This window comes from Arthrobacter sp. DualSoilB13 (assembly GCF_055389195.1).
The window spans coordinates 3,029,464-3,084,438 of sequence record NZ_AP035865.1 but is presented as its reverse complement, the minus strand read 5'-3'; the positions used below and the strand labels follow the sequence as shown (position 1 = coordinate 3,084,438).

56 protein-coding genes, 1 tRNA gene and 1 pseudogene (2 of these 58 cut by a window edge) are annotated in these 54,975 nt (G+C 62.1%); 35 read left to right on the top strand and 23 right to left on the bottom strand.

What is annotated here, in order from left to right; genetic code table 11:
- Window positions 1–1,353, top strand: partial view of a Na+/H+ antiporter gene (locus ACZ5J0_RS14230; protein ID WP_166839862.1) — the 3' portion only. Its footprint begins 219 nt before the window's first position; the window shows 1,353 of its 1,572 coding nt (coding positions 220–1,572); its start codon lies off the left edge, out of view; its stop codon occupies window positions 1,351–1,353.
- 27 nt (window positions 1,354–1,380) lie between these two features.
- Here ACZ5J0_RS14230 and ACZ5J0_RS14225 read toward each other — a convergent pair whose 3' ends face one another.
- The gene (locus ACZ5J0_RS14225) at window positions 1,381–2,604 is read right to left on the bottom strand and encodes an ROK family protein (protein ID WP_464093327.1); all 1,224 of its coding nucleotides are present in this window, start codon (window positions 2,602–2,604) and stop codon (window positions 1,381–1,383) included.
- 268 nt (window positions 2,605–2,872) lie between these two features.
- Here ACZ5J0_RS14225 and ACZ5J0_RS14220 point away from each other — a divergent pair, with 268 nt between their 5' ends.
- The 5 genes from ACZ5J0_RS14220 to ACZ5J0_RS14200 all read left to right on the top strand — a co-directional run bounded on the left by ACZ5J0_RS14220 (window position 2,873) and on the right by ACZ5J0_RS14200 (window position 8,789).
- Window positions 2,873–4,105 carry an ABC transporter substrate-binding protein gene (locus ACZ5J0_RS14220; protein WP_142938353.1) on the top strand — a complete coding sequence of 411 codons (1,233 nt, stop codon included), beginning with the start codon at window positions 2,873–2,875 and terminating at the stop codon, window positions 4,103–4,105.
- A gap of 23 nt (window positions 4,106–4,128) precedes the next feature.
- Complete coding sequence (locus ACZ5J0_RS14215) at window positions 4,129–5,073, top strand: carbohydrate ABC transporter permease (protein WP_142938315.1); 945 nt, start codon at window positions 4,129–4,131, stop codon at window positions 5,071–5,073.
- The gene (locus ACZ5J0_RS14210) at window positions 5,073–5,975 is read left to right on the top strand and encodes a carbohydrate ABC transporter permease (protein ID WP_160147637.1); all 903 of its coding nucleotides are present in this window, start codon (window positions 5,073–5,075) and stop codon (window positions 5,973–5,975) included. Before ACZ5J0_RS14215 ends, ACZ5J0_RS14210 begins: the two co-directional genes overlap by 1 nt.
- 77 nt (window positions 5,976–6,052) lie before the next feature.
- Window positions 6,053–7,807, top strand: a complete 1,755-nt coding sequence (locus tag ACZ5J0_RS14205; RefSeq protein WP_142938316.1) for a glycoside hydrolase family 13 protein — start codon at window positions 6,053–6,055, stop codon at window positions 7,805–7,807.
- Between the two features lie 22 nt (window positions 7,808–7,829).
- Window positions 7,830–8,789, top strand: coding sequence for an aldo/keto reductase (locus tag ACZ5J0_RS14200; RefSeq protein WP_464093326.1), 960 nt, complete (start codon window positions 7,830–7,832; stop codon window positions 8,787–8,789).
- Between the two features lie 97 nt (window positions 8,790–8,886).
- On the opposite strand, the gene ACZ5J0_RS14195 is transcribed toward ACZ5J0_RS14200, so the two are convergent.
- From ACZ5J0_RS14195 to ACZ5J0_RS14180, 4 genes are read right to left on the bottom strand one after another with little or no spacing between them, the layout of a single operon-like run.
- A complete protein-coding gene (locus tag ACZ5J0_RS14195) occupies window positions 8,887–9,819 on the bottom strand; it encodes a TauD/TfdA dioxygenase family protein (RefSeq protein WP_142938318.1) in 933 nt (310 codons plus the stop codon).
- 51 nt (window positions 9,820–9,870) lie between these two features.
- Entirely contained in the window at window positions 9,871–10,791 is a 921-nt protein-coding gene (locus ACZ5J0_RS14190; protein ID WP_464093325.1) for an ABC transporter permease, read from the bottom strand.
- Window positions 10,791–11,678, bottom strand: a complete 888-nt coding sequence (locus ACZ5J0_RS14185; RefSeq protein WP_166839872.1) for an ABC transporter ATP-binding protein — start codon at window positions 11,676–11,678, stop codon at window positions 10,791–10,793. Before ACZ5J0_RS14185 ends, ACZ5J0_RS14190 begins: the two co-directional genes overlap by 1 nt.
- Before the next feature lie 2 nt (window positions 11,679–11,680).
- Window positions 11,681–12,709: an ABC transporter substrate-binding protein gene (locus ACZ5J0_RS14180; RefSeq protein WP_166839874.1), complete on the bottom strand. Its 1,029-nt coding sequence runs from the start codon at window positions 12,707–12,709 to the stop codon at window positions 11,681–11,683.
- 378 nt (window positions 12,710–13,087) lie between these two features.
- On the opposite strand from ACZ5J0_RS14180, the gene ACZ5J0_RS14175 reads away from it, so the two are divergent.
- The 7 genes from ACZ5J0_RS14175 to ACZ5J0_RS14145 all read left to right on the top strand — a co-directional run bounded on the left by ACZ5J0_RS14175 (window position 13,088) and on the right by ACZ5J0_RS14145 (window position 18,608).
- Window positions 13,088–13,951: an HpcH/HpaI aldolase/citrate lyase family protein gene (locus ACZ5J0_RS14175; RefSeq protein ID WP_142938322.1), complete on the top strand. Its 864-nt coding sequence runs from the start codon at window positions 13,088–13,090 to the stop codon at window positions 13,949–13,951.
- 19 nt (window positions 13,952–13,970) lie between these two features.
- Window positions 13,971–14,891: a DUF2797 domain-containing protein gene (locus ACZ5J0_RS14170; protein WP_464093324.1), complete on the top strand. Its 921-nt coding sequence runs from the start codon at window positions 13,971–13,973 to the stop codon at window positions 14,889–14,891.
- A gap of 120 nt (window positions 14,892–15,011) precedes the next feature.
- A complete protein-coding gene (locus ACZ5J0_RS14165; protein ID WP_166839878.1) occupies window positions 15,012–15,236 on the top strand; it encodes a DUF3188 domain-containing protein in 225 nt (74 codons plus the stop codon).
- Window positions 15,237–15,292: 56 nt separating this feature from the next.
- On the top strand, window positions 15,293–15,742 hold the full coding sequence (locus ACZ5J0_RS14160) for an FAS1-like dehydratase domain-containing protein (protein ID WP_024817634.1): 450 nt from the start codon (window positions 15,293–15,295) through the stop codon (window positions 15,740–15,742).
- A gap of 2 nt (window positions 15,743–15,744) precedes the next feature.
- Window positions 15,745–16,182 (top strand): MaoC family dehydratase, encoded by a 438-nt coding sequence (locus ACZ5J0_RS14155; RefSeq protein WP_142938325.1) that lies wholly within the window; start codon window positions 15,745–15,747, stop codon window positions 16,180–16,182.
- Between the two features lie 53 nt (window positions 16,183–16,235).
- Window positions 16,236–17,531: an MFS transporter gene (locus ACZ5J0_RS14150; RefSeq protein WP_250820116.1), complete on the top strand. Its 1,296-nt coding sequence runs from the start codon at window positions 16,236–16,238 to the stop codon at window positions 17,529–17,531.
- A 9-nt stretch (window positions 17,532–17,540) separates the two neighbouring features.
- Window positions 17,541–18,608 carry a UDP-N-acetylmuramate dehydrogenase gene (locus tag ACZ5J0_RS14145; RefSeq protein WP_142938327.1) on the top strand — a complete coding sequence of 356 codons (1,068 nt, stop codon included), beginning with the start codon at window positions 17,541–17,543 and terminating at the stop codon, window positions 18,606–18,608.
- 7 nt (window positions 18,609–18,615) lie between these two features.
- Here the strand turns inward: ACZ5J0_RS14145 and ACZ5J0_RS14140 are convergent, their stop codons facing one another.
- Entirely contained in the window at window positions 18,616–19,095 is a 480-nt protein-coding gene (locus ACZ5J0_RS14140; RefSeq protein WP_062073243.1) for a hypothetical protein, read from the bottom strand.
- An 85-nt stretch (window positions 19,096–19,180) separates the two neighbouring features.
- Between ACZ5J0_RS14140 and ACZ5J0_RS14135 the strand changes: the two are divergent.
- A pseudogene (locus ACZ5J0_RS14135) lies at window positions 19,181–20,310 on the top strand (winged helix DNA-binding domain-containing protein).
- A gap of 98 nt (window positions 20,311–20,408) precedes the next feature.
- Here the strand turns inward: ACZ5J0_RS14135 and asd are convergent.
- From asd to ACZ5J0_RS14110, 5 genes are all read right to left on the bottom strand, one after another.
- Complete coding sequence (gene asd, locus ACZ5J0_RS14130; protein WP_142938329.1) at window positions 20,409–21,551, bottom strand: aspartate-semialdehyde dehydrogenase; 1,143 nt, start codon at window positions 21,549–21,551, stop codon at window positions 20,409–20,411.
- 106 nt (window positions 21,552–21,657) lie between these two features.
- The gene (locus ACZ5J0_RS14125) at window positions 21,658–21,879 is read right to left on the bottom strand and encodes an NF038396 family protein (RefSeq protein ID WP_142938330.1); all 222 of its coding nucleotides are present in this window, start codon (window positions 21,877–21,879) and stop codon (window positions 21,658–21,660) included.
- 2 nt (window positions 21,880–21,881) lie between these two features.
- Window positions 21,882–22,499 carry a dihydrofolate reductase gene (locus ACZ5J0_RS14120; RefSeq protein WP_464093323.1) on the bottom strand — a complete coding sequence of 206 codons (618 nt, stop codon included), beginning with the start codon at window positions 22,497–22,499 and terminating at the stop codon, window positions 21,882–21,884.
- Window positions 22,496–23,299 carry a thymidylate synthase gene (locus ACZ5J0_RS14115; protein ID WP_142938332.1) on the bottom strand — a complete coding sequence of 268 codons (804 nt, stop codon included), beginning with the start codon at window positions 23,297–23,299 and terminating at the stop codon, window positions 22,496–22,498. Before ACZ5J0_RS14115 ends, ACZ5J0_RS14120 begins: the two co-directional genes overlap by 4 nt.
- A 325-nt stretch (window positions 23,300–23,624) precedes the next feature.
- Entirely contained in the window at window positions 23,625–23,942 is a 318-nt protein-coding gene (locus ACZ5J0_RS14110; RefSeq protein ID WP_464093322.1) for a hypothetical protein, read from the bottom strand.
- A gap of 38 nt (window positions 23,943–23,980) precedes the next feature.
- Here ACZ5J0_RS14110 and ACZ5J0_RS14105 point away from each other — a divergent pair, with 38 nt between their 5' ends.
- The 3 genes from ACZ5J0_RS14105 to ACZ5J0_RS14095 are packed head-to-tail and all read left to right on the top strand — an operon-like array spanning window position 23,981 to window position 26,732.
- On the top strand, window positions 23,981–24,139 hold the full coding sequence (locus tag ACZ5J0_RS14105) for a hypothetical protein (protein WP_464093321.1): 159 nt from the start codon (window positions 23,981–23,983) through the stop codon (window positions 24,137–24,139).
- A gap of 2 nt (window positions 24,140–24,141) precedes the next feature.
- Window positions 24,142–26,007: a hypothetical protein gene (locus ACZ5J0_RS14100; protein ID WP_464093320.1), complete on the top strand. Its 1,866-nt coding sequence runs from the start codon at window positions 24,142–24,144 to the stop codon at window positions 26,005–26,007.
- Window positions 26,008–26,027: 20 nt separating this feature from the next.
- Window positions 26,028–26,732: a hypothetical protein gene (locus ACZ5J0_RS14095; protein ID WP_464093319.1), complete on the top strand. Its 705-nt coding sequence runs from the start codon at window positions 26,028–26,030 to the stop codon at window positions 26,730–26,732.
- Window positions 26,733–26,948: 216 nt separating this feature from the next.
- Here the strand turns inward: ACZ5J0_RS14095 and ACZ5J0_RS14090 are convergent, their stop codons facing one another.
- From ACZ5J0_RS14090 to ACZ5J0_RS14075, 4 genes are all read right to left on the bottom strand, one after another.
- Window positions 26,949–27,917 carry an NUDIX hydrolase gene (locus ACZ5J0_RS14090; protein ID WP_223940654.1) on the bottom strand — a complete coding sequence of 323 codons (969 nt, stop codon included), beginning with the start codon at window positions 27,915–27,917 and terminating at the stop codon, window positions 26,949–26,951.
- An 8-nt stretch (window positions 27,918–27,925) separates the two neighbouring features.
- The gene (locus ACZ5J0_RS14085) at window positions 27,926–30,175 is read right to left on the bottom strand and encodes an RNA degradosome polyphosphate kinase (protein ID WP_223940653.1); all 2,250 of its coding nucleotides are present in this window, start codon (window positions 30,173–30,175) and stop codon (window positions 27,926–27,928) included.
- Window positions 30,176–30,278: 103 nt separating this feature from the next.
- Window positions 30,279–31,250, bottom strand: coding sequence for a mycothiol synthase (mshD, locus tag ACZ5J0_RS14080; RefSeq protein ID WP_464093318.1), 972 nt, complete (start codon window positions 31,248–31,250; stop codon window positions 30,279–30,281).
- A 243-nt stretch (window positions 31,251–31,493) separates the two neighbouring features.
- A complete protein-coding gene (locus ACZ5J0_RS14075; RefSeq protein ID WP_142938338.1) occupies window positions 31,494–32,192 on the bottom strand; it encodes a winged helix-turn-helix transcriptional regulator in 699 nt (232 codons plus the stop codon).
- A 260-nt stretch (window positions 32,193–32,452) separates the two neighbouring features.
- On the opposite strand from ACZ5J0_RS14075, the gene ACZ5J0_RS14070 reads away from it, so the two are divergent.
- From ACZ5J0_RS14070 to ACZ5J0_RS14040, 7 genes are all read left to right on the top strand, one after another.
- Window positions 32,453–33,187: a permease gene (locus tag ACZ5J0_RS14070; protein WP_142938339.1), complete on the top strand. Its 735-nt coding sequence runs from the start codon at window positions 32,453–32,455 to the stop codon at window positions 33,185–33,187.
- Window positions 33,188–33,353: 166 nt separating this feature from the next.
- The gene (locus ACZ5J0_RS14065) at window positions 33,354–33,953 is read left to right on the top strand and encodes a nitrobindin family protein (protein ID WP_142938340.1); all 600 of its coding nucleotides are present in this window, start codon (window positions 33,354–33,356) and stop codon (window positions 33,951–33,953) included.
- Between the two features lie 62 nt (window positions 33,954–34,015).
- Window positions 34,016–34,738 carry a flavodoxin family protein gene (locus ACZ5J0_RS14060; RefSeq protein ID WP_464093317.1) on the top strand — a complete coding sequence of 241 codons (723 nt, stop codon included), beginning with the start codon at window positions 34,016–34,018 and terminating at the stop codon, window positions 34,736–34,738.
- A 39-nt stretch (window positions 34,739–34,777) separates the two neighbouring features.
- Window positions 34,778–35,863: a CAF17-like 4Fe-4S cluster assembly/insertion protein YgfZ gene (ygfZ, locus tag ACZ5J0_RS14055; RefSeq protein ID WP_142938342.1), complete on the top strand. Its 1,086-nt coding sequence runs from the start codon at window positions 34,778–34,780 to the stop codon at window positions 35,861–35,863.
- Window positions 35,860–36,252 carry an ankyrin repeat domain-containing protein gene (locus tag ACZ5J0_RS14050; RefSeq protein ID WP_166839897.1) on the top strand — a complete coding sequence of 131 codons (393 nt, stop codon included), beginning with the start codon at window positions 35,860–35,862 and terminating at the stop codon, window positions 36,250–36,252. The genes ygfZ and ACZ5J0_RS14050 overlap by 4 nt, the downstream gene beginning before the upstream one ends.
- Window positions 36,253–36,379: 127 nt before the next feature.
- Window positions 36,380–37,009 (top strand): PadR family transcriptional regulator, encoded by a 630-nt coding sequence (locus ACZ5J0_RS14045; protein ID WP_142938344.1) that lies wholly within the window; start codon window positions 36,380–36,382, stop codon window positions 37,007–37,009.
- On the top strand, window positions 36,993–38,510 hold the full coding sequence (locus ACZ5J0_RS14040) for a DHA2 family efflux MFS transporter permease subunit (RefSeq protein WP_142938345.1): 1,518 nt from the start codon (window positions 36,993–36,995) through the stop codon (window positions 38,508–38,510). The genes ACZ5J0_RS14045 and ACZ5J0_RS14040 overlap by 17 nt, the downstream gene beginning before the upstream one ends.
- Before the next feature lie 116 nt (window positions 38,511–38,626).
- Here the strand turns inward: ACZ5J0_RS14040 and ACZ5J0_RS14035 are convergent, their stop codons facing one another.
- The 5 genes from ACZ5J0_RS14035 to ACZ5J0_RS14015 all read right to left on the bottom strand — a co-directional run bounded on the left by ACZ5J0_RS14035 (window position 38,627) and on the right by ACZ5J0_RS14015 (window position 42,903).
- The gene (locus ACZ5J0_RS14035) at window positions 38,627–39,376 is read right to left on the bottom strand and encodes a GNAT family N-acetyltransferase (protein ID WP_142938346.1); all 750 of its coding nucleotides are present in this window, start codon (window positions 39,374–39,376) and stop codon (window positions 38,627–38,629) included.
- Between the two features lie 17 nt (window positions 39,377–39,393).
- Entirely contained in the window at window positions 39,394–40,419 is a 1,026-nt protein-coding gene (locus tag ACZ5J0_RS14030) for a 6-phosphofructokinase (protein WP_018776708.1), read from the bottom strand.
- 199 nt (window positions 40,420–40,618) lie between these two features.
- Window positions 40,619–40,867 (bottom strand): PspC domain-containing protein, encoded by a 249-nt coding sequence (locus ACZ5J0_RS14025; protein WP_142938347.1) that lies wholly within the window; start codon window positions 40,865–40,867, stop codon window positions 40,619–40,621.
- Between the two features lie 49 nt (window positions 40,868–40,916).
- Entirely contained in the window at window positions 40,917–41,354 is a 438-nt protein-coding gene (locus ACZ5J0_RS14020; RefSeq protein ID WP_464093316.1) for a hypothetical protein, read from the bottom strand.
- 1 nt (window position 41,355) lies between these two features.
- Window positions 41,356–42,903, bottom strand: coding sequence for a PspC domain-containing protein (locus ACZ5J0_RS14015; protein WP_464093315.1), 1,548 nt, complete (start codon window positions 42,901–42,903; stop codon window positions 41,356–41,358).
- Window positions 42,904–43,028: 125 nt separating this feature from the next.
- On the opposite strand from ACZ5J0_RS14015, the gene ACZ5J0_RS14010 reads away from it, so the two are divergent.
- Together ACZ5J0_RS14010 and ACZ5J0_RS14005 are read left to right on the top strand one after the other, a co-directional pair.
- Window positions 43,029–44,636, top strand: coding sequence for an ATP-binding protein (locus tag ACZ5J0_RS14010; protein ID WP_464093314.1), 1,608 nt, complete (start codon window positions 43,029–43,031; stop codon window positions 44,634–44,636).
- Entirely contained in the window at window positions 44,633–45,307 is a 675-nt protein-coding gene (locus ACZ5J0_RS14005; RefSeq protein ID WP_142938357.1) for a LuxR C-terminal-related transcriptional regulator, read from the top strand. Before ACZ5J0_RS14010 ends, ACZ5J0_RS14005 begins: the two co-directional genes overlap by 4 nt.
- A gap of 111 nt (window positions 45,308–45,418) precedes the next feature.
- Here ACZ5J0_RS14005 and ACZ5J0_RS14000 read toward each other — a convergent pair whose 3' ends face one another.
- Window positions 45,419–46,648, bottom strand: coding sequence for a pyridoxal phosphate-dependent aminotransferase (locus tag ACZ5J0_RS14000; RefSeq protein WP_142938358.1), 1,230 nt, complete (start codon window positions 46,646–46,648; stop codon window positions 45,419–45,421).
- 252 nt (window positions 46,649–46,900) lie between these two features.
- Between ACZ5J0_RS14000 and ACZ5J0_RS13995 the strand changes: the two genes are divergently transcribed.
- The 9 genes from ACZ5J0_RS13995 (at window position 46,901) to rplL (ending at window position 53,454) form a co-directional block, all read left to right on the top strand.
- Window positions 46,901–46,973: transfer RNA gene (locus ACZ5J0_RS13995), tRNA-Trp, on the top strand.
- Between the two features lie 80 nt (window positions 46,974–47,053).
- The gene (gene secE / locus ACZ5J0_RS13990) at window positions 47,054–47,335 is read left to right on the top strand and encodes a preprotein translocase subunit SecE (protein WP_024817604.1); all 282 of its coding nucleotides are present in this window, start codon (window positions 47,054–47,056) and stop codon (window positions 47,333–47,335) included.
- A 114-nt stretch (window positions 47,336–47,449) separates the two neighbouring features.
- A complete protein-coding gene (gene nusG, locus ACZ5J0_RS13985; protein WP_464093313.1) occupies window positions 47,450–48,316 on the top strand; it encodes a transcription termination/antitermination protein NusG in 867 nt (288 codons plus the stop codon).
- Window positions 48,317–48,446: 130 nt separating this feature from the next.
- Window positions 48,447–48,878, top strand: coding sequence for a 50S ribosomal protein L11 (rplK, locus tag ACZ5J0_RS13980; protein WP_011775609.1), 432 nt, complete (start codon window positions 48,447–48,449; stop codon window positions 48,876–48,878).
- Window positions 48,879–49,025: 147 nt separating this feature from the next.
- Window positions 49,026–49,733 carry a 50S ribosomal protein L1 gene (gene rplA, locus ACZ5J0_RS13975; protein ID WP_142938360.1) on the top strand — a complete coding sequence of 236 codons (708 nt, stop codon included), beginning with the start codon at window positions 49,026–49,028 and terminating at the stop codon, window positions 49,731–49,733.
- A 109-nt stretch (window positions 49,734–49,842) separates the two neighbouring features.
- Window positions 49,843–50,952: a GNAT family N-acetyltransferase gene (locus ACZ5J0_RS13970; RefSeq protein WP_166839907.1), complete on the top strand. Its 1,110-nt coding sequence runs from the start codon at window positions 49,843–49,845 to the stop codon at window positions 50,950–50,952.
- Entirely contained in the window at window positions 50,931–52,100 is a 1,170-nt protein-coding gene (locus ACZ5J0_RS13965; protein ID WP_142938362.1) for a GNAT family N-acetyltransferase, read from the top strand. Before ACZ5J0_RS13970 ends, ACZ5J0_RS13965 begins: the two co-directional genes overlap by 22 nt.
- Window positions 52,101–52,400: 300 nt before the next feature.
- Window positions 52,401–53,000 carry a 50S ribosomal protein L10 gene (gene rplJ, locus ACZ5J0_RS13960; RefSeq protein ID WP_142938363.1) on the top strand — a complete coding sequence of 200 codons (600 nt, stop codon included), beginning with the start codon at window positions 52,401–52,403 and terminating at the stop codon, window positions 52,998–53,000.
- A gap of 76 nt (window positions 53,001–53,076) precedes the next feature.
- Entirely contained in the window at window positions 53,077–53,454 is a 378-nt protein-coding gene (gene rplL / locus ACZ5J0_RS13955) for a 50S ribosomal protein L7/L12 (protein WP_011775604.1), read from the top strand.
- A 120-nt stretch (window positions 53,455–53,574) separates the two neighbouring features.
- On the opposite strand, the gene ACZ5J0_RS13950 is transcribed toward rplL, so the two are convergent.
- The gene (locus ACZ5J0_RS13950) at window positions 53,575–54,069 is read right to left on the bottom strand and encodes an aminoacyl-tRNA deacylase (RefSeq protein ID WP_142938364.1); all 495 of its coding nucleotides are present in this window, start codon (window positions 54,067–54,069) and stop codon (window positions 53,575–53,577) included.
- Window positions 54,069–54,975, bottom strand: partial view of an acetyl-CoA C-acetyltransferase gene (locus ACZ5J0_RS13945; protein ID WP_142938365.1) — the 3' portion only. The gene runs 293 nt beyond the window's last position; the window shows 907 of its 1,200 coding nt (coding positions 294–1,200); its start codon lies off the right edge, out of view; its stop codon occupies window positions 54,069–54,071. Before ACZ5J0_RS13945 ends, ACZ5J0_RS13950 begins: the two co-directional genes overlap by 1 nt.

The following is a 54,975-nucleotide window of genomic DNA, read 5'->3' as shown; positions in this document are numbered from 1 at the left end:
GCGGTTTTTCGCGTACGCTGGCGGACACTGCTGCTGTTGGCCGTGGCCCTGGTGGTGGTCTCCACTGCAGTAGTGGCTGGTGCTGCCTGGCTGATGATCCCGGGTATCGGCATTCCGGCGGCAATTGCGCTGGGTGCCATGGTGGCCCCTCCGGACCCCGTTGCGGTGGAATCCGTGGCGGGTCGTGTGCACATGCCGCGACGGCTCATCACTGTCCTCCAGAGCGAAGGACTCTTCAACGACGCCGCGGCAATCGTGATCTTCCAGGCAGCGGTTGCGGCAACCATGTCCGGCAAGGAAGTTGGCCCCGAGGTCATTCCCCAGTTTGTCATTGGCGCCGCACTGGCCGTGGTGATTGGCGTCGCGATGGGTTGGCTGACCAAGTTCATCACTACGTTGGTGACGTCCATGGTTGCCCGCAGTGCCGTGACCCTGGTTGTTCCCTTCGCCGCCTACATCCTCGCGGAGGAGCTGCACGCCTCAGGTGTGGTGGCCGTCGTCGTCACCGCCTTGGAACTGCAGCGCCATACGCGGCCTCAGGATGCCGCCGAACGCATCACGCGGACCGCCTTCTGGGACGTGGTGGAGCTGCTGGCAACCGGGCTGGCTTTTGGGCTGGTGGGGCTGGAAATCCGTCACGTCATCCGCGATGAAGGCACGGCTATCTTTGGCATGATCGGCATGGCGGTGGTGATCTGCGTCCTGGTGTTTGTGGTGCGCTTCCTGTGGTTGGGTCTACTCGCCCTCACCGCTCGAAAGCGCCGAAACCTGTTGCAGCCAACCTCGCCCAAGGAAGTGTTGATCCTGACATGGTGCGGCATGCGCGGCCTCGCCACCCTGGCGCTGGCCCTGGCACTCCCCATGACGTTGCCGGACGGCAGCGACTTCCCGGCCCGCCACGAGATCCTGGTGATCGCCTGCGCGGTGCTCCTAGCCACCCTGGTCCTGCCCGGGCTCACGCTGCCGTGGCTCATGCGGGTCCTGGATGCGACCGAGGACGGATCACACGAACAGGACGCCGCGAAGGTCCTGGCTAAGCGTGCACAGTCTGCCGCCGTGGCCGCTCTGAAGGACCACGACCTCATGAAGGAACTCCCGGCCGAGAAGGTGACCTTGGTGAAGGAGAAGATGCGCCGCCTTCACGCTGAGCTGTTGGACGGCACATTGCAGAACGAGTCCGTCGCCGAGAAGCGTAAGCGTGGACGGGAACTCTCCATTGCCGTGCAAACCATCGCCCTGGACGCAGCCCGCCAGGAAGTGGTGGCGGCCCGCAATGAGCCAGGCACCGATCCGGAAGTCGCTGACAGGGTCCTCCGGCAGCTGGACCTGCGGACCATGTCCATGCCGGATTAGGATCGACACCGGACGGGGCTCAGCGAATCAACTGGCCGTCACTTGCTGTGACAGTGAGGCCGGGTAGAGATCCAGTGCGTGTTCCTCGACGTAGTCCAGTGCGTGCCGGATTGCGCCGAGGGAGACAATGCCGTCCCCGAGGGGCGAGGTTGCCAGGCGCGGGGGAGTGAAGGTGAACTCTGTCATCTTTTCCTCTATGCCCGGAATCAGTGTGTGGGCCGAGGCCGCCACGGCCCCGGCTATGACCACCAGGTCCGGGTTCACCAACGTACTGACTGAACCGATGACCCGGGCCATGCGTTCGGACAGGCGGTCCAGCACGGTTCGCGCGGCGTTATCGCCCTCTGCTGCGGCTTCGAAGACCATCTCGGCGCTTAGGGATTCGGGATGGCCGCCACAGAGAGTGTGCAGCGAGGTCGTGGCGCTGGCTTCCATGGCTTCGCGGCCCCACCGTGCAGCGTAGTGGGCAATTCCGTAGGTGTCTCCCACGCCTTCCACGGTGTCCAGGTAGCCCAGTTCACCGAAGCCTCCGAGCTGGCCGCGGAGCAGGCGTCCGGATTCAAGGATGCCCGAGCCCAGGCGGTCACCGGCCAACATGACCACGAGGTTGTCCACTCCTTGCGCGGTGCCCTGCCACCGTTCGGCCAAGGCGGCCAGGTTGGCGTCATTTTCCAGGAGGACATGCCAGCCGTGCCGCTCAGCGACGATCCTGCGGACGTCGAAGGACCTCCAGAATTCCTGGACGGTGAGGACTTCGCCGTCGCGGCTGACCGGTGCAGCAACCCCCACGGCGACCGCCAGCACGGAATCCGCAGTGACTCCTGCCTGCTTCAGGGCGTCTGCGGCAATGCGGTCCAGCACGTCGGCGCGTTCATCGGCAGAGAGGTTGAAGGCACGGAAGGGCATGGTGACCCTGGACAGGGATGCCCCTGCCATGTTGGCCACGATTGCCGTGATCTTGGTGGCGCCGATGTCGATGCCGATGACGCTGGCCGCGTCGTCGTCGAATACGAAGCGGCGGGCCGGGCGTCCCTTGACGTAGTCCCCGGTGCCCCGTTGGTTCTCCAACTCCTGGAGCCAACCGAGCCGGACCAGTTCATCGCAGATCGATATGACAGTGGCGCGCGAGAGTCCGGTGGAGTCCATCAACTCGGTTCCGGTGAGGACACCGGCTCCGCGCATGGCCTTGAGCATTGCGCTGGCGTTGACCCGGCGTACCAGTTGGGTTGACGGTGCAGTCCCGCTCAGCATGGGGTACTCCAAACTCTTGGGCGTCCATCGGGAGCGATGGAACGATCTCTCTAAATTTAGTACATAAATTTAGATTGTGACGCAATTCCGTTAAAAGCTTGACCCTGTGGCGCACGTCACTCAGACTAGCGATAGGTCATAAATTTATCTCCTATCTAAACTCGGGCTGGTCAGCAGCGACCTCCCCGGGCACGGCGGCCACAGCGGTCCGCACGACGAAAGGACCACGGAGTCTGTGAAACCTACGCGTAAGAAGCGCCTTGCGGCGATGACCCTCGGACTGGCCCTGTTGGCCGGTCTCCTCTCCGGTTGCACGGGGGAATCGGGCAAGGAAACCATCCGCTTCACGTTCAGCAAGCGCGAAGCCATTGGCTTCATGACCAAGCTCGTTGCCGACTACAACGCCTCCCAGAACGACACCGAGGTTGTCCTGGACACCTCGGGGGTGGATGTGGTGTCCGCGAGCTTCGTTCGGGGAAATCCGCCGGACATCGCCTTGGCGAACTACAACATGGAAACCTCACGCTTTGTCCAGCGGGGCGCCTTGAGCGATCTCTCCGGTACGGCAGCGGCGTCAAAGATCCGGGAAGATCTCCAGCCGTTGATGGACCAATACGGGACCTATCCGGACCGCACCAGCGCGCTGCCGTACTCGATCATGGCCTCCTCGGTCATCTACAACAAGGAAATCTTCGCGGCCAACAACATCAAGGTGCCCACCACCTGGAGTGAGTTGACCGCAGCATGCGAGCAACTCAAAGCCGCTGGAGTGACGCCGTTCTACGCCACGTGGAAGGACGACTGGACCATCGCCCAGGGCTGGTTCGACTACTCGGTGGGTGGCCAGGTGGACACGCTGGACTTCTTTGACAAGCTTTCCGCCGAAGGCGCCAACGTGGGGCCAAAATCTGCAGTGTCCTTCCAGAAAGACTTTGAAAAGCCTGTTGGCAAGATGCTGGAACTGGCCTCGAAGTACGTCAACAAGGATGCTGCAAGCCGGGCCTACGGCGACGGCAACCTGGCCTTCTCCCAGGGCAAGGCTGCCATGTACCTGCAGGGTCCGTGGGCCTTCAGCGAGATCGCCAAGACGGCCCCTGACCTGAAGCTTGGAACCTTCCCGCTGCCCATGACCGAGAACCCCGAGGACCTGCGCGTGCGCGTCAACGTGGATCTCGCGGCATGGATCCCGGAGGCCTCCAAGCACAAGGAGGCCGCGCAGGACTTTCTCGAGTACCTTTACCGGCCCGAAGTAATCGATGCCTACAACAAATCTCAGCTGGGCTTCACGCCCACCAAGGACTCTGCGAACGTCCCCGACCCCCGGATTGAAGGAATGGTGCGGTACTACGAGCAAGCCCAGGTCTACCAGGGTCCTTCAGTGCTGGTACCAAAAACCATCCCGATCATGAACTACACGCAGGCGCTCGTTTTCGGCGCCAGCCCCACCTCCACCCTTAGCACCCTCGACGCAGATTGGGCGCGGCTGGCTTTCCGCCAGTAGCGCTGAAGCAGGGAGTCAACATCATGTCCATCATCACCACCCCCACCACGTCCGGGCAGGACGGCCGGAAGCAGGATTCGGCCAAGCAGGGCCGTCAGCAGCAGGGCAGCAAGCGCCGGGTCGAGCCGATCTTCTACTTTTTCCTCGTCCCCAGCCTCATCCTCTTCACGTTGGCCATCACCGTTCCGGGAATCATCGGCATCTTCTTCAGTTTCACCAACTCGATCGGAATCGGTGACTGGGAATTTGTCGGCCTGACCAACTACATTGCGATTTTCAGCGATCCCGCCATCCTGCAGAGCTACCTGTTCACGTTCGGGTTCTCCATCGTCACCGTGATCGCCGTGAACGTGGTGGCGTTCCTCCTGGCCGTCGGGCTGACCTCACGCATCAGGATGAAATCGGCGCTGCGGACCATTTTCGTCATCCCCATGGTGGTCTCGGGCATCATCATCGCCTATGTCTTCAACTTCCTGTTCTCCAACTCGCTGCCGTCCCTGGGTGCCGCTGCCGGGATTCCCTGGTTGGAGAACAGCTTGCTGGCAAACCCGGACCTCGCCTGGGTAGCCATTGTGTTGGTCACTGCCTGGCAGGCTGTGCCGGGTGCACTGCTGATTTATATCGCAGGACTGGTGGCCGTGCCGGGCGACGTCTATGAAGCTGCGGAGATCGATGGAGCCAGCAAGTTCCAGCAGTTGGTCAAGATCACGCTTCCGTTGGTGTCGGGCTACGTGGTCATCAACATCATCCTGGGATTCAAGGGCTTCCTGAACGCCTACGACATCATTGTTGGCCTGACCAACGGTGGCCCGGGCACGTCCACCCGAAGCATCGCGATGACCGTCATCTCGGGCTTCAACGGCGGCGACTACGCCTACCAGATGGCCAACGCCACGATCTTCTTCGTAGTAGCCATTGTTATCTCTCTCGTACAGCTTTCGCTGACTCGCGGACGGAATGCACTCTGATGACCAATCAAGCCACCCTCGCCATCACCGAGCCCACCACCCAGCCCACCGGAAAGAGCCGGCGCCGGTCCGAGTCCGCCGTCGAACGCGTGAACTGGCCGGCAACCACCATCCTCATCCTGTGCGCGGTCACCGTGCTGCTTCCCCTGTATGTCACGGTCTCCATGGCGTTCAAGACCCAAGGGCAAGCCGTGGACGGCAACGCCTTCTCCTTTCCCGCCCCGTTCAGCATTGAGGGCTTTGTCCAAGCCTGGACCCTGACCAACTTCCCGGTGGGGGCTGCTATGTCTTTGCTGGTGACAGCGGGGACCGTGGTGGCCACCATTGTCCTGGCTGCCTTCGCCTCGTACGCGATCGTGCGCAACTGGGAGCGTCGGCTGTTCAGGTACTCGTTCTTCTACCTTCTGGGAGCAATGTTCATTCCGTTCCCCGTAGTTGCGCTGCCGCAGATTCAGCTCACGGGCCGCCTTGGCTTGGATAATCCGTTTGGCGTCATCCTGCTTGCCACCATGTTCCAGCTGAGCTTCAGCGTCCTGCTCTTCACTGCCTTCCTGCGCTCCATCCCGATGGAACTCGAAGAGAGCGCCAGGATTGACGGCGCAACTACGTGGCAGACTTTCTGGAAGCTGATTTTTCCGTTGCTGGCGCCGATGAGCGCCACCGTGGGCATCTTCGCCTTCCTCTACGCGTGGAATGACTTCATGATGCCCTCGCTCATCATCTCGGACCCGTCCCTCCAGACGCTACCGGTGCGGCAGAACCTGTTCCAGACCCAATTCAGCAACAACTACCACGTGTCATTCGCGTCGTACCTGATGGCGATGGCTCCGGCGATCATTGCGTACTTGTTCACCCAGCGCTGGGTCATGGCAGGGGTGACCCAGGGTGCGGTCAAGGGCTAAGCACTGTTGACCTTCAACCTCCGGGCGTTTCATACTGGTCCGGGACATAAATTTAGATTCTAAATCAAAGGAGTTTCGTGAGTACTTCCGCCACGCAGGCACACCGTACCGATTCAGACCGCATGGCCGATCCGAACTGGTGGCGTCAGGCAGCCGTTTACCAGATCTACCCGCGCAGCTTCTACGACGCGAACGGTGATGGACTCGGGGACATCAAGGGCATCACGGCCAAGGTCCCGTACTTGAAGGAGTTGGGGATCGACGCCGTCTGGCTGAGCCCGTTCTACCCGTCGGCGCTCGCGGACGGCGGCTACGACGTTGACGACTACCGCAATGTGGACCCCAAGCTGGGCACCCTTGAGGACTTCGACGAGATGGCCGCTGCCCTCCACGCCGCAGGAATCAAGATCGTGGTGGACATCGTTCCCAACCACTCCTCGGACCGGCACGAATGGTTCAAGGAAGCGCTGGCCTCGCCCAAGGGCTCCGCGGCACGCGACCGCTACATCTTCCGCGACGGCCGGGGCGAGAACGGTGAGTTGCCGCCGTCGGACTGGGACTCTGTCTTCGGCGGACCCATCTGGGACCGCATCACTGAACCAGACGGCACTCCCGGCCAGTGGTACCTGCACATCTTCGCCAAGGAGCAGCCGGACTTCAACTGGGAGAACCCGGAGATCCGCGAGGACTTCCTCAAGACGCTGCGCTTCTGGTCGGATCGCGGCGTGGACGGGTTCCGCATCGATGTTGCCCACGGCATGGCCAAGGACCTGTCCGAGCCGCTGCCCATGAAGGCTGACTTGGAAGCCAAGGCACACGGTACGGATGGCTTCACCGATGGCTCCCACCCATTCTGGGACCGTGATGAAGTGCACGAGGTCTACGCCGAGTGGCGCAAGCTCTTCAACGAGTACAACCCGCCGCGCACTGCCGTTGCCGAGGCCTGGGTTCACGAGTCCCGCCGTGCCCGCTACGCCAGCCCTGAGGGACTGGGCCAGGCGTTCAACTTCGACCTGCTTCAGTCCGATTTCGATGCCGCGTCCTTCAAGAAAATCATCACGGACAACCTGGTAGCCGCCAAGGAGTCCGGGGCCTCATCCACGTGGGTTTTCTCCAACCACGACGTCGTCCGCCACGCCACCCGCTACGGTCTGCCCAAGGGGGGTTCCGTGGCGCAAGGAACCAACGCGGCCCAGGACATCACCGGCGGAGAGCCCAAGGGTCAGGACGGCAAGGGCTGGCTGCTGGCCGGCGCGCCGGCAGAAGAGCTCGACGTCGAACTCGGCTTGCGTCGTGCCCGCGCCGCAACGCTCCTGCTGCTCGCCCTTCCCGGTTCTGCCTACCTCTACCAGGGCGAAGAGCTTGGCTTGCGCGAAGTCTCGGAAATTCCCGATTCCGAACGCCAGGACCCGTCCTTCTTCCGTAACCCGGGCGTTGAGATTGGCAGGGATGGTTGCCGCGTGCCATTGCCGTGGACCGAGGAAGGTTCTTCCTTCGGTTTCGGTGCTGGCAAGGCACACCTCCCGCAGCCGGAGTGGTTCAAGGATTATGCAGTTGCCACCCAAGAGGGAGTGGAAGGCTCCACACTGGAGCTTTACCGGAAGGCACTGAGCCTGCGCAGTGAACTCCAGACTGACGAGGAACTTCAGTGGGTGGAGACCGGCAACCAGGACGTACTGCACTTCAGCCGCCCCGGTGGCTGGCACACGGTCACCAACTTCGGCAGCAAGCCCGTTGAGCTTCCGGAGGGAAGCATCGTGGTAACCAGCGGCCCGCTGGAGGATGGCAAGCTGCCGTCAGACACCACGGCGTGGATTGTCAGCAACGCCTAGGGCCTGCGGACAATACTGAAGTATGACTACTGCGAACGGGCGGGGACGCCTGATCTATGGCTGTATGGGACTCGGTGGTCCGTGGGACGGCACGTCCTACGGGGCGTCGGAGATTGATCAGGCCGCGGCGGTGATCGAAGCCGCGCAGGGAATTGGCATTGGGCTTTTCGACCACGCGGATATCTATCGCAGCGGAAAGTCCGAGGCTGTCTTTGGCGAAGTCCTCGCCCGTTCGCAGGGTCTGCGCGAAAAGATCCAGCTCCAGACTAAGTGCGGGATCCGGCTGGGGGAGCGCGGGTTGGAGACGCATTATGATCTCTCCCGCGAGGCCATCCTTGAACGGGTCAACCAGAGCTTGAAGCGGCTCCAAACGGACTACGTGGACGTGTTGCTCCTGCACCGTCCAGATCCGTTGATGGACCCGCGCGAGGTGGCGGACGCCGTCGGGCAGTTGATGGCCGAAGGCAAGGTGCGGCAGTTAGGCGCGTCAAACATGTCCGGCGCTCAGATCGCCTACCTCCAGGATGAGTTGGAGACGCCCATTGTGGCGAACCAATTGGAAATGAGCCTGCTGCACCGGGACTGGCTGGAGAGCACTGTGCTGGTCAACCATGCAGAGGGGCTTGAGTACAGCTTCCCGCACGGGACTCTTGAACACTGCATGGCCAAGGGTATTGAACTGCAGGCGTACGGTTCACTGGCCCAGGGGCGCTATACGGGTGCGCAGCCTGAGGAGTTGTCACCGGCCGAGTCGGCAACGGCGGGCATGCTGGAACGGTTGGCGGGGGAGAAGGGCACCACGCCGGAATCGGTGCTGCTGGGTTGGCTGATGAAGCACCCCGCCAGGATCTCGCCAGTTGTGGGCACCACCAACCCTGCGCGCATCAAGGCCTGCGCTGATGCCGCCTCCGTTGCTGCCACCATGACCCGCGCCCAGTGGTACGGCCTGTGGGTGGCAGCGCGTGGGATCAACATCCCCTAACCCCGGTTTTAACCCAACTGAGTCGCAGTTGTGCGCGTTATGACCTCTCTAAACGCGCTTAACTGCGACTCAGCTGGGTGCGGACAGCAACACACAGCTACGAGGCGGGGCTGGCCGGAGCCACCACGGAGTAGGTGCTCGAGTCACCCTGCAAGGCTTGGCTGGGCTTGCCGTCGATGCTCACCGGGATGTCCCCGGCAATGGTCACACGGTTGAGTTTGCGCGGCTGGCCATCGTAGTTGTCTGGGGCATAGTGCTGGGTGATGCGGTTGTCGAACAGGACCACTTGGTTGGGCTCCCAATTCACCCGGACCACATTCTCCGGGCGCGTCACGTAAGCCTGCAACAGACGGATGATGTCCTTTGACTCAGTGTTGGACAAGCCCACAATCCGAAGCCGCTGCGCGAAGCCCCCAATGAACAATCCGCGCTCGCCGGTCAACGGGTGGACCCGCACCACAGGGTGGGCGGTTTCGAACTTCAGCCGGGTGAACTCCTTGCGTCGCTCCTCCGCGTTGGAGTGCTCAAGGTTCTTGGGCACCGAGTAGTCGTAGTCGTTGGTGTGAATGGCCCACAGGTTGTCTGCGAAGCTGCGCAACTCCTCGGGCAGGTCCTGATATGCGCCGGCCGAGGACGCGATCAGGGTCTCGCCGCCGTATGCCGGAAGGTCGATGCTGCGCAGCGTGGAGGCCTGCGGCGGGTTGACCACGAAAGTGACGTCCGTGTGCCAGTTGTTGGCCGAGCCGTTCTCGCTGTCCACAGGCAGGACATTCTCTTCGCCGTCCACGGAGGCCACAGTGGGGTGTGCCTTGGTCAGCGGACCGAAATGCGAAGCGAACTTCACCTGGGCTTCGTCTGTGAGGATGTTGGCCTCGCGGAACACCAGTGCCTTGTGCTCGTTCAGTGCTGCCCGGATCTGCGCCACCGTTTCGTGGCTAAGGTCACCGCTGATGTCCAAGCCACGGATTTCGGCGCCGATGCGGGAGCCGAGCTTTGCGAACTCGAGTTTGGTTTCGGTAATGACGGTCATGGTTCTTTCCTTACTTGTTGTGATGGTTGCGGCAAGAGCCGCGGGGTGGGTCTAGGAAGCGGCGGCGCCAACAGCGGTCCGCCAGCGGGAGAAGTGCCGTTCAAGGGCTACCAACAGGAAGTTCACGCCGAGCCCCAGCAAGGAAACCGTGAGGATGCCGGCGTACATGTCCGGGATGAGGAAGCTGCTCTGTGCATTCACGATCAGATAACCCAGGCCGGCCTTGGCTCCCACCATTTCGGCGGCGATCAACACCAGGATGGATGCGGTGCCGGCCATGCGGATGCCCGTGAAAATGGTGGGAACCGCCGAGGGCAGGATGACTTTCTGGAACAGCCGGAAACTGTTGAGCCCCAAAGAACGCGCGGCCCTGATCAACAACGGGTCCACGGTCCTGACGCCGGCAATGGTGTTCAGGAGCACCGGGAAGAACGCAGCGTAGGCCACGATGCTGATCTTGGATTCCTCACCGATACCCAGCAGCAGCGTGAACACCGGAAGCAGAGCCAACGCGGCGGTGTTGCGGAAAAGCTCCAGCAAGGGATTTAGGACCGAGTTCAGCCGCCCGTACCAGGCAATAAGCAGGCCCAGCGAGACACCCGCCACCAGGGCAGCACCGAAACCGGCAACTGAGCGTGTGAGGCTGGCTGCGATGTGGCCCTGGATGGTCCCGGCTTCGAAAAGCTTGCCCCAGGCCACCAGCACTTCGTGCAGCGGCGGGAGGAACACCCTGGTGGACGGGCTGGCCAGGTACGTCGGCCCAAGCTCCCAAAGCGCCAGGAATGCCAGGATCGCGGCGGACTTCCACAGACCCGCCCCCACCGCCCCGGTGACTCGTCGCATCAGGCCAGGTGCCGGCGTCGTACCATCTGCCGCTGCCGTCGAAGTAGTGGAATGTTCGACGGCGGCACTGGGGTCGGGCGCGAAGCCCGTCTTGGGCGCGGCTTCTGTTTGCGTGAGCGTGGTGGTCATCAGGCGGCACTCCTTTCGGTGATGGTTGCCGGTTCGTCCGGTGCGCTGCCATCAGGCAGGATTTTGCGGTGGCCGGCGTCCTGGGCTCGGCGGACTTCGTCGTGCAGGAGCGTCCACACCTGGTGGCGGTGCTCAACGAAGGCTGGGTGAGAGCGGATGTCCTCATCGCCGTCGCGGTCCGGAATGTTGATGTCCACGATTTCCTTGAGCCGGCCGGGCCTCGCGCTGAGAACAGCCACGCGCTCGCCGAGGTACACGGCTTCATCGATGCCGTGGGTGATGAAGACGATGGTCTTGCCCGTGGCTTTCCAGATCCGGAGGAGTTCGTCCTGCAACTGCTCGCGGGTCTGGGCGTCCAACGCAGCAAACGGTTCATCCATCAGCAGCACATCGGGCTCGTACGCCAGGCTCCGGGCGATGGCCACGCGCTGCTTCATTCCGCCGGAGAGCTCATGCGGGTAGCGGTCCTCAAAACCGGCAAGCCCCACCAAAGCCAGGTATTCCTTTGCTTTGGCAGCCCGTTCACGGCGGTTCAGTTTCCTGCCGTCAGGGCCCGCTCCCTCAAGCCCGATGGACACGTTGGCAGAGGCCGTCCGCCACGGGAACAACGCGTACTGCTGGAACACCACAGCGCGGTCCTTGCCCGGACCGGTGACAGCTTTGCCGTCCACCAATACCTCGCCGGAGGTGGGCGTGGAGAGCCCGGCCAGCAGGTCCAGGAGCGTGGTCTTGCCCGAACCGCTGGGACCCACCAAAGTGAGGAACTCGCCGTCACGGACATCCAGGCTCAGCGAATCGATGGCGGTCAGCCGGGTAGCTGCCGTGTCCTTCGTTGCCCGGACCGTGAATTCCTTGGTGACGTTCCGGAGACTGATTTTGGCTGTCATAACTATCCCTTCTTCGCTGCAGCGAGCTCGTTGAACTCGTTCGTGTAGTACTTGGAGGGTGAGAGCTTGTCCTTGACGATCCCGGCTGAGCTGAGCCAAGCCTCCCAACGGGTGAAGTCTTCGTCCGTGATGACCCCGGCGTCCGGAACTCCGGGGCTCTTCCAGAACTTCAGGTTTGCGGTGCTCTCATTGCGTCCACGGCTATCGATGATCTTGGTGAAGCGGGCAATGACTTCGTCACGGGGTGTTTCAGCTGCCCACTTGATGGCTTTGGCAACGCCGGTGGTAAACGTGCGGGTGGTGGTGGGGTTCTTTGCGATGAAGTCGTTGCGGAGCACGATCTGTCCGCCGGCGAAAGTTCCGAACAGCTCCACGTCGCTGAACAGTGACCTCAGTCCGCCGGCCTCAATGGCCCGGTCCTGCAGCACACCGCCCAGCGTTCCGGCGTCCACTTGTCCCCGGCGAATGGCTTCCTCAGTATCGTTCGGCGCCAACGGGACCAACTGAACCTGCTTGATGTCGTCCTGACTGAGTCCGTTCTTGGTCAGCCAGGTGTTGATGACGGCTTCGTGGTGTGCGCCCAGAGTATTGACAGCGATCTTCTTGCCGATCAGGTCACGGGGTTCCTTGATGGTGCTATCGGCCTTGACGTAGTAACCGCTGAAGGTCTTCTCGTCGGAGCCGTAGTAGTTGGTCACTGCCTTGACGGGAGCGCCGGCTTCGATCAGCTTGACCACCGCTCCGGAGAACGCGCCGCCAAAATCGGTCTGATTGGTCGCAGCGGACTGGATGTCCTGCGGGCCGCTGGTGGTGTTTCCCACCCAGTTCAATTTCAGGTCCCCGAGGTAGCCCAGATCGGCAGCGAGTTCAGGAAAGGTGACGTTGTTAGCGGAGCCTTGATACCGAAGTTCCTTGACTTCGTTACCGGCTGGCGCGCCGGGTCCGGCTTCGGCTGCACCGCCGCAGCCGGACACCGTCAGCGCAAGTACGACGGCGGCCGCGACGCTCAGCAGGGGCAGGTGCAGTTTCATGGGAGCTACTTTCGATGGATTGGGATGTGTTGGGTGGCCGGCTGATGCATGAGTTTGCAAACCCGTGCAACGGCTTGGGAACGATGTAAACCCATCCCAACGCCGGCTGGGAAGTGCCGCGGTAACGCCCGGAAACGCTGCGAAACAGCCCGAAACGGAAGGAAATCCGGGGCCATTCCCGGCAACTCTGGGACACAAAGACGCCGTGTTGAGCCCTATGAACAACAGCGACAGGCGGGCCGGATATGACTGGCGGGTACCGGCGTCGGGCGTTCATACTGCCGGACCCCACAGTCATATGGGGTTTAGTTCGTATTGATCCTCACAAGCGGGCGGAATTCTTCGCTGTGCAGGGCGCTGGCCGGATACGGTAGATACATGACGTCTAGCATCGCCGCCGAATCAGTTCGGCCTACCCGCAATATTCCCGCCGACATCGCCCGTTCATGGCTCCTTGTGAATGCCATGAAAACGGAGCTTTTTGACGAATCTGCGGGTTCACGGGCAGACGCGATCATCCTTGACATCGAAGACGCAGTTGACCCTTCGCAGAAGGACATGGCCCGAGAGAACGTAGTCAACTGGCTGACCGCCGGTGGCAAGGCCTGGGTCCGCATCAATGACGCAACCAGCAAGTTCTGGGCCGATGACCTCGCCGGCCTGCGCGGCACCCCCGGCCTGCTCGGCGTGATGCTGGCAAAGACCGAGTCCTCAGACCAGGTCACCGAGAGCTTCCACCGCATGGATGGCAAGACCCCCGTCATCGCGCTGGTTGAGTCAGCCCTTGGCATCGAGGAAGCCAACCACATTGCCCGCGCGCAGGGTGCTTTCCGCCTGGCGTTCGGCTCCGGCGACTTCCGCCGCGACACCGGCATGGCAGCCACCCCGGAGGCCATGGCGTACCCGCGTGCAAAGCTCGTTGTCGCCAGCCGCGTAGGTAACCTGCCGGGCCCCATCGACGGTCCCACCGTCGGCACCAACCACCCCATCTTGCGTGAGCAGACCGGCATCACAGTGACCATGGGCATGACCGGCAAGCTTTGCCTGGCCATCGACCAGACCACTGTGATCAACGAGGTCATCAGCCCCACGCCGTCGGACGTCGCCTGGGCCACGGACTTCATGAACGACTTTGAGGCCAACGGCCGTGTCATCCGCGATGGTTCCGACCTCCCGCGTCTGGGCCGCGCCGAAAAGATCATGAAGCTCGCAGTGGCCTTCGGAGTCCAGCCTTCCCTGTAAGCGTGCTGGTCAGGTAAAGATGCTGGTCCACGGAGTCGCGTGGGATTCGTCGTCCCCTTCGCTGCGTATCTTCACGCTGGACGAGGAGTTCGTTGATATGGCGTTGGCCCGGGGTTCAGCCCTGGGCCTGCGCGTTCTCCCGGGTTTGTGGTGCCTTGGGCACACGAAGGTCCACGGCCCGGGGGACCGCACCCATGTTCCGTGCCGCAGCGGTTCCCCAGCCGAGCGTGCAAAGCAATGCGGGGCCTGCTTTGCGCGGGACGACTCCCGCCTGATGCACGACTTCCACCGCGGAACATCCGTTCCCACCGGCCTCCGTGCTTACCTGATGCAGCCTCATTGGCTCTATGTGGCCACGTTCGCGAACGGTGCCACCAAAGTGGGGACTGCCTCTGCGCCCCGAAAATGGAACCGGCTTGCTGAGCAGGGAGCTGTGCACGCTTCCTATGTGGCACACGCTGAAGACGGACGCGTTGTTCGCGTTCTCGAGGACCTCGTGACCCGCGAACTCGGCCTCGTCCAGCAAGTCCGCTCCGCGGCCAAGGTGGCGGGCCTCGTGGAGCCGCGTGCCGCCGTCGAGCTTTCAACCGTGAACCGTCAGCACGCGGGCAGGGTGCGTGAGTTGCTGGGCGGGCTGGCCATGACAGGCTACGCCGTTGTGGAGGAAGAGTGGGGGCGGCCGGCATTGGCCGACGCGCTGTGCACCGCCCGCGCCCAGGGCGGCTTGCGGCACCCCTACCCGGCAACGTTCGACGGCGGCGGGCACGGTTTGCGGATTCATTCAGTGTCCGGGGCGATCGCCTTGGCGGCCCTGCCCGACGCAGCGGGGACCGAGGTGGAGGGCAGTTTTGTGGCGGACCTGGGTGCGTTGAAAGGCCGCAAGATCGAGTTCGGCCCCCACACCACGGAAATCCCGGCCCTACAGGACTCCCTCTTCTAGCGTTCCCTCCCGGCCAGGGCCCTCGCGTTGTGGGGCCCGCTTCGCAGGGTATTCCGGGTTCCAAGGGTGCAGAGTAGGCCTCGCAACACCCGGCCGCAACGCACCACGTAGACTTGGACGGTGCTGGAACAATTTTGGGCCACGGCCTCCACATCGTACAAAGTGCTGGTTTTCGGTGCCATGGGACTGATTGCCGTCGGGCTCGTCCTGTCCATTGTGGGGAACACGTCAGGGAACCAAGGCCTGGCCATCGCTTCGTTGCCCATCATTGGTGTCGGGCTGTTGCTCCACGTTGCCGGGCTTGTGGTGCGCGGCCAGAAGATCCGCAAGAGCTACAAGAAGTAACGCCTTCACCTCTTAAGGCGCTGCCTGCGGGCCTTAAGGCCCGATAGGGTTGGATCATGAGTATCAATCCGGACTTGCAGGGCCGTAGCTACCCTGCCGCAGAGGTATACGACGTCGGCCGTGAAAAGATCCGCGAGTTCGCCAAGGCTGTGAAAGCCAGCAACCCCGCGCATTTTGATGTTGAGGCAGCCAAAGCCTTGGGCCACAGCGACCTCGTTGCCCCGCCAACGTTTGCCATCATCGTCGCCCAGCGTGCCGACGCCCAGCTCGTCCAGGATCCGGAGTCGGGCATCGACTTTTCCCGGGTGGTCCACGCCGATCAGCGTTTCACGCACCACCGCGCCATTGTTGCCGGTGACCGCCTCGTGGCCGAACTGCACGTTGACGGTGTCCGGGCCATGGGCGGGGGAGCCATGATCACCACACGCTCCGAGATTTCCACCGAAGCCGGCGAGAAGGTCGCCACCACAACCTCGTCCATCCTGGTCCGCGGAGAGGGACAGTAACCATGAGCCCTACATTCGAAGAACTGACGGTCGGCCAGGAAATCGGTACCCGCAGCATTGACGTCACCCGTCAGGACCTGGTGAAGTACGCCGGAGCATCGGGCGACTTCAACCCGATCCACTGGAACGAATCTTTCGCCACCTCCGTGGAACTGCCGGGCGTCATCGCCCACGGCATGTTCACCATGGGCGCCGCAGTGCAGCTGGTGAGCGACTGGGCCGGGGACCCTGCCGCCGTCGTCGATTACCAGACCCGCTTCACCAAGCCCGTCCTTGTTACCGATACCACTGGCACCGATGAGGCCGGCGCTGTCATTGACGTGACCGGTGTTGTGGGAGCGCTCGACGCCGATGCCCGCACCGTGCGCGTCGACCTCACCGTCGTTGCGGGTGGACAGAAGGTCCTCATGAAATCGCAGGCGGTTGTGAAGGTCTCTTGAACCTAACGAACACCTGGCAACATCGCAGCAAACCGAGCGCCACTCCGACCGAAATGTCGCGGTGGCGCGCCGCTGTTCTTGCTTCCTACGCGGCCAGCGGCATCGCCTTCGCCACGTGGGTTTCACGGCTTCCCGCCATTCGCGACGGACTGAATCTCACGCCGGGTGGCATCGGCCTTTTGCTGATGTGCATGACGGTGGCGTCCTTCATTTCGATCTCGGCTTCGGGCCTGATTGTGCTGCGGCTCGGTCCTCAGCTGACCACGAGGATCGGCAGCAGCATGGTGGGGGCGGGCCTTGTCACTGTGGGTGTTGGAACCTCCTTGGCGGCCAACCCCTTGGTGGTGGCGGCAGGCTTGATCATCCTGGGCCTGGGTACGGCCAGTTGGAATACCGCATCCAACGTGGAAGGGGCCTCGCTCGAACGCGAATTGGAGCGGCACATCATGCCGCATTTGCACGGTTCCTTCAGCCTCGGAACGGTAGCCGCTGCGGGCTTCGGCGCCTGGGCGGCCGCCATCCACATGCCGGTGTTCTGGCATTTTTTGATCTCCGGCGTAGTAGTGACGGCGTCTGTGGTCACCGCTACCTTTTGGTTCCGCGCCGAAAAGACCGCTGCAGTGACAAAGACCTACCACCCTGAAGAGACCGATACTTTCCAGGACCCCTCCACCGGCCCGCTGCCCATCATCTCCGGCGAGCCGGACGGCGCTCAGCCGGTTGCCCGTAAGACTGCCGTCCCGCTGGACAACAAGCGACTCGTGGCTTTGGCATGGCGTGATCGTCGGACTCTACTGATCGGTGTCCTGGTCCTTGGCCTGGCATTGGCCGAAGGAGCCGCGGGGGACTGGGTGGCCCTGGCACTTGCCGACGGTTATGGGCAGTCCGATGCCGCTGGCGCTGTGGGTTATGGGCTCTTTGTGACGTTCATGACCATTGGCCGTTTCGCGGGAACGGTCATCCTGGACCGTTTCGGGCGGGTGGTGGTGATGCGCTGGTGCTCGGCAACCGCCGTCGTGGGTCTTTCACTCTTTGTGTTTTCTCCGGTTCCGTGGCTCGCGTTCGTGGCGTTGGCGGTGTGGGGTCTGGGCGCTTCGCTCGGGTTCCCGGTGGGTATGTCCGCCGCCGCCGATGATCCAGTGCACGCGGCGGCCCGTGTATCGGTAGTTTCCACCATTGGTTACGGTGCCTTCCTGTGTGGCCCTCCGCTCCTGGGGTTGCTGGCTGAACATTTCGGCATCCTGCATTCGCTGCTGGCACCCCTGGTTCTGCTGGTGGTCAGTTTCTTCCTGGCACCCCTGGCTGGCCGCAAGGCGGCGGAGTCGGCGCAGCCCAACGAAGCCCGTTAGGCTTGATTGGTGACCCAAACGCTGCTTTCTGAACTGACCACTGCTGCCGTTGGCGGCCCCGCGGGCAACTACGTTGAGGCCCGCACCGAGGCGGAGATCATCGACGCCGTCCGGTCGGCCGACGCTGCAGGTGACAAAATCCTGATCATTGGCGGTGGCTCCAATCTGCTGGTCTCCGACGACGGCTACCCCGGAACTGTCCTGAAGATCGCCTCCGAGGGCTTCACCGTGAACTCCGAGGACAGCTGTGGCGGAGTGTCTGTGGTGGTTCAGGCGGGCCATAACTGGGACGCGCTGGTGGAATACTCCGTCCTGCACGCATGGTCCGGCTTGGAGGCGTTGTCCGGGATTCCAGGTGCCACTGGTGCCACTCCTGTGCAGAACGTTGGAGCCTATGGAGCGGACGTTTCACAAACCATTGCGGCCGTTCGGACGTGGGACCGTGAGCGCAACGCAGTGCAGACGTTCACCAACTCGGAGCTCAAGTTCGGGTACCGCGACTCCATCTTGAAACAGACCACCGTTGAGGGCTCGCCCCGCTACGTTGTGCTGACCGTGGAGTTCCAATTGCCGTTGGGGCGGATGAGTGCGCCAATCCGTTACGCCGAGCTGGCCCGCGTGCTGGGTGTGGAGGCAGGGAAACGCGCCTACTCAAACGATGTCCGCCGGGAAGTCCTCCGGCTCCGCGCGTCCAAGGGAATGGTCTTGGACGCAGCAGACCGCGACACCTATTCCACGGGCTCATTTTTCACCAACCCGATTGTGCCTGCGGATCTTGCCTCGACTTTGCCGGACAACGCGCCCAAATATCCGGCAGGGGATGACGGACTGGTGAAGCTTTCCGCTGCCTGGTTGATTGATCAGGCAGGATTCGGCAAGGGCTTCGGACTGGAGGATTCCAGTGTCTCCGGCGGACGGGCCTCCCTTTCCACCAAACACACTCTTGCCATCACCAACAGGGGCTCAGCCACGGCCGCGGACATGGTGGCCATCGCGCGTGAGGTGCGTTCCGGCGTCGTCGAGCGTTTTGGTATTGAACTGCACCCGGAGCCCTTGCTGATCGGCGTTAGCCTCTAGCTAAAACTCAGCGCGTGCGCCGTTCCGCGATCGGAAGCACCTTGTTGAGCAGCAGGAACGTCAGTCCGCAGCTGACCGCTCCCAGCAGGAAGATCTGGCTGAACGCGATACTTTGCGGTGAGGGTCCGCTGGGCATGAACAGCCCGGCCGTGGCGAAGCCGACCAAGCCCAGGAGAAGGACGATCGCTCCGAGAAGGAAACTGCGGACCTGCGCCGCGGCGGCCGGGTAGAACCAGGGCTCGGGGGCGTCGTCGTCCCGGTCGGCAACTGGCTGGGTGGCGGCAGCGGTCCCAATGAGAACCGCAGCAGCTGCAGTTGCTACCAAACTCACTGTCTGGATTGCCTGCATCGCGGGGGAGAGACTCACACCGGTCCCTACCGCCACTATCAGTCCGGCGGCGAGCCCGGCGAGCGTGCAGAACCAGCCGGCGGTAGCCAACCACCGGCTCATCGGCCGCACGAACGGAGCAAGATCACCAAAAAGCATGAATCCATCCTAGGATCCGCTGCTGGGTGACGGCTGGGAGGCACAACAAGGTTCCCTGTGCTGGATGGTCCTCTTAGGATGAAGCATGCCTGCCGAGAGAACCAACCCCACTCCGCGCGTCATGGGCCGTTTGCGGCTCGTCAGTCAAGGCCTGTTGGGCGGTGGCTTTCCAACGGTCCCGGAGGCGGTCCGGTGGATGACGTGCATGCAGGCGCAGGACTTGGGTTCAGCACTGTGGGCGGTGGGGCAGCGGGTACCTGGAACGACGGCGTCAGACGTTCGGGCTGCCCTCGACGCCGGGACGGTGGTCCGTTCATGGCCTATGCGCGGCACGCTGCATTTACGGCACCGGAAGATCTCCGCTGGATTCTGAAAATCACGAGTGACCGGCTGATGAACTCGTTGGCGGGCCGACACCGTGAACTCAACATCACGTCCCATGACATCAGCCACTGCAGGGACATCGCTTTCAAAACCGCGGAGGTTCTCAAGGCCGGTGGTGCCCAGGGAGCAAGCCGCGAGCAGCTGTTCCAGGCTTTCGAGGATGCCGGTCAGATCACCAAGGCCCAGCGAGGCATTCATCTGTTGGGCAGTCTCTGCCAGCTCGCGTGGCTGGTGCAAGGACCCATGGCCGGAACCAACGGCAAAGTGGGCGTGCAGCAGCTGTTTGTGCCCTTCGAGGAGTGGATTCCGGACTCGCGGGAGCTGGGACGTGCAGAGGGGATTGCTGAGCTCCTGCTCCGCTATGTAAGGAGCCACGGCCCTGCCAGCATCAAGGATTTTGCGTGGTGGAGCCAAATTCCGCTCACCGAGGCCCGGGCCGCCCTCTACGAGGTGCAGGACCGCCTGGTTGAACTTGAGTTTGGGGGCAGTAGCTATTGGCTCTCACCGGAGACTGCGGCAATGCTCGACGACGGCGTCCCCGGCTCGCGCTCGTTGCTGGCGCTCCCGGCGTTCGACGAGTTCCTGCTCGGCTACCAGGACCGGAGCCTGGTGCTGGCTCCTGAACACGCGGAGTTGGTGGTGCCGGGAAAGAACGGAGTTTTCAAACGGATTATGGTGTCCGGCGGAGAAGTGGTGGGTACGTGGGCCAGGACCGTGAATGGCAAGACCATAGGTGTCACGCCGGAACCGTTTGCGGGGGTACTGGGTACAGCCGCTGAGCGTTCCTTCCACGCCCAGGGCCGTGCGTACCTGAAGTTCATGGCAGGGTGAGCCCTCTGGCCTGCTGAGCCCTAATACGTCGAAAACCCGCTGTTCCGTTGCCGGGCAGCAACGGAACAGCGGGTTAGGGACGTGCTAAGCCGGGCAGGCTAGAGCTTGCCCGTCACAATGTTGAGCATGCGGCGGAGCGGCTCGGCTGCACCCCAGAGGAGCTGGTCTCCCACGGTGAAGGCGCTGATGTACTCCGGGCCCATTTCGAGCTTGCGGATACGGCCCACCGGGATGTCCAGGGTGCCGGACGCTGCCACAGGGGTCAGGTCAGCCATGGAGGCTTCCTTGGTGTTGGGAACAACCTTGGCCCACTCGTTGTCCTTGGCCAGGAGATTCTCGATTTCCGTCACGGACAGGTCTTCGCGCAGCTTGAGCGTGAGGGCCTGGGAGTGTGAACGCATGGCGCCGATGCGGATGCACAAGCCGTCCATGGCGATGTGGTCCTTGCCGGCGGTGCCGTTGCCGGTGCCGAGAATTTTGTTGGTCTCTACTCCGGCTTTCCATTCTTCCTTGGACTGGCCGTTGCCGAGGTCGGCATCGATCCACGGAATGAGGGATCCGGCCAGGGGCACGCCAAACTGGGTGGCGTCAACGCCGGTGCGCTGGGCGGCGAGGACCTTGTGATCGATTTCGAGAATGGCAGACGCGGGATCGTCCAGCTCGCTGCTGACCTCGTTGTTGAGGGTGCCGAACTGGTTGAGGAGTTCACGCATGTGCCGGGCACCGCCGCCTGAAGCCGCCTGGTACGTCATGGAGGTGCCCCACTCCACCAGATTGTTCTTGAACAGGCCGCCGAGGCCCATCAGCATGCAGGAAACCGTACAGTTGCCGCCGATGAAGTCCTTCACGCCACCGGACAGGCCGGCGTCGATGACGTCGCGGTTGATGGGGTCCAGCACGATGATCGAGTCATCGTTCATGCGCAGGGTGGACGCAGCGTCGATCCACAGGCCATCCCAGCCGCGGTTGCGGAGCTCGCCGTGGACCTGCTTGGTGTAGTCGCCACCCTGAGCGGTGACAATAATCGGCAGCTTGGCCAGGGTCTCAATATCGAACGCATCCTCGAGCTTGCCAGCCCCCTGCGCGAACGTCGGGGCGGCACCTCCTGCGTTCGAGGTGGAGAAAAATACCGGGTTGATGTTGGCGAAGTCGTTCTCGTCCTGCATGCGCTGCATCAGGACGGAGCCGACCATGCCACGCCAACCGACCAGTCCAACGGACGGATTAGCTGCTGTAGTCATTTCCCAAGTCTAAACTTTCGGGGCTCAGTGCCGCTGTTGGTTACGTCACGCACGCACTGCACGACGACGGCACCCGCCACAGCGGCCCGCAAGCTGACCGCCCGGGCTAGTGGCCGGCGTCGTGTTCCTGCAACAGGACTGCCTTACGCTTGCGCAGGGCAAAGAACGCACCAAACGTAAACACCTGCGTGACAACGATCAGCACAATGATCCCGGCAATTTTGTTCCCGCCCAGGATCATGGTGAGTCCCACAATGGCGGAGATCAGGGCAAAAAGCGGCAGGAGCATGTAGCCCAGCACGAACAAGGTTTCAGGTTTTTTCAGCATGCTTAGCTCTCTTGGCTTTCCTGGCTTGCGTTCCGGCGCCACGTGGTGAACCGGTAGTTGGTGCCGTTCTTGGAGGTGAGCCACCCGTCGGAGGGGGCTACGGCGTCGAAGGCCCAATCATCACCGAGTTCGGGGGCGAAAGTGTCGCCTTCCAAGTCGGCGTCGATGATGGTGATGACGGCCAGGTTGGCGATGCCCATGGATTGTTCAAAGATTTCGCCGCCGCCAATGATCCACACTTTCTGGCCACCCGGTGCGAATTGAGATTCCAGCAGCGCGGCGTCAAGAGAGGAAACCACGACGGCGCCCTCCGCCTCGGGCGTGGACGCCCACTTTTCGTTACGGGTCACCACAATGTTGGTGCGGCCCGGAAGGGGACGGTACTTTTCGGGGAATGACAACCACGTCTTGCGGCCCATGATGACGGGGTGACCGGTGGTGAGCTGGCTGAAGTGTTTCAGGTCCTCGGGGAGGTGCCACGGCATGGATCCGTCTTTGCCGATCACGCCGGCCTTGGTCTGGGCCCACACCAGTCCGATGCCGGACATGCGGGCCGCGGTCTCTTGGGTGAAGATGACACCGGGGAGTTGGTCCGGAACCTCTGAAGATGATGTGCTCATACCGCGATCGGCGCCTTGATAGTGGGGTGGTGGCGGTAATCCACAACCTCAAAGTCATCCAGCGTGTAGTCAAAGATGGAGTCCGGCTTGCGGAGGATCTTCAGCTGCGGGTACTCGTACGGCTCACGGCTGAGCTGCTCGGAAACCTGGTCCACGTGGTTGTCGTAGACATGGACGTCGCCGCCGGTCCAGACGAATTCGCCCGGCTCAAGCCCAAGCTGCTGGGCCACCATGCGGGTCAGCAGGGCGTACGAGGCAATGTTGAAGGGGACGCCCAGGAACGTGTCCGCCGAACGCTGGTACAGCTGGCAGGACAACTTGCCGTCAGCCACATAGAACTGGAAGAACGCGTGGCATGGGGGCAGCGCCATGTCTTTGAGTTCGGAGACGTTCCACGCGGACACGATGTGCCGCCGGGAATCCGGGTTGGAGGCCAGGTTGGTCATGAGCTCGGAGATCTGGTCGATGTGCCCGCCGTCGGGAGTGGGCCAGCTCCGCCACTGCACCCCATAAACGGGGCCCAGCTCGCCGTCGGCATCCGCCCATTCGTCCCAGATGGAGACGCCTTGGTCCTGCATCCACTTCACGTTCGAATCGCCGCGCAGGAACCACAGGAGCTCCACCGCCACGGATTTGAAGTGAACCCGCTTGGTGGTGATCAGCGGGAAGCTCTCGGCAAGATCGAACCTCAGCTGACGGCCAAAAACGCTGCGCGTTCCGGTTCCGGTGCGGTCCGACTTGTGCGTGCCGTTAGCCATGACATCGCGCAGAAGGTCTTCATAAGGGGTGGGGATGCTCACGAGTCAAGCTTACTGGCCAGCCGCCCGCGGAGAAGATCAATGAGCGTTTCATCACTCACGCCCGCGTCGCGCGCCGTCTGAATCAAGCCGTCGACGGCGGCAATCACCGCGGCGTTTTCACTTTTGCTTGCCTGCCGACGAAACACCTAGACGCGCTTCATCACCACTCATTTTTGGTGTTTTGGCTACCTATTTATTGCCAAAAGAGCACCTAGTTTGCTCGTTTTGACACCTAGACGGCTCCAGGTGGGGGAATCTGGGCTGGCTTGTCCAACATACTGCGGGGCTTCGGCCCGCTACCCGAATTGCCTATCTCTTGGGGGAATCATTGGCCATCTTTGACGTGGGAGCCGAAACACTCGGGAGCCTGAGCAAACGAACGGTCGCGTCCCACCAGCGCCTCGGCGACGCGACCGGGATCGTGACCGTCCAGTCCGGGATGAACACCGCCTTCACCCAAGGGGACCTGACCGCTTTGGACAACGCAAGCCGCTCTGAAGGAGTCGCGAACTTCGACGCCGCACGATTCCAAGGACAGGCCCACCTGCAAAGCCATCATCGCCTTGGTCCGGGCCACCCTGGGCAGCAACGACGAGACTGCCACCACCGCCGCGACCTCTGCCCGCAACGCCGTGCAGAGCATCGGCTAACCCGCCGGCTTCCAGAGACAAGGTGACTGGTATGGCTGTGTGGAGTGTTGATGTTGGCACCGCGCGGGCGGTGATCTCCTCGACCGCGGGCTCGGTGTCGGCGTTGGAGGAACCGTTGACACGGTTGCGGGGCGCGGTGGACGGGATCGCCGCAACCGTGCACCTGCCCGTTTCGGCGTTAGGGCGGTAAGCATGGACTTCAGTCAGGTGTGTGCCGCAGGTCCGGGCGCGTCCGGGATCAGTGTTGACGGGCTCCCGCCGCTGCCGGACCCCGACGCCCTGGACAGTCACGGCCAGGCCCTCGCAGTCTCCGGGAACGCCGTTCATTCCGGGGTCAACGACGCGGCAAAAACCTGGGCCGGACTCGCGGGGGCGTATGAGGCCCCCGAAGCCGGGCAGGTCCTGACCGCTTTCAACCCCGTGTTCTCCCGCTCCCAAGACCTCGCCAACCTGACAGGCAAGACCGCGACCGTGCTGGCCGCGTACGCGGACCGGGCCAGGGAACTGAAACAACGCATCAACACCCTCCGTACAGAAGTCCACGCCCTGGACGAGCTCATCGGCGGCAACGACGACTGGCGCTCCAACCTCAAAATCGTGGACCAGCACCGTAACACCATGGACAAAGCCAGCGCCCTGGCCCAAGCCATTCTCGACTCCGACGCCACCTGCGCCACCGCACTGGCCGCCCTGACCGGCGGGCAAAGCTACGCTCCCCCAACCATCCCCAGGGCAAACCTGAACAGCTCCACCGACTTCATCTCCAACGCCTTCACCCACACCCAGCACTACCTGGGCAACGACGAGAAACTCCCCGACCTTCCCTGGGGACCACCGAACATCTCCGTCCGGCTGGCCGGGCCCGCCTCGGCCGCCCAAGGATTCACCAGCGCCCTGATCGGCGCCGGGCAAGGCCTGCACACCCTGCTATTGACCACCGACAAAGTCAAACAAGCCCTGGCCTGGCAAGGGATGTTCGCCCTCGGCGCCGCAGCGCTCACCACCAAGAACGTCATCGACCGCGGCTTCAAAGACGCCTCACCCGAGGACATCAACGCCGTCCTGACCACCGTCAACGTAGCCAAGGAAACCATCCACTACGACGAATGGGGCACCAACCCCGGCTACGCCATCGGCGCCACCACCTTCGACGTCGGCTCGATGTTCGTCGGCGGCACCGGACTGGGGATCAAGGGAGCATCCCTCGGCGGCAAACTAGGTGCCGAAACCGCGGCCCTTTCCAAAGCTGCCACCAGTATCACCGGCGCAACCCGCTCTGTGCTCGGCGAAGCCACAGCAGCTGTCACCGCCAAACTCACCCAAGCACGCACCGCCATCTGGGACCACGGCATCGGCACAGCCCTGAACAAACTCGACACCGGGCTGGCCAAACTCAACCAAACCCTCAACGGACCACAACCCGCCTACGCCGGCGCACCGCACCAACTCCCCACCCCAGTCCCAGAAACCGCATGGCTGGCCAAGGTCGACGAGACTAGCGCAGCAGGCGCTAAGGCCCAGCCAGCCCCGGACCCCGTCCCCAGCATCTCCGACCAAACCCTCGGAGACCCTTCCCTCCCAGGACGCCACCCAGACCTGCAACCCACCATCGGCGACACCGATGGTGGACCTGGGAGCTGGCAAGAACCCACCGGCGGTCGAAGCAAGAATGGCGTCGCTGACCAGATCTTCGGGACCGGGGTTGATAGCGTTGGCCCCAAAGGCAAGTTGGTTGAGTATGTCGTAATCCAAGACAACATCACAGTTGAATTCGACGGGCATCTGTGGCGAGGACATCCACCAGTTGAGGTTTTTCAGGAGGTCAAGGGAAACTACAGCTACCTTGAGAAGCCCTTCTTTCGAGGTATTGGTGCCACCGATGCTGCGATTGCTAAGTGGGTCCGTGGTCAAATGAAGAGCCAACTTGAAGCGTTACCCGTAGGTGCACGATTGGAGTGGATTTTCACAACTAATGAAGAACTCGCTCAGCTTGTGCGCACCGCTGTGCGTCGCGCCAGGTTTCCAATCGATGTGAAATTCAATCCTCTGGAAAAATAGAACAATTGGATGAAATATAGATGACTACAGTTGATGCGATGCAAAAGCCTTTTATCCTTGGCCACTGGCAAGCGAGACCCGAAAATTTGTCCGAGATTGCTGTCAAGCTGCTAAAGACGCTCACGTTGGTCGAGAGTTCAGTTAACTCTGATCGGATGGAATGGGCCTTCGATGCAGGTGGCGAAGCCGAGTTCAGGCTTCGGCCCTTTCCCACGGACGCTGATCCCTCCGACATAGACCTGAAGTCGTTTTTTCAGAAGGATGATGCCAAACAGGTTTGGACGAAGGGCGGCCTTACTTTGCTGCTCTACGGGAGAGCCAGCGACTGGCCTACCGGAAAGATGGTATCCGTGACTGGGACAGTTGGTGCCGATACTCGTCTAGGAAACTCGCTGGAAATTGCTTTTCTTCCTCGAGATGGCGATTTAATGCCTTCGAGTTCTGGCTTGTCGTACCTCGTCGAAGAAATCGGAGAACTCTGGAATGCTACATGGTTTGCCGTACTAACAGATGAGATTATTGATGCTATTGAACAACCATTCGGCGAACCGGAAGTTGGAATTATTTCGTACTGGGCAGACTCTATCAATCGCCCGCTCCCGGCGTCCAGCGATGTAACCATCCGAAAGACCGTCAAGGGCATGCTCGCACAAGTACACGATATGAGCAGCAAAGGGGCAATCACCTACGCACTGAAAGTGAAACAGATGTACAGCAACGGATAACGTCCCCGTCGGCACCTTCAAGCAGGCAACGATTGCGAGCAGGGAAACTCTAGCTGGCAGCTCAATAAGGGCATCCCGAACGGCCGTTCTGCGAGGTCCCTCACAGGTCCCCGTAAATAAGGTAGCCCGATCAGAAGACTGTGCCAGCACGAGGCGTGGGGATCTGGAAGTGATCGACCGGCAGGGACGTGTGAGGACGAACTCACCGCCGCCGGGTCAGTCGTCGAACGGTTTGACCTGCTCCACAGACACAATTTTCCGCTCGGATCCCCGCGCTACCTGGCAAACAATGACTTCGCCGGGAGAAAGGTAAGGATCCGTTGTGGGAAGAAGTGCACGTAGGGCCTGCGACATGTGCTGGCCCAGCTGCTTCAGCGCCGTCGGCAGAGCCGGGCGATGCGTGCACACAGCGATCGGCAGCTGCTTGTCGAACAAAGCCTCAACAGCGGCAGCCGTCTTCTTAGGGGAGCGCTGATGGGTGTGCTCGGTGAGTGCTTCCACCAGTTTCACCTTGACGCCGCTGGCCTTGGCATAGGGGGCGATAGTGGCAACGCAACGCGCCCAGGGGCTGGTGACCACACGTTGTGGTTTCCACACCTCCAACAGGCGCTGGACGGCAACTGCTTGCCGCTGGCCCGTGGCAGCCAAGGGACGGTCGCCCTCGGCTTTGGTCCATGAGGACCGCGGCTTCGCTTTGGCATGGCGGATCAGCACCAGCGGCCATGTGTCCAGTTCACCGCGGACGTGGGCCTTCTGAAGGTATTCCAGCGGCTCCACATCTGATGGGTTACTCAGGAAGCTTGCAGCCCGGTCCGGGCTGCACCACATGACACTGTCCACTTCTTTGCCATCGGGCCGAAGCTGGGCGCCGTTGACCTTCACTGCCCAGTACCTGACCACCTTCAAGCCGGCACTGACGCGGTAGTGAATTGCCGGAAGAGGTATGCCCAGCGGGGCCTGGAGTCCTATCTCTTCCCACACCTCACGGGCAGCACACTCGGGAACTGTTTCCCCGGCGTCGAGTTTTCCTTTGGGCCATGACCAGTCGTCATACCGGGGACGATGGATCAGGAGGACCTCGAGGGCACCTTTGGTGATGCGCCAAGGAATGGCGCCGGCGGCGACAACGGCCACCGCCTCGCCGGGGTGGTCTGTTTGATCCGCCACGGGGGTATCGCTGTTCAACTGGGTCCTTACCGCCGGGCCGCAGCACGTTGGCGCGAGCGGGAAGCCAGGAGCCAGGACTGCATGTCCAGCAACGGCTTGCCCTCGTCATCCAAGTGATGCCTTGTCCAGTGTCCGCTGCTGTCCAAGTGCCAACTGGCTGTCCCGTCGTCGACGTAGCGACGCATCAAGTCCATGACCGTTGCCGTGTCCTCCTTGCTGGCCAGCTGAACCAGCGCCTCAACGCGGCGATCCAGGTTGCGGTGCATCATGTCAGCGGAACCGATGTACACCACTGGCTCGCCACCGTTGCCAAAGGCAAAGACGCGTGAGTGTTCAAGGAAGCGACCCAGGACGGAACGGACCCTGATGTTCTCGCTGAGTCCCGGGACGCCGGGCCGCAGGGAGCAAATACCGCGCACCACGACGTCAACCCTCACACCCGCCTGGGAGGCTCGGTAAAGGGCATCAATGATGGCTTCATCCACCATGGAGTTGACCTTGATCTGCACCAGTCCGGGAGTGCCGGCCTGGGCCCTGCGGATTTCGCCTTCAATCCTGTCCATCAAGCCCGCACGCACCGATCGCGGCGCTACAAGCAACCGCTTGAACGTGGACTTCGGGGCGTAGCCGGAGAGCTGGTTGAACAGTTTGGACAGATCCTCGCCCACTTGCTCATTGGCTGTCAGGAGGCCAAGGTCTTCGTAATAGCGGGCGGTGCGCGGGTGGTAGTTGCCGGTGCCGATGTGGCAGTAGCGGCGCAACCCGTCCACCTCCTGGCGCACCACCAAGGACAACTTGCAGTGAGTTTTCAGGCCCACGATGCCATACACCACGTGAACGCCCGCTTGCTCGAGCTTTCGCGCCCAGGAGATGTTGGCCTGCTCATCAAAGCGGGCTTTGATTTCAACGAGGGCCAGGACCTGCTTGCCTGCCTCAGCAGCATCGATGAGGGCGTCAACGATGGGGGAGTCACCGGAGGTCCGGTACAGGGTTTGCTTAATGGCCTGCACCTTGGGGTCCGCGGCCGCCTGCTCCAGGAAAGCCTGGACGGAGGTGGAAAACGAGTCATACGGGTGGTGGAGCAGAATATCCCTTCGGCGCATCGCGGCGAACACGTTGGCGGCCTTCGAGGTCTCGGACTCGTTGAGGTACCGGGACGTATGCGGGACATGCTTGGGGTAATGCAGATCCGCGCGATCAATGGCACTGATGGCTGACAGTCCACGGAGATCCAACGGCGCGGGAACGGAGTAGACCTCGGACTCTTCAACACCAAGCTCCCGGATCAGCAGAGCTTTGATGTTCGGGTTGATGTCCGTGGTTACTTCCAGACGTACCGGAGGGCCGAAGCGGCGGCGCAGCAGTTCCTTCTCCAAGGCCTGCAGGAGGTTCTCGGCGTCGTCCTCTTCTACTTCCAGGTCCTCGTTGCGGGTGACGCGGAAGGTGTGGTGCTCCAGGACTTCCATGCCCGGGAACAGCTTGTCCAGGTGGACAGCGATGACTTCTTCCAGGGCGATGAATCGGGCCACGCGGCCCGGGATGGCACCGGCACGGGGGCCGTCCACTGAGATGAGTCGGGGGAGTTGGTCCGGGACCTTCACACGGGCGAAGAGCTCCTTGTCGCTGATCGGATTGCTGACGATCACGGCAAGGTTCAGGGAGAGGCCCGAGATGTACGGGAATGGGTGCGCCGGGTCCACCGCCAGCGGAGTCAGGATGGGGAAGACCTTCTCCTGGAACATAACGCTGATCCGGTGGCGTGCATCTTCGTCCAGCTCATGCCAGTGCATGATGTGGATGTGCTCATAGGCCAGTGCCGGGCGAATTTGCTCGGCGAAAACCCTGGCGTGGCGTTCCTGCAGCCTATGGGCCTCTTCGCTGATTTGCTCCAGCACTTCAATGGGGCTCAGCCCTGCAGGGGAGGGCACGGCCAAACCTGTGGCGATGCGCCGCTTGAGGCCGGCCACCCGAACCATGAAGAACTCGTCCAGGTTGGACGCGAAAATGGACAGGAAGCTGACGCGTTCCAGCAGGAAGAGGTCAGGATCTTCAGCGAGCTCCAGCACGCGGGAGTTGAAGGCCAGCCAGCTGAGTTCGCGGTCCAGGAAGCGGTCCGGGGAGATGTCGCCTTCGGGCTCCAGGCTCGGTGCGAATTCCGGAATATCGATGCGGTCCTGAGTGGCTCGCGAAGCCGGCACTTCCGATGATCCGAAGCGCGGGGGCAGTGTTGCTCCCTTCGAAGTGGATCCGGCGGTGCCGACGGGGTCCGGCTGCATGGGGTTCTCCTAAGCTCAGGACGGGGTTTCCTCCCACATTACAAGCAATTCCGGCGCTCGAATCCAAGATGTCACCTGCTTTCAGGCAAGTGATCCCGTCAGGTTAATTTTTGGTTAAAGGCCCATACATCACATCGGTGTCCCAACGAACAAAGCCGAGTTTCTGATATAGAGCTACTGCTGCCTCGTTGTCTGCGTCCACGTACAGCATCACGGCATGCAGGCCTAGGTCCTGGAGGTGCTTGATGCCCGCAACGGTAAGGGCCTTGCCCAGACCCAAACCCTGCGCCGCAGGAGTCACCCCCACCACGTAGACCTCGCCGATGGCCGGGTGCGGACCCTGCCGGGGGTGGACCTTGGTCCAGTGGAATCCCAACAGCTCGCCTTCACCATTGACGGCCAACAGGAAACCTTCGGGATCGAACCAATCTTCAGCCTTGCGAGCCTCAAGGTCCGCCAGTGTCATGGAACCTTGCTCTGGGTGGTGGGAGAAAGCGGCCCTGTTGGCTTCCAGCCAAGGCTGCTCATCCTGGCCCGGCACGAAGGTGCGGATCGAAATCCCGTCCGGAAGTCCGGCGTCGGGCAGTGCGGAGGTTGAGGACATCAGCCGCATCTTCCACAATTCGCGCACCGGACCGTAGCCAAAGCTCGTGGCGAGCTCGGCGGCCGCTTCGTGGTTGCCGTGCGACCACGCACTTAAACCCTTGAGGCCCCGCTTGCCCTGCAGGGCACCCAGCAGCTTTCCTGCCACGCCCTGATTGCGGTAGCTGGGGTGGACGGCCAACTCCAGCACGCCGCTCCCGTCATCACTTTCGACGACCACCGCGACCCCCGCCAGGTCATCAGCGGTGGCAGGATCTGAGTCTTCGTCAGGGGCATATAGGACCAAAGACAGGACAGAGTGGTCCCCGGCGTCTGCGCCGCGCAGCATGACCAACGTCTGCTCGGAGAAGGGGGGATTCCCGTCCGATTCCCCGGCAGCGGCGGCCAGGGCCGTGACGTCCTTGAGGAGCTCACTGTCCAAGGCGCCGGCAATAATCAGTACGGGCCAGTTTTCCGGGTGCGCGTGACTCATGATGCAAGGCTATACGTCCAGTGCAAGCTGCGTGATTTGATGTCCTCGGAAATGGGAGGTAGTCTCGTTATCTCGTTCGCCTCGCGGTTTATCCGTGAGTCAGCGCAGGGGGGATCCACCAGTGGGGTGGCCTCGATACGTTCGACCCGTATGTCCTCCACCAAGTAGCAAAGAAAAAGGCCAGGATCCTTGTGGATCCTGGCCTTTTTCTTGTCTAATCCAGTGGTCGCTCGAAAACAGCCTTCAGGCTTCGGACAACTCTTCGTCCGTGAGACGGACAAGGGTCAGCCGGTAGCCAACGTTGCGGACAGTGCTGATCAGGTTCTCGTGATCCACGCCCAGCTTGGCGCGTAGCCGCCGGATGTGGACGTCCACGGTCCGGGTGCCGCCGTAATAGTCGTAGCCCCAGACTTCCGTCAGCAACTGCTGACGGGTGAACACCCTGCCCGGGTGCTGGGCGAGGTACTTCAGGAGTTCGAACTCCTTGAACGTCAGGTTGAGGGGCTGGCCGCTGACACGGGCGGTGTAGCTCGCCTCGTCAATCACGACGCCGGCTGCCCGGATTTCGGTCTGGGCTTCCTCTTCGCCGGGCACGGCACGCGCCATGGCGAGCCGAATACGCGCCTCGACTTCTGCGGGTCCGGCCGAGTCCAGCACGATGTCATCTACTGCCCACGCGGACGAGACAGCAGCCATGCCACCTTCCGTGAGGATCAGCATGAGCGGTGCGCTGAGGCCGGTCGCCTTCAACAACTGGGTGAGCGAGCGGGCGCCCACTAGATCTTTGCGGGCATCAAGGAAGACGATGTCCGTGGGGTCGGTCTCCAGGAGGGCCGTGGGTTCTGCCGGGAGGATGTGCACACGGTGGTTCAGCAACTCCAAAGCAGGCAAAATGTCCACCGATGAGCCGGTGCTGTTCGTTAGGAGCAGGATGTGCGACATAGTTCCTCCAATGGGCTGTACGCGCATCATCGGGCGTCGAAACCGGCTTCTCACCGGTCGGTCACAACACATGCGCAGCCTCTACCGTTGTAACGGGATTGCGGCAAACACAGTGCGCTGTTGAAGTCCGAGTATACCCATCAGTGCCTTGCGACACATGGATTCGTGACGGGCAAGCACTGGAATTACGACATATTGGGCCGGCTTAAGGCAGGATTGTCGGGAGGTCGTAAGGCACATCGGATTGAGGTCGGCACACAGTGAAGTCTTGGAGCATCGGGGTATTCGGACTCGTGGCGCTCGTAGCCATCGTGGCCAGCACCTTCGTTTCCCGGGAAGCCATGGTGGGTGCTGGCATCGCGGCGTCCGCGGCGGTGGGGATAGGCTGGCCGCATTTCCTCGCTGTTCCCGCCAAGAAGACGTTGGCCGCCGTTATTGGACTTGCCGGTGCAGGATCGGCCGTCGCCGCTGCCTACATGCCGGCGCCGGGATTCCTGGACGGTACCCCGGCGTTCGTAGCGCTGGGTGTGATGGCGGTGTTCGTGGTCCAGCTCATCAGGGGGACAGGGCAGGCCCAACGCCTGGAGTCCACTCTTGGCTGCTCCGCCGGTGTGTTGCTGAACTGCCTGGGCGCGGGGTGGATCGCCAGCGCGCGATTCAACGGCGTCAAGGAGATGGTCCTGGTGGCGGGCCTCAGCGCGGCAGTTGCCCTCATTGTGGGAATCATTCGCTGGCCGGATCGCATTGTGGCTCCGCTCGGTGTGGTGATGGCCGGACTCATGGGACCGTTGGCAGGTCTGGTCTTCTCGGATATCGCCGTACTTCCCGCAGCCCTGGTGGGCGTGGTGGTGGGATCCGTTCTGGTGTGTTTCCGCCGAATGACCACCCTTCGGCGGGGGCGACTCAATATCCCGGCGGCGATCGGAATGGGCGTGGCGCCCGTTTGGGCTGTGGGGGCCTTGGCTTACTTCATAGACAAACTACTCATCTACTAACGGTTAGGATTGCATCATGTCTGTACTCGCATTTGAAATCTTCTTCCTCGTTCTCCTTGGCCTGGCCAGCGTCGCCATGGCATGGTTTGCGGGTTTTGTCGTCTACCGCCTTTTCAAGGGCCAGAAGTAACCCTTCTGATCCTGCAGCCCAACAGAGGTAATCGTTGTGCCTATTGAGATCCCCACAGATCTGACGCCTGAACTCGTCCCCCTTTCCTGGCTCATTGGTGAGTGGGAAGGCCGCGGCCGGCTCGGCAGCGGAGACGAGGATTCCGAGCATTTTGTCCAGCATGTGTCATTCACGCACAACGGGCTCCCGTACCTGCAGTACAGGGCCGAGACCTGGCTCAGTGATGACGCCGGCGAAAAGTTGCGCCCGTTGACTGTTGAGACGGGGTTCTGGGCTTTGGAGCGGAAGCTTGAAGAAGGCGACGGAGGCCCGGGTCTGATCCCGGCCGACATCGTCCCCGTTCTCAAGACTGCCGACGAAGTCGAGGAGCGGCGCAACAAGGAGGGCGGTTTCGACATCTCCGTATCGATCTCCCACCCTGGCGGAATCACTGAGCTCTACTACGGCCAAATCAAGGGACCCCAGATCCAGCTGAGCACCGACATGGTGATGCGCGGAAGCCACTCCAAGGAGTACACAGCGGCAACACGGATCTTTGGCTTGGTTGATGGCAACCTCCTGTGGCGCTGGGACGTCGCTGCCAGCGGCAAGGCCCTTGAAGCGCACGCCTCGGCATTCCTCAACAAGGTTTCCTGACCCGAGGCCTCACCGTACGTTCCAGCACGCAGCAAGCAAGCAGCCAGCAGAAGGAGCAGAAAGTGAACACCCACCTCAAGCCGGAAGGTTATGAGGGCCTTAAGGCCGTCTTCTTCAATGGCACCCTGAAACCTTCGCCGCAGCTCAGCAACACTGATGGCCTGATCAAAATCAGCCGGGACATCATGGAGAAGCAGGGCGTCACAACCCGGCTCTTCCGGACAGTGGACCACGACATCGCCAGCGGTGTGTATCCGGATATGCGCGAGCACGGATGGAAGACCGATGAGTGGCCGGAGATCTACGGCGACGTCCGCGACGCCGATATTGTCGTGGTCGCCGGGCCTATCTGGCTGGGCGACAACTCGTCCCAAACCAAGAAGCTGATCGAGCGGCTGTACGCCCATTCGGGCGAGTTGACCAGCAAGGGCCAATGGGCGTTTTACCCCAAGGTGGGCGGTTGCCTGATCACTGGCAACGAGGACGGCATCAAGCACTGTTCCATGAATGTGCTGTACAGCCTGCAGCACGTGGGCTTCACCATTCCTCCCCAGGCCGACGCCGGGTGGATCGGTCCTGTTGGTCCGGGTCCCAGCTATCTGGACGAAGGATCGGGTGGGCCGGAGAGTGATTTTACTAACAGGAACACCACCTTCATGACGTGGAACCTCCTCCACATGGCCAAGCTCCTGCGCGATGCCGGGGGCATTCCGGCCTACGGCAACTTGCCGGAGGAATGGAAAGCGGGCACCCGATTTGATTTCGAAAACCCGGAATACCGCTGATACCGGAATACCGCTGAGTCGCAAGGACTTCTACTACATATGACTTACAAGAGCCCTCTGTTGTCGCGCCCCGGCGCCGTCGAGGACACCGGCCTGGACGCCGGCGTCGCCGCTCACTATGGCGAACCGCTGCGTGAGCAGCGCGCCCTGGCAACCGGTACCGCCGTCGTAGATCTTTCGCACCGTGGCGTGGTGACCGTGACTGGCCCGGACCGGCTCAGCTGGCTCAACACGCTCTCGTCCCAACAGGTCACCAACCTTCAGCCCGGTGTTGCCAGCGAACTGTTGCTGCTCAGCGTTCAGGGCCGCATCGAGTTCGATGCCCGCGTCATTGACGATGGCACCACCACATGGCTGATCGTGGAGACTGCAGAGGCAGGGCCATTGGCTGAATGGCTGAACAGGATGAAGTTCATGCTCCGCGTCGACATTGAGGACGTCTCTGAGCAGTGGGCCGTGGTGGGTGCCACCAAACCGCAGGAGCAACTGACCGGGCGCTTGGTGTGGGAGGATCCCTGGCCGCACGTAAGCCCCGGCGGCTACGCCTACAGCATCGTTCCCGAGGAATCGCATCCCGGGCTCGAGCGCCCTTGGTTCGAGTACCTTGTCCCGGCGGCCCAACTGGAGCAATCCGTGGAGGGCCTTCCGTTGGCAGGCGCCATGGCAGCGGATGCCCTGCGGATTGCTGCTTGGCGGCCCCGCCTCGGTGCCGAGACAGACGAGAAGACGATTCCCCACGAACTGGACCTTTTGAGGACCTCAGTACACCTGAACAAGGGCTGCTACAAGGGCCAGGAAACCATTGCTCGTGTCCACAACCTGGGCCACCCGCCGCGGCGCCTCGTGTTCCTGCAGCTTGATGGCTCACAGCACACACTGCCAGCCGTTGGCAGTGTTGTATTTGTCGGGGAGCGCAAGGTGGGTACTCTGACATCGGTGGCGCAGCACTTTGAAATGGGACCCGTTGCTTTGGCCGTGATCAAGCGGTCCGTATCGGCGGAGGAAACCCTGACGGTGATGGACGGTGAAGAACCTTACATCGCAGCCCAGGAAGTGATCGTCGCCCCCGACGCCGGCCAGGTTGTCGGGCGCCAGACCGGATTCCTGAAGGGACCCCACAGATGAGCCAAGCTACAGGCCCCGACGACGAAACGTTGGCCCTGGCCCACGCCCTGTTCGATGCTGCCCGCGAAGGGGACACCGAACTGCTACGAGGCTACTTGAGCGCCGGCGCTCCTGCCACGCTGACCAACGCCGCCGGCGACTCCCTCCTGATGCTGGCCGCGTATCACGGGCACGAGGAAGCCGTACAACTCATCCTCCATCACGGTGCCGACGTCAATGCCGCCAACGATCGCGGACAGACTCCGCTGGCCGGGGCGGTCTTCAAGGGATACACCGGCGTCGCCCGGGTGCTGCTGGATGCTGGAGCAGATCCCGACGCCGGAACTCCCTCCGCGCGCGATGCCGCCACAATGTTCGCCAGGTCAGAGATTCAGGCCCTGCTGGACTAACGCAACTAGTGCTTGGAAAGCCCAGCCGCCTGGCGGCTGGGCTTTCTGTGTCTCCGGGTTCCTTTGCATCCTTATACTCCACGTGGAATAGTTGTTGTGGAGTATTTGATTCGGAAGGGGGTTTGTTATGCCCAAGGCCGCTGCCTTGACCCCACTGGGGGTAGCCGCGCTGGCCCTTTTGGCGGAGGGGCCCATGCATCCTTACGAGATGTACCAGTTGCTGATGGCCCGTCATGAGGACCGCCTCGTGAAAGTGCGCCCCGGGACCCTGTATCACGCCATGGGCCGGCTCGAGGAAAGCCGGCTCATCGAGGCTACGGGAACCGAACGCGAAGGAAACCGCCCGGAACGGACCACCTACCGGATCACTTCAGCCGGACATGTTGCCCTCGATGCCCGTCTGCAGGCCATGCTCTCCACCCCTGTGAATGAATACCCCGTCTTCCCTCACGCAATCGCCGAGGCCCATCACCTTCCCGCGGAGGTGGTGATGGGGCTGTTGGAGGAGCGGGTTGTTGCACTGAATGCCGATCTTGACTTCCTCGTCCACGCCGAAGCCACCGTGACGGGCAAGGGACTGGCCCGTAAGTACTGGATCGACATCACGTACCAACAGGCAATGCGCCGAACGGAGATCGCGTGGATCCGCGGCCTCCTTGAGGAGTTGGGCAACGGGCGCCTGCCCTGGGATGAACCCCAACCGGCTCCAACCGAACTTATAAGCAAACCAAAGGAATCCCTTGGAAAACGTAGCTAAGCCGTGGCCCGCGCTGTGGTCACTCGTGGTGGGTTTCTTCATGATCCTCATCGACACCACCATTGTGTCGGTCGCGAACCCGCGGATCATGGAGGGCCTCAACACGGATATCAACGCCGTCATTTGGGTCACCAGCGCCTACTTGCTGGCCTATGCCGTGCCCCTGTTGATCACGGGCAGGCTGGGTGATCGGTTCGGCCCCAAGAACCTTTACCTGATCGGCCTGGTGGTCTTTACCCTCGCTTCCCTCTGGTGCGGGCTCTCCGGCGACATCACCATGTTGATCGCTGCGCGCGCCGTCCAAGGCTTCGGTGCCGCCATGATGACGCCTCAGACCATGGCCGTGATTACGCGAATCTTCCCGCCCGACCGCCGCGGCGCAGCCATGGGGCTGTGGGGAGCTACGGCAGGAATGGCAGTACTGATCGGCCCGATCCTTGGTGGTCTGCTGGTGGACAGCCTTGGCTGGGAGTGGATCTTCTTCGTCAACGTCCCCATCGGCATCGTGGCCTTTATCCTTGTCACGCGTTTCGTGCCGAAACTGAGCACTCACACCCACACGTTCGACGTCGTGGGCGTGGTGCTGTCCGCCGTCGGTATGTTCTTGCTGGTGTTTGGCATCCAAGAGGGCCAAACCTACAAGTGGGGAACGGTTACCGGGTTCGTTTCGGTGTGGGGTTTGATCATTACCGGACTTGTAGTCCTGGTTCTGTTTGTCGCCTGGCAGTGGCTTCTTGAACGCCGTGGAGGGGAACCACTGCTGCCGCTTGGCCTGTTCAAAGACCGCAATTTCTCCCTGGGAAACAGCACCATCATGGCCGTGGGCTTCACGGTGACAGCCTTCCCGCTGCCCACCATTTTCTACTACCAAACGGTGCGGGGCCTGACGCCAACGCAGTCTGCCTTGCTGATGATTCCCATGGCTGTTATTTCGGGTGCGCTCGCTCCGTTCGTCGGCAAGCTCATAGACCGCGCAAACCCGCGCTGGTTCGCATCCTTCGGCCTCGTCTGCCTTTCCGGAGCATTGTTCTGGACCGCGTCCCTGCTGGGCCCGGACACTCCTATCTGGATGTTCCTGCTGCCCAGCGCATTGCAGGGCGTTGCCAACGCCTTCATCTGGGGTCCGGTGTCCAACGCGACCACCCGCAACCTGGAACCACGCCAGGCAGGGGCCGGTTCCGGCGTTTTCAACACCACACGCCAGATCGGTGCTGTGTTGGGTTCGGCTGCCATTGCTGCCCTCATTCAGTCTCGGCTCGCGGCAGAACTGCCTGCGGCTCCAGCCGGAGCTCCTGCGGGTGAAGCCTCCATGACCGGAGTGTTGCCGGAGGCGCTGCACGCGGGATTCTCGACGGCGATGAGCCAGTCCATCCTGTTGCCCGCCTGTGCGATTCTTCTGGGAGCGGTGATGGCACTGTTCTTTGGCAAGCCCAAGTCGGTGCAAGGCTGGGGCGGAAAGGCCCCCGAGGTACCGGCCGTTCAGGAAACAGTGGGCAAGTAGCGCTGACATTTTCCGGACAACAGCGCAGGACCAGCCCACTTTTGGGGTGGTCCTGAGCTGTTGTAGGGCAGGATCAATCCCTTCCGGGTTCAAAGCCGGGCCAGTTCAGTTCTGTGTCAGCCGAGGATGACGCTGGCGTGGAGCCCGCCCGTGGCAAATCCCAGGCTGCGGGCCATCGCCAGCGCACCGGTGTTACTGACATCGGCCTTCCACTGGAGGGTCAGGCCGGAGGCAAGTGCTTCATGTGCAGCGATGGAAGCGGCCAGGGTGCCCAAGCCTCGCCGCCGCCAGGGAGGTGCAACCAGCACGCCCATATTGGCCAGAATGCCCTCCCACTCGGAATAGGCACCGCAGGCCACCGGCGTGGGCTGATCTTCCTCGGGATGCATGATGGTGAAGCGATGTTCGAGCCCTTGAAGGCCGACCTCGTTGACGTCATCCGGGGGACACAAGCCCTCAAGGCTGATGGCCTCGGGGTTGCCTTGCGAAACCGTCAGTTCTTCGGATGGTTGCTGAAGCGGGAGATCGTCTGCAAAGAACAATGCGGAGGATCCAAGCCCGTGTCCGCCGTGCGAGCGAGTGATGGTCAACAGCGTTACGTGCTGGGCCAGTTCGGTATCGGGGATGGCTGCCGCTGCATCAAGGGCCCACTGCGGTCCCACTAGCGCCGAGACGCCAAACAGGCGAAGGAAAACCAGCGACCGCGCTGCGTCATCCACACGGGTAATGCGGTTGCCAAGGTCGCCTGGGTCCGCCGCGGAAGTGGTGAGCCGGGCAGCTGCGGTGGCGAAAGCGTCGTCGTCGAGCCCCAAACGACGAGCCCACGCCAGCTGGATGATGGCAGCGGACGTGGGCTCTAAGGTCATGGATTCAGCCTAGCCGACTAGCCGAACAGCACAGACGCTTCGTCGTAGCGGTGTTGTGGCACGGTCTTGAGCTTGCCCAAGGCTTCCTCGAAGCCCACATGGGAAATGTCTGTGCCCTTCAGAGCCACCATGGTGCCCCAGCGGCCTTCCACCACGGAGTCGATGGCGGCCATGCCCAGGCGCGTCGCCAGAACGCGGTCGTAGGCGGTAGGAACGCCACCACGCTGGATGTGGCCGAGGATCGTGGCCCGGGTTTCGATGCCGGTGCGGGCCTCGATCTCCGGTGCCAACTGGTCAGCGATGCCGCCCAGGCGGGGACGGCCGAACGTGTCCAGGCCGCGCTCGGAGTGCGGGGACTCCATGTGATCAGGGACGAAGCCCTCAGCAACCACCACCAGCGGCGCACGGCCACGGTCGTGGGCTTCCTGGACCCATTCGGTGATCTGCTCGATGCTGGCCTTCTGCTCGGGGATCAGGATGGCGTGTGCGCCGGCAGCCATACCGGCGTGCAGTGCGATCCAGCCGACGTGGCGTCCCATCACTTCGGCAATCATGCAACGGTGGTGGGATTCGCCGGTGGTGCGGAGCCGGTCGATGGCCTCAGTGGCAATCTGGACGGCGGTATCGAATCCGAACGTGTAGTCGGTGGCATCGAGGTCGTTGTCCACGGTCTTGGGGACTCCGACGATCTTCAGGCCGGCGTCGGTAAGCCGCTTGGCAGCTGCCAGGGTGCCCTCGCCGCCGATGGCGATGATCGCGTCAATGCCCAGGCGTTCCATGTGGGCTTTGATGACGTCGGGGCCTCCACCGTTTTCGAACGGGTTGGTGCGGGAGGTGCCCAGAATGGTGCCGCCCTGCTTGGCAATACCGCGGACCATGGTGCGGGGGATGTCGATGACATCACCTTCAACCACACCACGCCAGCCGTCGCGGAAGCCAACAAACTCCTGGCCGTGGATTGCGATGCCCTTGAGGACTGCTCCGCGGATCACTGCGTTGAGGCCGGGGCAATCGCCACCGCTGGTAAGAATGCCAATTTTCATGTTTGCTCACTCATGGCTTGGAGGAATACGTGCAGAGCGCCACGCTGAGCTCCCCATGATTGTAGACGCGCATGTGGGGTGGGACACAAACGGTTACTTTTGACCCTGGCCGTGCGGTATTGGAAACCTGGCCGAAAACAGCGAAACGCCCCGCCGGCCGGCAGGGCGTTTCGTGTTCTTCGGCCGCTGTAAACGAAAACTACCGGGAACGTTGGCTGATGAAGGATTCGAGCGCGATCTTGTTGTTCTGGTCCGGCAGGAGGAGCCAGCCCAGGATGTAGACCACGAATGCCGGCCCGGGCAGCAGGCAGAAAAGCAGGAAAGCCACCCGAACGTACGCGACGTCTACCCGGAGCTTTGCTGCGATTCCTCCGCAGACGCCACCCAGCCATCGTTGCGGTCCACGCTTCAGGCCGAAGCCCCTGACGATGCTGAAGAACTTGTCCATGGCTACAGCCTTCCCTGTTGTGGTTGCTTTGTCACGTTGCTGCGTGCGGTCACTTGGCCGGACTCTTCGGTGTGCCGGAACCCCTGCGGGCTGCCAGGAGCCCACCGACCACCAGTGCCGCACCGGCACCGATCATCAAACCGATCAGCACGTACGTGCCGTTCAGAGTGACCCATCCGAGCGTAGAGATGACGATCAAGGCCGCGAGGGCGATCACAATCAACCCCCACACCACAGTTCCTATCCGCGCCTGGCGGGGTTCGTCGTCGTCAGTGTGCTGTACTGCGAAGCTGGGCTCCAACGGCGGGGTGAGCGGGATTGGCTTGAGGCTCGGCTTGGTGAGGGCTTCCGTGGGGCGGGTTTCGCGGGGGAGGGCTTCCGTGGGGCGGGTTTCCGCCGAACGTTGCTCCCTGGGCAGCGGTTCTGTTGGCTGCGCAGGCTCAGTCGGCTGCGCGTCGCGTGCTTTGCCTGGCTCGTTGGTGTTCATGTCAGTTTCCTTCCTGGATGGTCACGTTGCTGAACGTGCCGTCAATTTCCACCACGAGGTTGGCTCCCGGCTTTTCAGTGTTGTAAAGCGTCCTCTCGTCCTGGAGGCGCCCACCGCGGTCTGTGCCACGTTCGTTGAGGTTGCCGAACGTCATATCGGCCCTGACCTCAACAGGAACATCGTCGGGGATGATGACCGTGACATTGCTGGCGGTGGCGTCAACCGGAATGAGTACCTCGGAGATCAGCGGAGGCGTTAGGGCGATCTCGCTCAAGTCCACCCGCCCCTGCGCCCCCGTGACGTCAATGCCGAGCCGTGCTTGTTCAATGCTGGTGGGTGCCCAGTTCACGTCGTGGAAGGTGAAGCGGTCGCCGTCTCTGGGGACCACGTTGAAGATTCCGCCAGTGATCAGGGCCGCCACGGCGAGGAAGCCAAGGAAGCCCGAGGTCCGTCCGCGAAGTCCTGCAATGAGGATGCCCAAGCCAAGTACGGCTGCGCCGGTAGCCCACACCACGGCGTTACCCGAGTTACCCAGTTCAATGACATTTCCGGCGTCGAGCGCTTTCAGCGTGCCGCCGGCAAGGAGGGCTGCACCGGCTGAGACTGAGACGATTGCAGCTCCTGGACCCTTGTGCTTAGGAGCGGCGGGTTTAGGCTGCCATTGTTGCGGGGGAGTTGGTCCGTAAGGAGGGCGAGGGCCGGAAGGCCCGGACGGCGAGGGCACGGACCCGGAGGGCCCGGACGGTGTGGCACCTGACCTGCCGGGCGCGCCGTATACGGGTACGCCGGTATTGGTTCCGGTGGTTGTGGAGCCGGTGGTTGTGCTGGACGCGAACTGCGTGGGCGTACCGTAACCCGTGCCGCCGGGAGCCGCGGCATAGGGCGTTGAGGAGTAATTTTGTTGACCCACGGTCGGTGCTCCTTTTGAGGTTTTGTTGCGTTGGACCAGGAAGTAGATGAGGTAGAAGACTCCGCCCATCCAGAAGAGGGTCCAGAACAGGCCGGGCATACCATCCCAGCCCCAGCCCCAGAATCCGCGGCCAAGGCTCGGCAGGCCGATGATGGTGGTGATCAATGCGCCGGTCATACCCCCTGACCAACGGCCCGCGGCGGCTTCCTGTACGTGGATCCGGCCGTCAGGCTCGGGCAGGAGCGCCCAGGCAATGCCGTAAAGCAGCACGCCGACGCCTGCAAAGAGTGCCAGGACAATGAAGATGCCCCGCACGATCAGGGGGTCGATGCCGAATCGGTGGGCCACACCGCTTGCGACGCCGCCAATCCAACGGTCCGGTCCCCGGCGGATGCCTTGATTGCGGATCCAGTCGAAGAAGTTCTGCTGGGAGGTTGCCGGAGCGGTGCCGGTGGGCGGGTAGTTGCCACCGGTGGGACCGGTTCCCGCGGAAGTCCCGGCCTCTCCAGGTGTTCCCGAAGGCGTCCCGGACGTGGCACCGGTGGCACCGGTGGAAGCGCCGGTGTTGGCGCTGGAGCCGGATCCGCTGGCCGTGCTTGGCGTTCCGGGTTCCTCTGGGTTCATGCTGTTCGCGTTCATACTTCGATCCTGCCGCCCAGACCACCCCGCCCTCTACTGGGGGATACCCTGAATGATCCCTGAGGGACCCCCGAACAACACCGGTTTCCCGTCCGGGGCACTCTGATCCGTGTTTGGATTGGTATATGACAACCGCTGTACAACGCCCCACGCTGGTCCGCAGCAGCGACCGCATGATCGCGGGCGTCTGCAGCGGACTCGCCGACCATTTGGGCTGGCCCGTCAACTTGGTCCGGCTTGGCATGATCCTTGCCTGTTTCGCCGGTGGAGCAGGCGTGGCCTTCTACGCATGGTTGTGGACCATGGTTCCCACCGCGGATGAAAACGCCAAGCGCAACGCCCGCCGTCCGGCGTCGCCCATTGCTCCTGCGGTGAGCCTGGCGCCTCCGTCCGTCTCCGCCCCCGCCCCTTCCGTGGCACCAAAAACGTACGACGCCGGCGCGTCGCCGGCGGGGGTCGCCGCACCACCGGTATCCGGTTCCGTCCAGGCCGGCCCTCCTGTTCCTGGTACGGCTTATAGCCCTACTGCCGGGACCATGCCCGGCACCCCTTTGCCCGGTGTGTCTTTGCCCGGCAGCGGTCCTTTGCCGGCTACTGATTCATTGATCGGCGCGGACGCTCCATCCGGTCAGCTTGCGGGCCCGCCCCGTTCGGGCACTGCAGGTGGCAGCAACGAAAGCACGCTGGCGACGTTGTTCTCGTTCCGCAAGATCCACTACGGCAAGGAAATCCTGCTCGGAGCGGCACTGCTCCTGGTGGCCGCGATCTTGATTGCACGCCAGTTGGGCGTTGATGTCCCTTTGGGCACGCTCATTCCGGCAGCCGCCATCCTGGGTGGTGCTGCCATCGCCTGGATGCAACTGGATGAGACCCGGCGAGCCGGGTTGGTGGACAAGACGAAGGCCGATCAAGCAGGTGGATGGACCCGCCTGGCAGCGGGGTTGGCCTTGGTGGTGGCCGGCGTCCTGGTGATGGTTTCCGGGTCTGGATCCTGGGAGCAGACTTGGCTGGCACTACTGGCTTCCGTCGCTGTCCTCGGCGGAGTTGCCTTGGTACTGCTGCCGTGGGGCCTGAAGTTCTGGAAGGACCTCGAGGCCGAACGCGCCGGCCGCGTCCGCGAAACCGAGCGCGCAGAGATCGCTGCCCACCTGCACGACTCCGTACTTCAAACCTTGGCGCTCATCCAGCGGCGTGCAGGTTCCGAGCAGGACGTGGTGCGGCTTGCAAGGGCCCAGGAACGCGAGCTCCGGTCCTGGCTGTTCAGCGACCCCGCCAAGGAGTCTGGCCTCCTCGCTGACCGGATCAAGTTCGTGGCCGCGGAAGTGGAAGACTCCCACGGCTACGCGGTTGAGGTGGTGACAGTGGGAGATACCGAGATGACGGACCGGCATGAAGCCCTGGTCCAGGCCGCAAGGGAAGCCATGCTCAATGCCGCAAGGCACGGCGGCGGAACAGTATCCGTGTACTTGGAGAGCAATACCGGCAGTACCGAGATTTTCATCAAGGACCGCGGCCCGGGCTTTGACCTCGACGCTGTTCCGGACGACAGGCTGGGCGTCAAGGAATCGATCATTGGCCGGATGAAGCGGCACGGCGGTACAGCGGTCATCAACAGCAGCAGTGATGGAACGGAAGTTCGTTTGTCCCTCCCGTCAGCAAATCCGGACACCGGCGAGCAACGGAATGCTGATGCGCGAAACGGTGAACAGCGGAATGGAGAAGCCAAGCAATGAACAACAGCTCTGAAAACGGCGTTGGACGCAGGGTACGCGTGGTCATCGTGGACGATCACACCATATTCCGCTCCGGATTGAAGGCCGACCTCGACGAACGCATCGACGTTGTGGGCGAAGCCGGAACCGTGGAACAGGCCATCGCTGTCATAGCCGAGATCCGCCCCGAAGTAGTGCTGTTGGATGTGCACCTTCCCGGCGGTCTGGGTGGTGGCGGACGTGAAGTCATTGCGGGCTCCATGTCGTTGCTCGCCACCACCAGCTTCCTGGCCCTGAGCGTGTCTGACGCCGCTGAGGACGTGGTGTCGGTCATCAGGGCAGGAGCCCGGGGGTACGTCACAAAAACTATTTCCGGGAAGGAAATTTCGGACGCCGTCATCCGTGTGGCCGATGGTGACGCTGTCTTCTCTCCACGGCTGGCGGGCTTCGTGTTGGACGCCTTTGGAACCGCACCTGCTGACATCGCTGACGATGAGCTGGACAAGCTATCCGCCCGCGAACTGGAAGTCATGCGGCTCATCGCCCGCGGGTACAGCTACAAGGAGGTAGCCAAGGAGCTGTTCATCTCCATCAAAACGGTGGAAACCCACGTCTCGGCCGTGCTGCGCAAACTCCAGCTTTCCAGCCGCCACGAACTCACCAAATGGGCAGCCGAACGCCGCCTCCTCTAGCGCTCTATCACATCTCTCGGGCCTAAACCGGACGCTCTCTCACATCCCGCGCCTTAAACGAAAACGCTCTTCCACCTGTCACGGCGGAAGAGCGTTTTCGTTGGCTGATTCCTACTTGGCCTTGCCCAGGAACTCCTGGATGCGACGGACACCTTCTGCCAGATCCTCATCGCCGAGTGCGTAGGACAACCGTACGTAGCCGGAGGGACCGAATGCCTCGCCCGGAACCACGGCAACCTCAACCTCGTCGAGGATGAGCGTCGCGAGTTCAGCGGAAGTCTCCGGACGGACGGGACCGTTGGAGGTCTCGAATTCCTTACCCAGAAGGCCGCGGACGTCCGCGTAGACGTAGAAGGCGCCGGTCGGCGTCGGGCATTCAACGCCTTCGATCGCGTTCAGGCCGGCCACGATCGCCTTGCGGCGGCGGTCGAAGGCCACCTTCATCTCGTCGACGGCGGTCAGCGGGCCCGTGAGCGCAGCGGCAGCGGCAATCTGCATGATGTTGGAGACGTTGGACGTCGCGTGCGACTGAAGGTTGGTGGCCGCCTTGATGACATCGGCAGGGCCGATCATCCATCCCACGCGCCAACCGGTCATGGCGTAGGTCTTGGCCACACCGTTGAGGATGACCACTTTGTCGCCCAGTTCCGGCGCGGCAGTGGCGATGGAGGTGAACTCCACGCCGTCGTAGGTCAGGTGCTCGTAGATTTCGTCGGTAACAACCCAAAGGCCCTTGGACGCTGCCCACTTGCCGATCTCGGCAACCTGTTCCGGGCTGTACACGGCGCCGGTGGGGTTGGAGGGGGAAACGAACAACAGGATCTTGGTCTTGTCCGTCACCGCAGCCTCAAGCTGCTCGACAGTTACCAGGTAGCCCTGTTCGGGACCGGCGAAGACCTCAACCGGCACGCCGCCAGCAAGGCGGATGGCCTCCGGGTACGTGGTCCAGAAGGGGGTAGGGATGATGACTTCGTCGCCCGGATCAACCAAGGTTGCGAACGTGTTGTAAACGGCCTGCTTGCCGCCATTGGTCACCAGGACCTGGGACGGGTCAACCGTGTAGCCGGAGTCCCGCAGGGTTTTCTCTGCGATGGCCTTCTTCAGCTCGGGGAGACCGCCCGCGGGGGAGTAGCGGTGGTACTTCGGCTGGCTGGCTGCCTCAATCGCGGCCTGAACGATGTAGTCAGGGGTAGGAAAATCGGGTTCGCCGGCACCGAAACCGATCACGGGACGTCCCGCGGCCTTCAGTGCCTTGGCCTTGGCGTCAACGGCAAGGGTGGCGGACTCTGCAATGGCGGAGATTCGCTGTGAAATGCGGGCGGTAGTTGTTCCGGCAGACATCTATGTACCGTTCTTCGCAGGCAGCTCGTGGGCTGGATGATGGGATTCGACGTAAACTACCTTATGCTGTTCTGCGGAGCTCCCGGGTGCCTGCAGAACTTTGTGACTGATAATGCTGGTCACAGGCTTTTAGGGCTGGGAGGTCCGGAATCAGTCCGGTTCGACTATCGCGAAATTCTTGCGTAGACTGGTTCACCGGTGTTGAAAAGCACCACAGGCTGAAGTGCGGCCTGAAACATGGATTCGATCCATAGGGTAGTGGCGCAATTGGTAGCGCAGCGGTCTCCAAAACCGCAGGTTGCAGGTTCGAGTCCTGTCTGCCCTGCGCAAGCTGTTCCGGCGGAAACGCCGGGGCACGCGCAGCAACCATGGCTCTGATCAGAGTCGGGTCAACGACTTTGCAAGGTGAGTGAGGACCAGGTGACCGAAACAGCTGCCAGCAGCTCGAAGGGCCGTCCCGCCAAGAAAGCCGACCGCGGCTTCTTCGCCCGAATTGCACTCTTCGTCCGCCAGGTTATTGGTGAACTGAAGAAGGTCGTTGCTCCAACCCGCAAGGAACTGATCAACTACACGCTCGTGGTGCTGGTGTTCGTGGCCATCATGATGCTCATCGTTACCCTGCTGGACCTGGCTTTCGGCACGGGAGTCAGCTGGGTCTTCGGTGGGTCAGGCGCTACGGACCGCTAGACGGATCTGTCCGCAAACTGTGCGAAATTCCTTAGTGATTCAAGGGTTTTGCGGGGTTTGCGGAATTGAGCCATTTAAATAGGCATGTTAGGCAATGAGGAAGCAGGAGACCAAGTGTCTGAGCAGGAGCTCGAGGTAAACGAGACTGAGCTGGGCGAATCCGCCGAGGACTCAGCCGACGCCACGGCAATTGTCGTGGAAGAGTCCGAGGTCGATTCTGCTGCGCCCGAATCTGCCGACGCCGACGATTCCGTAGAGGATTTCGAAGCTGACGTAGACGCCGAGTCTGACGACGCGTCCGGTGATGTTGCCGATGAAGACGACGCTTCGAAAGAGTCCGACGGCGACGACCTGGCAGTTGCTGCTGCAGCAGCGCCGGCTGATCCGGCCGAAGAGTTCAAGGCCAAGCTGCGCCGCCAGGAAGGTGACTGGTACGTCATCCACTCCTACGCCGGTTACGAGAACCGCGTGAAGGCAAACCTTGAGACCCGCATCCAGACCTTGGACATGGAAGATTACATCTTCGAGATCCAGGTCCCCATGGAAGAGGTTGTCGAGATCAAGAACGCGCAGCGCAAGGTCATCAACCGCGTGCGCATTCCCGGCTACGTTCTGGTTCGTATGGACCTGACTGACGCTTCCTGGGGCGCCGTTCGTCACACTCCGGGTGTCACCGGCTTCGTGGGTAACGCCCACAACCCTGTCCCGCTGCGGCTCGATGAGGTCTTCTCCATGCTCGCCCCCGTCTTCGAAGAAGAGCAGGCAGAGCAGGGCAAGCCCGTCAACAAGCAGAACCAGGCTCCCGTGGCTGTCGACTTCGAGGTCGGCGAGTCGGTCATCGTCAAGGAAGGTCCGTTCGAGACCCTCCCGGCTACGATCTCCGAGATCAAGCCCGAGTCCCAGACCCTGGTGGTTCTGGTCTCGATCTTCGAGCGCGAAACCCCGGTTACGCTCGCGTTCAACCAGGTCACCAAGATCTAGCTGAATCCAAAATTTCGCTCCAGCCCTGCCTGCTTAGCAGTTCGGGAGCGGCCGGCCGCCTCGCCATGGCGGCCACCAACCTGGGACGCGCTCCTGTGTCCCAGGAAGCTATTGAGAGAAGGACCCTACATTGGCTCCCAAGAAGAAGGTCACCGGCCTCATCAAGCTGCAGATCCAGGCAGGTGCCGCTAACCCGGCTCCGCCGATCGGTCCTGCGCTTGGCCAGCACGGTGTCAACATCATGGAATTCTGCAAGGCGTACAACGCTGCAACGGAATCCCAGCGCGGAAACGTTATCCCGGTTGAAATCACGGTCTACGAGGACCGTTCCTTCACCTTCATCACTAAGACCCCGCCGGCTGCAGAGCTCATCAAGAAGGCTGCAGGCGTTGCCAAGGGTTCGGCTACCCCGCACACCGTCAAGGTTGCCAAGCTGACCCAGGCACAGGTTGAGGAAATTGCTTCCACCAAGATGGAAGACCTCAACGCCAACGACATCAAGGCTGCCGCCCTGATCATCGCCGGCACCGCCCGCTCCATGGGCATCACCGTAGAAGGCTAGTAACCTTCGAAGGCCCTTGTGGCCTTCACCCGCCGGGAAACCGGCATCTGAAACATTGAAATGTCGCAGGATCCTTGCCGGATCCGCGGCTTGTGGCAGGGCCCAGCGCGGTCCGCAGACCACAACTGCACAAGGAGAAATAGCAGCATGGCAAAGCGCAGCAAAGCATATGAGGCAGCCGTAGCCAAGATCGAGGCAGACAAGGTCTACGCCCCGGTCGAGGCCATCACCCTCGCGAAGGACACCAACCCTTCCAAGTTCGACGCAACCGTTGAGGTCGCTTTCCGCCTGGGCGTTGACCCGCGTAAGGCTGACCAGATGGTTCGTGGCACCGTCAACCTGCCCCACGGCACCGGTAAGACCGCTCGCGTCCTCGTTTTCGCGACCGGCGACAAGGCTGAAGCAGCAATCGCTGCCGGCGCCGACTTCGTTGGTTCCGACGACCTGATCGAAAAGATCGCAGCCGGCTGGACCGACTTCGATGCCGCAGTGGCTACCCCTGACCTCATGGGCAAGGTTGGCCGCCTGGGTAAGGTCCTCGGTCCGCGTAACCTGATGCCGAACCCGAAGACCGGTACGGTTACCCCGGATGTCACCAAGGCTGTCAACGACATCAAGGGTGGCAAGATCGACTTCCGCGTCGACAAGCACTCCAACCTGCACTTCATCATTGGCAAGGTGTCTTTCGACGTCAACAAGCTGGCTGAGAACTACGCAGCTGCACTGGAAGAGGTGCTTCGTCTGAAGCCGTCCGCTTCCAAGGGCCGCTACATCCAGAAGGCTACCGTTGCCACCACTTTCGGTCCGGGCATCACCGTTGACCCGAACGTCACCAAGGTCCTCGTCGACGCGTAAGCTTCGCGAGCACTTGCTCTGATAAAAGGACCGTCCGGCATTGCCGGGCGGTCCTTTTTCTTGTCTTGCTACCTGTTCACCGCCGGTGGTGCGCCGTAGGCTGTGGTTCGTGTCGTCGTCGAACTTTCACGCCCTTGCCGGGTTGTCCGTTGAACGGATTCCGGTCCCGTCAAGCACCGACGCGAGCGGGGCGCCCGACTTCCGTGCCTTCCATGATCTGGACGTTGCCCACCATATGGATCTTTGGGGCAACCTCGACCGGTGCTCCACCCTGGCCGAGGCAGTCCTCTTCTGGCGGGGCAATGAATACGAAGAGCGCCACGTATTCCTGGCTCGCCTCGACGGAACTGTGGTTGGCAGGGGCACACTGACGTTGCCCTTAAGCGAGAACACGACGACGGCGGGTGTGGACGTCCTGGTGGACGCCGGCTGTCGTCGACGCGGCATCGGGTCGGAAATCCTCCTGGTGCTGGAACGGGTTGCCCGCGAGAGGGGCCGCACCTCCTTTGACGGGTTTTGCGCGGAACCTCTTGGGCTGCTAATCCCTGGTGGTGAGTTGCTGGAGGCGAAGTCCGGCACGGGTGGCGTCCCGCTGGACACCGTCTCAACGCGTTTTGCCGTTCACCACGGGTATTCCCTGGAGCAGGTTGAAACCAACAGCACTCTGGCCCTCCCGGTAGGGGAAAGGCTGCTGCAGGACCTTGAAGCGCAGGCAACGCAGAGGGCAGCCGGCTACAGCTTAATCGGATGGCAGGACCGTTGCCCTGATGAACTCGTAGACGTATTTGCCAAGCTGAAAAGCCTCATGAGCACCGAGGTGCCCATCGCAGGACTGGGTTGGGAGGGCGAGGAATGGGATGCCGACCGCGTCCGCCTCGAGGAATCCACGTGGCTGGCAGGCGGTATCGCTTCCACGGTTTCAGTTGCACGCCACGACGCCACAGGGGACTTAGCGGCGTACACCACCCTCACCCACCGCGATGCTACCCCGGGCATGGTCTACCAGGAGGATACCTTGGTTGCTCCTGGACACCGCGGACATAGCCTTGGCATGTTGGTCAAGATCGCCAACCTTCGCCGTGTTCAGGAGCTATGGCCGGCCGCCACGTCTGTGATGACGTGGAACGCCAATGAAAACCGGCATATGCTGGCCATAAATATCGCCTTGGGGTTCAAGCCTTCCGGCTATGACGGCGAATGGCAGAAACGGCTGGAATGACTGTAGAAGAGGCGAAGACGGTTCACGTCGAGCAACTGTGGGTGCCCGACACCCTGGACAGCCCCGACGCCGCTGATTTCCTGGATGCCGTAGAAGTAGGGCGCCGGGTACGCATGGAAACCTGGGGGAGCGACGACCTCGCCTACACGCCCATGGAAAAGCTGCTGGAGTTGTCCGACCCCTATGAGCGCCAAGTCATCCTGGTGGCAAAAGTAGATGGCGTCATTGTGGGAACCGTGGATATCGCCTTGCCGTTGGCGGACAACCTTGATCTGGCAGAGTTCACCTTGGACATCCTTCCCGAGTTCCAGGGCCAGGGCGTCGGACGTCAATTGCTGGAGGCCGCGGAGCAGCTCGCCCGGGCTGAGGGCCGCATCATGGCCTTGGTGGATACCAATCATCCGGCAACGTCTCTCACCGAGATACCTGAGGACCAGCTGATCCCGGGCAGCGGCGCTGGATTTGTCCCTGTGAGCAGCAGGGAAGTGGACTTCGCCAAACGGGCCGGGTACACCCTTCAGCATATTGAGCAGTTCAGTTCCTGCCTGCTGCCCCTGGATTCCAAGCTTGTGGGGGATCTGCAGCTTGAAGCCGAAGAAGCCAACGGTGGCCGGTACACCGTGCACCACTGGACGGACCGGTGCCCCGAACCCTGGTTGGAAGCCGTGGCCGCGCTGGAGAACGCCGCCGGTGAGGTGGTTCGTGACGAAGGGGACGAAGACGCACCTGAAGTTGAGGCGAGCGGGATGGTTTTCGATGCAGCGGTCCTGCGCGAAACCGAGGACGCCGCTTTGGCGCAGGGCCGACGCACGGTGGTGACCGCCGTCGAGCATATCGAGACCGGACGCTTGGTGGGCCTGACCACCATCAGCGTCCTTGCCCACCGCCAGGATGTGGTTTTCCAAGACGACACCTTGGTGCTGCAGGAGCACCGTGGCAATAAGCTCGGCTTGTTGATTAAAGTTGCCAATATGGAACGGCTGAGCGAGCAGTTCCCGGATGCCCGCGTTATCTACACTTGGAATGCGCCGGAGAACAGGTACCTCCTGACCGTGAATAAGCAGCTGGGATTCACCACTGCGGGCATCACGGGACTGTGGCAGAAGGAACTGCCAGGCAGGCTGTCGGGAGCAACGTTGTCAGACTAGGCAGGGCCGATTTGGTTTGCCGAACGCTCTCCCGTAACCTTGAAGTACCAAAGACCGTCGGTTGATGGGAATCCACTCTTACGAGCACAGCTCAATTCTGTAGTTGCGCCCGTGAGATGAAAGTGAATTCCTTGACGAAGGACCCTGAACATAGGGCGGCCGGCGCAGGTGAACGAAGCAAGTCTCCACGGGTCAAAACCGTGTTGAGCCAAGCCCCGTGCATCTGCGCGGGGCGTTTTTAGTTTTAGCTCTCGTGAGCGGGGACCCGGAAGACCGGCTTTATTCCCCGGAAGGAGGGTTATGACAACGCCTAGCAAGATCTCCGCAGTTGCAGAGATCACCAACGATTTCAAGGAATCGAACGCGGCTGTCCTGACCGAATACCGCGGGCTCACTGTTGCACAGCTCAAGGAACTGCGTGTTGCGCTCGGCCAGGACACCAAGTTCTCGGTCGTCAAGAACACCCTGAGTGCCATTGCAGCCAAGGAAGCTGGAGTTGAAGCATTCAACGATCAGCTTGCCGGCCCTACTGCAATCGCCTTCATCAAGGGTGACGCTGTTGCTGCTGCCAAGAGCCTGACGGACTTTGCCAAGGCCAACAAGCAGCTGGTTATCAAGACCGGCGTCTTCGAAGGCAAGGCATTGGACGCAGCAGGAGTTGCCGCACTGGCAGCCCTCGAGTCCCGCGAGCTGCAGCTTGCACGTGTTGCTGGTGTCCTCAAGGCTCCCGCATCCGCTGCTGCACGCATCATCGACGCTCTGCGCCTCAAGCTTGAAGAAGAGGGCGGCGCTTCTGCACCGGCCGCTGAAGAAGCTCCGGCTGAAGAGGCTGCATCCGAGGAAGCTCCGGCTGCTGAAGAAGCACCGGCAGCTGCCGAAGCTGCAACCGAAGAGAACTAAGTTCTCCCCTCAATCAAACTCCGGTGCACGGAACGGATTTGTCCGGGCCTGCACCAACTAATGGAAGGACGCCACCATGGCGAAGCTCAGCAACGAAGAGCTCATTGAAGCTTTCAAGGAACTGACCATCATCGAGCTCTCCGAGTTCGTCAAGCTCTTCGAAGAGACCTTCGAAGTTACGGCTGCTGCTGTTGCAGTTGCTGGCCCCGCTGCCGGCGGTGCTGCTGAAGCTGCTGAAGAGAAGACCGAATTCGACGTCGTTCTCGAAGCTGCTGGCGACAAGAAGATCGCAGTGATCAAGGAAGTTCGCGCCATCACCTCCCTCGGCCTCAAGGAAGCCAAGGACCTGGTTGACAGCGCACCGAAGGCTGTTCTCGAAGGCGCCACCAAGGAAGCTGCCGAGAAGGCTAAGGCTCAGCTCGAAGAAGCTGGCGCAACGGTTACCCTCAAGTAACTCGTTTTGCTTTGTGGAAGCCCCGTCCGGTTCGCCGGGCGGGGCTTCCTGCGTTCCACAGCACCCAATTAGGTCGCAGTTGTGCGCGTTTTGAGGGTTCTAAACGCGCTTAACTGCGACTTAGTTAGGTTCGCTGATGTCCGCTACTACCGCTCCCAGAGCTGCCGTGAGTGCGTCCGCGTCCACAAACGCACTCCGGCCGTGCGCGCCGGCACCCATGGAGATCCGACGCCCGGTGATGGTGGCGTCGGCATACACCGGCCACGGGGTGGTGCTGCCCAACGGGGTGATGGTGCCGCGTTCATAGCCGGTGGCAGCCAGGGCGACGTCGGCGTGGGGGAGCGAGAGCTTATTGACGCCCAGCAGGGCACGCAGCTTGGGCCAGGAGATTTGCCGATCCCCGGGTATCAGCGCGAACAAGAAGCTGCCATCCTTGTGCTTGACCACCAGCGACTTCACGATGTCTGCGGGGCTTATGCCCAGGATTGCGGCGGCCTCTTCGAGGCTGCGGGCAGCCGGGCGCTCGACGACGTCGACGTCCAGTCCGCGCGCCGCGGCGTCGGACAGGAATCGTTCCGCACCTGCCATCCCGGGTGCAGCCACTCCCTCAGCCATCAGTCGCGGTACAAGAGGAGGGCTTCACCCTGGCCTCCGCCTCCGCAGAGGGAGACAGCGGCTTTCCCGGTTCCCCTGCGTTTGAGCTCGTGCGCGGCGTGCAGTGCCAACCGCGCTCCTGATGCTCCAATGGGGTGGCCCAAGGCGATGGCGCCGCCATGGATGTTGCACTTCTCCAGTGGGTAGCGGAGGTCTTTGAGTGACTGGACGGCCACCGAGCCGAATGCCTCGTTGATTTCGATGAAATCCAGGTCCTCCGCCGTCCAGCCAGCCCGCTTCAGAGCTTGGGCAATAGCGTTGGATGGTTGGGAGTGCAGCGAATTATCGGGGCCGGCTACCTGGCCTGGCTTTCCCACGACGGCCAGGAAGTCCAACCCGTTGTCCGTGGCGAAGCGGCGGCTGGTCAGCACCAACGCGGAGGCGCCGTCGGACAGGGGAGAGGAGTTGCCGGCCGTGATGGTGCCGTCGGTGGCGAAAGCGGCCTTGAGCGGCGCCAAGGTTTCCAAGGAAGTGTTGGGTCGAACGCCTTCATCCGTGGTGAGTACCACTGGATCTCCCTTGCGCTGCTTGACGCTTACCGGGGCGATTTCGACGTCGAAGATTCCGTCCGCGATAGCGGCAGCGGCGCGCTGGTGGGAAGCAGCCGCTACTTCATCCTGGGATTTGCGGTCAATGCCGAGTGTCACGTTCTTGGTTTCTGTGGACAGGCCCATGGACTGCCCGTCGAACGCGTCCGTGAGGCCGTCATGGGCAGCAACGTCCAGGGCCTGAATGGCGCCATAGGTCCAGCCCTGCCGCGAGCCAGGCAGGAGGTGGGGTGCCCGGGTCATGGATTCCTGGCCTCCGGCGACGACCACCGTGGCATCGCCGCTGCGGATCATGCGCGCGGCATCAATGACGGCGGTG

What these genes read in the sequence shown, in the direction of transcription:
- ACZ5J0_RS14225 (WP_464093327.1), bottom strand. Translation starts at nt 2,604, where the DNA reads ATGCTGAGCGGGACTGCACCGTCAACCCAACTGGTACGCCGGGTCAAC.
- ACZ5J0_RS14220 (WP_142938353.1), top strand. Translation starts at nt 2,873, where the DNA reads ATGACCCTCGGACTGGCCCTGTTGGCCGGTCTCCTCTCCGGTTGCACG.
- ACZ5J0_RS14215 (WP_142938315.1), top strand. Translation starts at nt 4,129, where the DNA reads ATGTCCATCATCACCACCCCCACCACGTCCGGGCAGGACGGCCGGAAG.
- ACZ5J0_RS14210 (WP_160147637.1), top strand. Translation starts at nt 5,073, where the DNA reads ATGACCAATCAAGCCACCCTCGCCATCACCGAGCCCACCACCCAGCCC.
- ACZ5J0_RS14200 (WP_464093326.1), top strand. Translation starts at nt 7,830, where the DNA reads ATGACTACTGCGAACGGGCGGGGACGCCTGATCTATGGCTGTATGGGA.
- ACZ5J0_RS14195 (WP_142938318.1), bottom strand. Translation starts at nt 9,819, where the DNA reads ATGACCGTCATTACCGAAACCAAACTCGAGTTCGCAAAGCTCGGCTCC.
- ACZ5J0_RS14190 (WP_464093325.1), bottom strand. Translation starts at nt 10,791, where the DNA reads ATGACCACCACGCTCACGCAAACAGAAGCCGCGCCCAAGACGGGCTTC.
- ACZ5J0_RS14185 (WP_166839872.1), bottom strand. Translation starts at nt 11,678, where the DNA reads ATGACAGCCAAAATCAGTCTCCGGAACGTCACCAAGGAATTCACGGTC.
- ACZ5J0_RS14180 (WP_166839874.1), bottom strand. Translation starts at nt 12,709, where the DNA reads ATGAAACTGCACCTGCCCCTGCTGAGCGTCGCGGCCGCCGTCGTACTT.
- ACZ5J0_RS14175 (WP_142938322.1), top strand. Translation starts at nt 13,088, where the DNA reads ATGACGTCTAGCATCGCCGCCGAATCAGTTCGGCCTACCCGCAATATT.
- ACZ5J0_RS14170 (WP_464093324.1), top strand. Translation starts at nt 13,971, where the DNA reads ATGCTGGTCCACGGAGTCGCGTGGGATTCGTCGTCCCCTTCGCTGCGT.
- ACZ5J0_RS14160 (WP_024817634.1), top strand. Translation starts at nt 15,293, where the DNA reads ATGAGTATCAATCCGGACTTGCAGGGCCGTAGCTACCCTGCCGCAGAG.
- ACZ5J0_RS14155 (WP_142938325.1), top strand. Translation starts at nt 15,745, where the DNA reads ATGAGCCCTACATTCGAAGAACTGACGGTCGGCCAGGAAATCGGTACC.
- ACZ5J0_RS14150 (WP_250820116.1), top strand. Translation starts at nt 16,236, where the DNA reads ATGTCGCGGTGGCGCGCCGCTGTTCTTGCTTCCTACGCGGCCAGCGGC.
- ACZ5J0_RS14140 (WP_062073243.1), bottom strand. Translation starts at nt 19,095, where the DNA reads ATGCTTTTTGGTGATCTTGCTCCGTTCGTGCGGCCGATGAGCCGGTGG.
- asd (WP_142938329.1), bottom strand. Translation starts at nt 21,551, where the DNA reads ATGACTACAGCAGCTAATCCGTCCGTTGGACTGGTCGGTTGGCGTGGC.
- ACZ5J0_RS14125 (WP_142938330.1), bottom strand. Translation starts at nt 21,879, where the DNA reads ATGCTGAAAAAACCTGAAACCTTGTTCGTGCTGGGCTACATGCTCCTG.
- ACZ5J0_RS14120 (WP_464093323.1), bottom strand. Translation starts at nt 22,499, where the DNA reads ATGAGCACATCATCTTCAGAGGTTCCGGACCAACTCCCCGGTGTCATC.
- ACZ5J0_RS14110 (WP_464093322.1), bottom strand. Translation starts at nt 23,942, where the DNA reads ATGCTCTGCACGGCGTTGCGGGCAGAGGTCGCGGCGGTGGTGGCAGTC.
- ACZ5J0_RS14105 (WP_464093321.1), top strand. Translation starts at nt 23,981, where the DNA reads ATGGCTGTGTGGAGTGTTGATGTTGGCACCGCGCGGGCGGTGATCTCC.
- ACZ5J0_RS14100 (WP_464093320.1), top strand. Translation starts at nt 24,142, where the DNA reads ATGGACTTCAGTCAGGTGTGTGCCGCAGGTCCGGGCGCGTCCGGGATC.
- ACZ5J0_RS14095 (WP_464093319.1), top strand. Translation starts at nt 26,028, where the DNA reads ATGACTACAGTTGATGCGATGCAAAAGCCTTTTATCCTTGGCCACTGG.
- ACZ5J0_RS14085 (WP_223940653.1), bottom strand. Translation starts at nt 30,175, where the DNA reads ATGCAGCCGGACCCCGTCGGCACCGCCGGATCCACTTCGAAGGGAGCA.
- mshD (WP_464093318.1), bottom strand. Translation starts at nt 31,250, where the DNA reads ATGAGTCACGCGCACCCGGAAAACTGGCCCGTACTGATTATTGCCGGC.
- ACZ5J0_RS14075 (WP_142938338.1), bottom strand. Translation starts at nt 32,192, where the DNA reads ATGTCGCACATCCTGCTCCTAACGAACAGCACCGGCTCATCGGTGGAC.
- ygfZ (WP_142938342.1), top strand. Translation starts at nt 34,778, where the DNA reads ATGACTTACAAGAGCCCTCTGTTGTCGCGCCCCGGCGCCGTCGAGGAC.
- ACZ5J0_RS14050 (WP_166839897.1), top strand. Translation starts at nt 35,860, where the DNA reads ATGAGCCAAGCTACAGGCCCCGACGACGAAACGTTGGCCCTGGCCCAC.
- ACZ5J0_RS14045 (WP_142938344.1), top strand. Translation starts at nt 36,380, where the DNA reads ATGCCCAAGGCCGCTGCCTTGACCCCACTGGGGGTAGCCGCGCTGGCC.
- ACZ5J0_RS14035 (WP_142938346.1), bottom strand. Translation starts at nt 39,376, where the DNA reads ATGACCTTAGAGCCCACGTCCGCTGCCATCATCCAGCTGGCGTGGGCT.
- ACZ5J0_RS14030 (WP_018776708.1), bottom strand. Translation starts at nt 40,419, where the DNA reads ATGAAAATTGGCATTCTTACCAGCGGTGGCGATTGCCCCGGCCTCAAC.
- ACZ5J0_RS14025 (WP_142938347.1), bottom strand. Translation starts at nt 40,867, where the DNA reads ATGGACAAGTTCTTCAGCATCGTCAGGGGCTTCGGCCTGAAGCGTGGA.
- ACZ5J0_RS14020 (WP_464093316.1), bottom strand. Translation starts at nt 41,354, where the DNA reads ATGAACACCAACGAGCCAGGCAAAGCACGCGACGCGCAGCCGACTGAG.
- ACZ5J0_RS14015 (WP_464093315.1), bottom strand. Translation starts at nt 42,903, where the DNA reads ATGAACGCGAACAGCATGAACCCAGAGGAACCCGGAACGCCAAGCACG.
- ACZ5J0_RS14010 (WP_464093314.1), top strand. Translation starts at nt 43,029, where the DNA reads ATGACAACCGCTGTACAACGCCCCACGCTGGTCCGCAGCAGCGACCGC.
- ACZ5J0_RS14005 (WP_142938357.1), top strand. Translation starts at nt 44,633, where the DNA reads ATGAACAACAGCTCTGAAAACGGCGTTGGACGCAGGGTACGCGTGGTC.
- ACZ5J0_RS14000 (WP_142938358.1), bottom strand. Translation starts at nt 46,648, where the DNA reads ATGTCTGCCGGAACAACTACCGCCCGCATTTCACAGCGAATCTCCGCC.
- rplA (WP_142938360.1), top strand. Translation starts at nt 49,026, where the DNA reads ATGGCAAAGCGCAGCAAAGCATATGAGGCAGCCGTAGCCAAGATCGAG.
- ACZ5J0_RS13965 (WP_142938362.1), top strand. Translation starts at nt 50,931, where the DNA reads ATGGCAGAAACGGCTGGAATGACTGTAGAAGAGGCGAAGACGGTTCAC.
- rplJ (WP_142938363.1), top strand. Translation starts at nt 52,401, where the DNA reads ATGACAACGCCTAGCAAGATCTCCGCAGTTGCAGAGATCACCAACGAT.
- rplL (WP_011775604.1), top strand. Translation starts at nt 53,077, where the DNA reads ATGGCGAAGCTCAGCAACGAAGAGCTCATTGAAGCTTTCAAGGAACTG.
- ACZ5J0_RS13950 (WP_142938364.1), bottom strand. Translation starts at nt 54,069, where the DNA reads ATGGCTGAGGGAGTGGCTGCACCCGGGATGGCAGGTGCGGAACGATTC.